The following is a 57,147-nucleotide window of genomic DNA, read 5'->3' on the forward strand; positions in this document are numbered from 1 at the left end:
GTCTGGGTGAGGGCGCTGTCGCCCGCCGCCTTGGCGATGCCGAAATCGGTCAGTACGACCCTGCCGGTCTCGGTCAGCAGGACGTTGCTCGGCTTGACGTCCCGGTGCAGGATGCCCCGGGAGTGCGCGGCACGCAGCGCGCCCAGCAGGTCGTGGCCGATCTCGGCCACCAGCCGGGGCGGGAGCGGACCCTCCTCGTCGATCACCTGCTCCAGCGACCGGCCCTCGACCAGCTCCATGATGATCCAGGGGCTGCCGTCCGCCTCGATGGCGTCGTGGATGGTGGCGACGCAGGGATGGCTGATCTTCGCCGCCGTCCGGCCCTCGCGCAGCATGCGTTCTCGCAGCTCACGCCGTTGCCGGGGGTTGAGTCCGGGATCCTGCCGGATCTCCTTGATAGCGATCTCGCGGCCCAGTGCCCGGTCATAGGCACGCCAGACGGTGCCCATCGTCCCCCGGCCGATCGGCGCGCGGAGCTCGTAGCGGTGCGCGAGCAGCCGTGGTTGCAGTTCCGCCATATGAAGAAAGATAGCCATTTCACGTCGCGAACCGCTTGGGGGAGTGTCCGTCGATCATCGGTACGGCGAAGATCTGCGCGACGTGACCCGTCACCTGAGGAAGTCGCGGGGCCAGAAGCGCCTGGGCACGACCATCTTGAACACCCCGGCGAGCCGCCGCATCAGCGGGCTGCGGACCATCTGGTGAAGTGCCGGCTCGGCCGGCTTGCGGTGCACGCCCTCGGCCGGGCGGCGCCGCGGCGGGGTCGCCGCCGTCAAGTGATCGCGTTGGTACCCGAAGTGCTGCTGCGTGTGCTGGTACCCCTGGCCGTACGGCCAGGGGTGGTCGTGGTTCGACATCGCGGCATCCGGGAACTCGCGTGGAGGCGGCTGAGGTGGTGCCTGGTGTGGCTGTGACGGTTGCGGCCGGCCGTAGTGCTGCGGCTGACCGTGCTGGGACTGCGCCTGCTGCGGTGGAACCTGCTGCGGCTGGGTGTGGTGCGGTGGCTCGCCGTAGTGCGGTGCACTGTACTGCGGTGGACTGTATTGAGGCCGGGGCTGGGACTGCGTGGACGAGGTGTGCGGGAACATGCGCAGTCGCGGCCGCGACTCCGCCCGGTGCTGCCCCCGATGCGGTGGCTTACGGGTGAATCCGGGGGGCGACGGCGGAGGGGTCGGGGTACGGCGGGGCTGCGGGCCGTACTCCTCCACGGTGTCGCCCGACGCGATCCTGGACAGAATGAGCGCCGCGCGGACGCTGTCGATTCGCGCGGCGGGGTCGATCTGGAGCAGCCCGCGCAGCACCGGGGCGAGCGGACCGGCCCGCTCCATGGGGATCGGCGCGCCGCTCGTGAGGGCGGCCAGCGCGGCGGCGGCCGTACGACGGCCGTGCAGGCCGCGGCCCTCGACCGCCGTGTAGAGGGTCGCGCCGAGCGACCACAGGTCGGCCGCCGGGCTGGCCTTGGCGCCGAGGACCCGCTCCGGCGCGATGTATCCGGCCGAGCCGAGCACGATGCCGGCCTGCGTGATCGACTTGTCGCCCTCAACGGCGGCCAGACCGAAGTCGGTCAGTACGGCACGGTCCTCGGTGACCAGCACGTTGCTCGGCTTGACGTCCCGGTGCAGGATGCCCTTCGCGTGGACCGCGCGGAGCGCGCCCAGGACCTGCCGGCCGATCTCGGCGACCTGGCGCGGAGGCAGCGGCCCCTCCCGCCTGACGAGCTCCTCGAGGGACTGCGCCTTGAGTAGCTCCATCACGATCCACGGCCGGTCGTCCTCGGTGATCACATCGAAGATGGTGATCACGGAGGGGTGGGCGACCATGGCGGTCGCCCGGCCCTCCCGTTCGGTCCTGGCGCACAGCTCGGCGCGCAGGTCCTCGTCGAGGACCAGCGGCAGCCGCACCTCCTTGACCGCCACGTCACGATCGAGAAGTTCGTCCCTCGCGCGCCAGACGGTGCCCATTCCGCCGCGGCCGACCGGCTCCAAAAGCCGGTAGCGCGCGGCAAGCAGGTATCCGGAGGGCGCACGCATGGGTGGCAGCTTACCGATTTGCGCGATGCGACCTGTAGAGACCATGCCGGGAAATTGTTGAGATCTTCTGTCAAAAGTTTTGACAGCTTCCAGCAGTGTTCACCTGCGGCCGATGGTCAGGACCGGTCCAGAGGCGTCCTGGAAGAAGTCGTTGCCCTTGTCGTCGACGACGATGAAGGCCGGGAAGTCCACGACCTCGATCCGCCAGACGGCCTCCATCCCCAGCTCCGGATACTCCAGGACCTCGACCTTCTTGATGCAGTCCTGGGCGAGGCGGGCCGCGGGACCGCCGATCGAGCCGAGGTAGAAGCCGCCGTGCTCGCGGCAGGCGTCGGTCACCTGCTTGGACCGGTTGCCCTTGGCCAGCATGACCAGTGAGCCGCCCGCCGCCTGGAACCGCTCCACGTAGGAGTCCATCCGCCCGGCCGTGGTCGGCCCGAAGGACCCGGAGGCGTACCCCTCGGGGGTCTTCGCCGGTCCCGCGTAGTAGACGGCGTGGTTCTTCAGGTATTCGGGCATCTCCTCGCCCGCGTCGAGCCGTTCGCCGATCTTGGCGTGGGCGATGTCGCGGGCCACGACGAGGGGACCGGTGAGCGACAGTCGCGTCTTGACCGGATATTTCGTGAGCTCGGCGAGGATTTCCGGCATCGGGCGGTTGAGGTCGATGCTCACGACGTCGTCGGAGAGGTGCTCCTCGGTCGTGTCGGGGAGGAATCGGGCCGGGTCGGTCTCCAGTCGCTCCAGGAAGACGCCGTCCGGCGTGATCTTCGCCAGCGCCTGCCTGTCGGCGCTGCAGCTGACCGCGATCGCGACCGGGCACGAGGCGCCGTGGCGCGGCAGCCGGATCACCCGGACGTCGTGGCAGAAGTACTTGCCGCCGAACTGGGCCCCGATGCCGAGCCGCTGGGTCAGCTCGAAGACCTTCTTCTCCATCTCCAGGTCGCGGAAGCCGTGGCCGCTCACCGATCCCTCGGTGGGGATGCCGTCGAGGTAGCGGGCCGAGGCGTACTTGGCGGTCTTCAGCGCGTACTCCGCGCTCGTGCCGCCGACGACGATCGCCAGATGGTACGGCGGGCAGGCGGCGGTGCCGAGCGAGCGGATCTTCTCCTCCAGGAACTGGAGCATCCGCTTCTCGTTGAGCACGGCCTTGGTCTCCTGGTAGAGGAAGGACTTGTTGGCCGAGCCGCCGCCCTTGGCCATGAACAGCAGCTTGTACTCGTCCGGGTGGCCCAGGGGGTCCTCGGCGTACAGTTCGATCTGCGCGGGGAGGTTGCTGCCGGTGTTCTTCTCGTCCCACATCGTCAGCGGGGCCATCTGGGAGTAGCGCAGGTTGAGACGCGTGTAGGCGTCGTACACGCCCCGGCTGATGTGCTCGGCGTCCCGCCCGTCGGTCAGCACGTGCCGGCCGCGCTTGCCCATCACGATCGCGGTGCCGGTGTCCTGGCACATCGGCAGCACGCCGCCGGCGGAGATGCCCGCGTTCTTCAGCAGGTCGAGTGCGACGAACCTGTCGTTGCCGCTGGCCTCCGGATCATCGATGATCTTGCGGAGCTGGGCCAGGTGAGATGGCCGAAGATAGTGGGAGATGTCGTGGATCGCGGTCTCGGTGAGCAGGCGCAGGGCCTCCGGGTCGACCTCCAGGAACCGACGCCCTGCCGCCTCGACGACGCGCACCCCCTCGGCGGTGATCAGGCGGTACTCGGTGTCGTCCGCCCCAAGCGGCAGCAGGTCGGTGTAGTCGAACTCCGGCATGTCCTCGGTCCTCTGTTCTGCCTCATCTGAGTCGGTCGGGGCTGTGCCGTACGGCGAACCGGCCGCGGGTACCCGCCCCACCAAAGGGTAAGGCCCGCCGAACAGACCTCAGGGTGGGCCCTCCGCTCCGGGAGTGTGCGGTGGTGGCGGCGTTCTCGTCACGTCGGTCGCACGCGGGTTCGCGACGCCGCGCGGTCCGCGGGCCGGAAGCCGCGGGCCAGCACGATGATCACTGCGGCGAGCGCCAGCGGGGCGGCGAAAGCGATCCGGTAGTCCGTGGCGTCGGCGATGCCGCCGACGAGCGCGGCTCCGGCGATGAAGCCGACGTAGTTGAACATGTTCACCCGTGCGATGGCCACGCCGCTGCCGGTCGGGTCGAGCCGCCCGGCTGCGGAGAACGACTGCGGGGCGATGACGGAAAGGCCGATGCCGGTCAGGGCGAAGCCCGCGATCGCCCACACCTCGGCCGAGGCCGTCACGATCGCCGCGAACCCCAGCGTGGCGACGACCGCGCCGATCCGGACGATCGCGGCCGGGCCGTACCTGCGGACCGCGAAATCGCCGCCGATCCTGACGAGGAACGTGGTGGCCTGGTACGCGCCCAGCGCCAGCGGGACCACACCGGCCGGGGCGTGCGTGACCTTCTCCATGAAGACCGACCCGAAGTTCGAGATCGAGGAGTCGCCGACATAGAGGAAGGCCATCGCCAGGCAGAGCGGAATGACCGGCCTCCAGGGAACACGGGACGCGTCGTTCGCCACTCGCGTTTCCGGTGTCACGCCGCTGCTCCGGGTCCGCTCCTCGGCCGGGCCGTACAGCCAGGCGGCGGCGGCGATCGAGGCGACGGCGGCCGGGACGAGCGCGATCGCGAACGTGGCCGCCAGGCTCAGGCCCGTGTCAGCCGCGGCGGAGGCCCAGAGCGCGCCGATGACCGCGGCCAGGCTCCACAGCGCGTGGAAACCGGTGAGCACCGGCCTGCCGTACCTGCGCTCGACCGCGACGCCCTGCATGTTCATGCCGGCATCGACGGTGCCCAGCCCCAGGCCGAACAGCACGACGGCCGCCACCAGCGTCGGTACGTCGGTGGCGAGCCCGGCGAGCACGACGGCCGCGCAGGTGAACGGCTGGGCCGGGCGGAGCACCCGGCGGCTGCCGAACCGCGCGGCGAGGACCCCGGCGAGCACGCTGCCCACGCCCGCGACGACCGGGGCGACGAGAAGCAGGATCGCGAGCTCGCCGTCCGTCAGTCCGTGCTTCTTCTGCAGCGTGGCCACCTGGGTGAGCAGGGTGGCGAAGGTGAGGCCCTGGACGGCGAAGACGGCGTACGTCGCCAGCCGTGCCCGCCGGTCGCGTGGGATGGGCACCGCTGCCTCCGGAAACATGAGGGGGGTTCAGATTTCGCCAGATTAGAATTCCCGGCTCGGCAGGTCAATGCGTTCTTCGGCGGGTCCGTTTACGCTCGATGTCGTGAGCGAGTTCCAGTCCCAGCCGAGCAGGTGGATCTCCGCGTTCCTGACGCCGCGGGTGTCCGACGCACCGGACCCGGGTGAGCTGCGCGCGTCGGACCGGGACCGGGAACGGGTGATCGCCGTGCTGGCCGAGGCGGCCGCCGACGGCCGGCTCTCCCTCGACGAGCATGAGGAACGCGTCGATCAGGCCTGGGCCGCCCGGACGCTTGGCGAGCTGGCCCGGCTCACCGTCGACCTGCTGCCCCCGGAGAGCCAGCCGTTCCGGATGGACAACCGGCCCGTGACGGCCCTGTTCCGCAGCGAGAGCCGTACCGGCCGGTGGGTCGTGCCGGCCGAGGTGCCGGTCACCTCCCTGGGCGGGAAGGTGACCATGGATCTGTGCGAGGCCCTGCTGCGGTCGCGCCGGGTCGTGGTCCAGCTCGCCGTGCTGGCCGGCACGGTCACGCTGATCGTGCCCGAGGGCGTACGGATCGTGACCGCGCCGTCGGCCCGCGTGGGCTCGGTCAAGAACGAGGTACGGCTGCCGCCGGGCGCGACCGATTACGCCCAGGACGCCCCCGTCATCGAACTGGCGGGATTCGTCTTCGCCGGGAAGGTGGTGGCCCGCTCCCCGAAACGACCACGCAAGGGATTCTTCCGGCGTTAGCCGCGCTCTCCCGAGGCACTCTCGGACGGCGGCCTCGGACGGCGGTGTCGCGGAGGTGCGCTCAGACGGCGGTGTCGAAGTTGATGGCGCTGTAGGCGCCCAGCTTCCAGAGCTGGTGCTCGCTTTCGATCTTGCGGATCGTTCCGGACCGGCCGCGCATGACCAGGGAGTGGGTGACGGCGGCGCCGGCCTGGAAGCGTACGCCGTGCATCAGCTCGCCGTCGGTGATCCCGGTGGCCGCGAAGAAGACGTCGTCGGAGCGCACCAGGTCATCGGTGGTCAGCACCTGCTTCAGGTCGAGCCCGGCGTCGGTGGCCCGGCGGCGCTCATCGTCGTCGCGCGGCCACAGCTTGCCCTGGATGACGCCGCCCATGCACTTCATGGCGCAGGCCGCGATGATGCCCTCCGGGGTTCCGCCGATCCCGAGCATCAGGTCGACTCCGGTCCCGTGGCGGGCCGCCATGATCGCGCCGGCCACGTCGCCGTCGGTGATGAACCTGATCCTCGCCCCGGTCTCTCTGATCTCCTTCACGATGTTGTCGTGCCGTGGGCGGTCGAGGATCACCACGGTCACGTCGGACGGCTTGGCGCCCTTGGCCCTGGCGACCGCCCTGATGTTGTCGCCGACCGGCGCCTCGATGTCGACCTGGTCGGCGGCCTGCCGGCCCGTCACGAGCTTCTCCATGTAGAACACGGCGGACGGGTCGTACATCGAACCACGCTCGGCGACCGCGATGACGGAGATCGCGTTGTTCATGCCGAGCGCGCACAGCCGGGTCCCGTCGATCGGGTCGACCGCCACGTCGCAGTCGGCGCCGGTGCCGTCGCCGACGTCCTCGCCGTTGTAGAGCATCGGGGCGTTGTCCTTCTCGCCCTCGCCGATCACCACTGAGCCGTTCATGGAGACCGTGTTGATGAGCTGCCGCATGGCGTTGACGGCGGCGCCGTCCGCCCCGTTCTTGTCGCCGCGGCCCACCCAGCGGGCGGCGGCCATCGCGGCCGCCTCGGTCACCCGGACCAGTTCGAGGGCCAGGTTGCGGTCTGGTGCGTGCTCGCCGGTCGCCAGCGGGGCCGGAACGTGATCAGACATCGATCCCCTTAAAAGTCGGATTCACTATCTCGTGCCCTTCGTGCCGGTCTTTATGTCGTCTCGGTCGATCAGGGCAATTAGTGATCGTAGTTCTTTAAGTGTTTTTTGTCCGATTGGTCTGAACCTGTTGTCGCTGGTCGGCGGCCATTTGCCGCCGGATCACTCGGGATCTGACCGGCCGGGATATCCTTCGCCGACATGAGCGGCGACATGGAGCAGACGGCGACGACGCGCGAGTCGGACCACGGTGCGGCGGCGGCTCGGGATCACGGCGTGGCCACCCGCGGGGCGGCCACGCGGGTCGCGCTCCTGGAGGCGGCCAGGGAGGTGTTCGTCACCCGGGGCTTCGCCGAGGCCGGGGTGACCGACGTGGTGCGGCGGGCCGAGGCCAGCGTGGGCAGTCTCTATCACCATTTCTCCGGCAAGGCGGATCTCTACCTCACGCTGTTCGAGGAGTTCCAGCAGCGGCAGACACAGCGGACCTGGGACGCGGTCCAGGCCGCCCGCGCCGCTGGGGAGACGGATCCGATGCCGCAGTTCCTGGCGGGAGCCCGGGCCTACCTGGAGGGCTGTCTCGACGAACGCGATCTGGCCGCGCTGTTCCTCAGGGGGGACGCCCCGCCCGGTTTCGAGGTCACCATGCGTGACCGGCTGCGTCAGTGGGCCAGGCGGACGGCCGCGCTTTTCGAGCACGAGGACGCTCTGGTCGTGGTCGTGACGGGAGCGCTGGCGGCCGTCGTGCAGGAGGTGACGCTCTCGGAGGATCCCGTGGCGGCCCGGCGGATGGCCGAGGACGCGCTCGTTCTCATCGGCGGCATCCGGCGCCCCTGAACCCCCCGGAGCTGGTACGGCCACCGGCCCTGGTGACCGGTAGTCTCGCTCGTGTGGGACGGTTCACTCAGGGAGTCTACGGTTACGTGTTCGCGGTGCTCGTCTGCCTCGCCGGTGTCGGGCTTTTCCTGCTCGTCACGCCGCAGAGCCGGACCGAGCACATTCCCCGGGTGAACTACTCGATCGATCAGGCCAACGCCGCGAGGGCCGCGACGTACGAGATCGTGTCGCCGCGTGAGGTGCTGCCGGACTGGGTGCCGAACAGCTCGACCCTCACCGACGAAGGCGGCGCCGTGACCTGGCGGCTGGGCTTCGCCACCGCGCAGCGGCAGCACGCGATGCTGGCGCAGAGCGACGAGCGGCCGCTCGATGACTTCGCCAACCGGATGGCCAACACCGACAAGGTCACCGGAAGCCGCGACATCAACGGAGAGACCTGGCAGGAGCGGATCCGCCAGGACAAGAACCAGCGGTCGCTGGTGCGGATCCTCCCCGATCGCACCGTCGTCGTCACGGGCACCGCCGACTGGGCGGAGCTCACCGCTCTCGCAGAGTCGCTGGTCGCCCAGCCCAGGCCCGCCGCGACCGTCTCCGCCACGTCCTGACAGACCTGCCGGCGTGGTCAGAACGGGGCGTCCGCCGAGCCGTTCCGCTGGGGCTCCTGCCGCTGGGCGATCGCGGTCGCCAGCTTCGCGCGTGCCCCCTGAAGCCACTCCTCACAGATGGCGGCCAACCGCTCGCCGCGCTCCCATAGTTCGATGGACTGCTCGAGCGTCAGCCCGCCGGTCTCCAGGCGGCGCACCACGTCGGTGAGTTCCTCTCGCGCCTGCTCGTACGACGGCGTCTGCTCAGCCGAGGACTGCTGAGAACCCTGCTTCGCCGTGTTCCCGGTGGTGCTCTTCGTCATCGGATCCTCCCGTGGATACTCCGGGCTTCAGCCTCCGGGGCCGGCCGCAGAGCACCAGCCTGGCAACGCCCGGCCGTCGGCGCAACCGGGAGGGTGGCGGGTGCCCGACGCGCTCATCGCCTCTCCTGCGAGGACTGAACCGAACTGTGATGTCGTTGTCAGGTGTTCACCTGACACGCCCGAATTCGCGCCGTCCCTAGGCTCGCAACAGCCGATGTACAGGCACTCCAGGGGGCGAGGTAGAGGACATGAATCACGGCATCCCGGCATGCGCTTTCGCCGCGGACCACGGTGCTCGAGCTTCGGGAGGCATCGGTCCGACATCGCCGATGGCGTTCCTGAACGCGGTTCTCGAACGAGGGCGGGAACCAGGGGACCGCCGGGTGATCGCCGGTCAGTGCTAGGGGGCGCAATGTCCACCCCGTACCCTCCGTCTCCGGGACCGGACCCCGCTTGGTCGCCGCCGGGACACCGCATGCCGGGGCCACCGGGTCCGCCGCCTGGGCCGCCAGGTCCGCCGGGACACCGCATGCCCGGGCCGCCGAGTCCGCCGCCCGGGCCACCGGGCCGGCATCCCGGTGGTTTTCCACCGGCACGACCGGGGGGACCGATGCCGGGGGGACCGATGCCGGGAGGACCGCCACCGGGCGGCCCCGGCGGGCCGTGGCCGCCGGCACCGCGCAGGGGGTCAGGCGGGAAGGGGCCGCTGATCGCCATCGTGCTCGGCGTCGTGCTGGTCGCCGGAGCGGCCGGAGGCTGGATGTTCCTACGCGACGGTGACGGAGCACCCGGATCGTCCATCGGCTCCGTCCAGGACCGGCGTGATCCGGCCCGGCCGCCGACGACAGAACCGGTGAAGACGGACGAGCCGGTGAAACTGCGGCCGATCACCGGCGACCAGCTCTGCGCCGCCATTCCGGACGGCGTACGCAAGACCCTGGTCGCCGATGGCCGGTACGGCGGGAAGGACGTGTCCACCGGGGCCGCCACCGAAACCGAGAAGCGGGCGGCCTGCAGGTGGTCCAACAACAAAATGGACGTCGGCAACGGCGTCATCGGCCATCGCACGCTGAGCATCTCGGTGGAGGCCCAGAGCACTGAAAGGCAGAACGCGGTTGAGCGCGCGAAGGAGCGGTTCGACAGGGACAAGGAGGCGCATGAGCGGCGGGTCAACGTCCGGGATGGCAAGCGGGTCGACGGGAGGACCTCCGGATCGGCGTTCGGCGGTCTCGCCGAGCTGAAGTACGGCGACGCGTCGTACAGCCAGACCTCGCTCGGGACCAGCGGCATCAAGGCCGGCGTGTTCGTCCGGCAGGGGCCGTGGCTGATCGAGGTCTCGTACAGCGGGAGCAACCGCACCGGGCGCAAGTATCCCTCGGGCGACGAGGTGCGGGCCGCGACCGGCAAGGTCGCCGAGCTCATCACCGCGGAGATGGCCAAGGACGCAGGCAAGGTGAAGCTCGACGGTCCGTGCGCCATCCTCACCGTCAAGGACATCGAGTCGGCGTTCTTCCCCACTGTTTCCGGGCCATCCGTCAGCGGTAACGACGGCAGGATCCAGCAGACCACCTGCACCTGGAACCTCAGAGAGCCGGTCGCGCACAGGCCCGGGGAGGAGTACACCGCTCGGGGCGGGGAACTGCGCGTTCACATGGTCGACTGGGGTGACGGCGACCTCGGGTCGAAGTTCCAGTTCGACCGGGACGCCAAGAAGTACGACCGCTACCGGGCCAAGGAAGGCATCGGCAACGACAACATCCACATCGACTACGAGCCCCGCCGGGAGCTCTCCGGGCTCGGCGAGCGGGCCTTCGCCGTGGTGTCCGCCACCACAAGGCCGGGGCGGCCGGACGAGGACCCCATGCAGGAAATTCTGATCAAGGTGCTGGTCGGCGACCGGACGGTCGAACTCGTCTTCAGAGGAACGACGACCGGTGGTGGCATCGTCGGCGCCGGAGGCTACCAGAAGCCGATCTTCGAGTCCTCGGTCGCGCAGCCGGCCGTAGAGCGGTTGGCCAGAGCCTTCCTCGCCGGTCTGAAATGACCGGCGGCGCCGAGGCCATCAGGGTGCGCCGCCCAGCGCGACGACATGAGTCACGCCAAACCGAGAGGGCGGGTGGCTAGGCTACGTCACGTCGAGATCGCGAGACGGGCGGGCCGAGCGAGGTGACGAGTGGCTGGGCAGGCGGCGCGGCTGCTGGTGCGGTTCGGCCGCCGGTACGCGGCCGCCGTGCGCCTGGCGACCCTGGTTCCGATCTGCGCGATCGCCCTGTTCCGGGCACCTCCTGAGCACCTGGCGGCCACCGTGTCCGTGGCCGGTGCGGCGGCGGCCTGGACCTGCTGCTACGTGTGGTGGCTCAGCTCGGGCCGGGGCGCGCTGCCGGTCGCGCTGGACGTGGTCGTCCTGCTGGGGTTGTCCGCGAGCGTGTTCTGGACCGACGCCATCGAGGACCGCAACACCGGATGGCTGCGGCTGCTGATCACCTTCGCCTGTGTGACGTGTCAGTGGCACACCTCGCCGATGGTGGGCGGCGCGGCGGCGGTGGCGGCCGGGGGCGGGGCAGCGGGCGTCCTCGCCGCGGCGGGAGCGGCGGAGGTGGACGCGAGCCTGCTCAGCGGGCAACTGTGGGCGGTGCCGGCAGCCGGACTGTCCAGAGCGGCGTGGGTGCTCGTCCGCCACGCCGCTGACCGGGCCGACCGGATCACGGCCGAGGCCGCCCGGGTCCGCGGCGAGTCGATGGTGGCCGCGGCCGTGCGCGCCGAGGAACGCGAGTTCGCCAACTCACTGCACGACACGGCGGCCACGACTTTGCTGATGGTCGGCACCGGCCAGGTGCGCTCAGACGCGGACTGGCTGGCTCCGCAGGCCCGCCGCGACCTGGACCGGCTACGTTCCGACAGCGGGCGGACGGCCCGGCACACCGACCTCGTCGATCTGCTGTGCGCCGACCTCGACGCGACGCAACTGGCCGTGGAGTTCGATGCCCCCGCGCGGCTGGTGCTCCCGTTCGACAGTGCCAGGGCCATCGCCGACGCGGCGCGGGAAGCCCTCACGAACGTGCGCCGCCACGCGGGCACGGCGCGGGCGACCGTCCGGCTGAGTGGGAACGCCCGGGCGCTGCGGCTCGACATCGCCGACCGGGGAAAGGGGTTCTCGCTCGCGGACGTGCCGGAGACCCGGCGCGGTCTGCGCGAGTCCGTACGCGGCAGGATGGACCGCGTCGGTGGTACGGCCACGATCACCTCCGCCCCGGGTGAGGGCACCCTCGTACGGCTGGAATGGCGGGCCGGGGATGAGTGACGCCGTCGAGGTGCGGACCCTGGAGCAGTTGCGGCGCGGCCTGCGGATCGCGACGCTGCTCGTCGCCGTGGCGATCGTGTTCGGTCTCGGGTTGTCCGCCATGCTGCGTCGCCTGGACGTCTACGAGCCGGCACTCGCGCAGGTGGCGGCCTTCGCGGTGCTGGGCGCGGTGCTCGCCGCCGAGGTCGTGCTGCTCGTGCGGCGGCGATCGTGGGGCGCGCCGCGCCTGGCGGTCATCGCCGTAGTGCTCGCCGCGTCAGCCCTGTCGTACGCGACACTGCCGGACGGGCGCACCTCGACCGCCGTGGACTGGATCTTCGGCGCCGCCAACTGGGTAGGTGTCGTCGTGCTGCTGGACCGCCCGCTGCGAAGCTCGGCGGTGTTCCTGCTCGCCCACGAGTTCACCGCCCTGGTTCACCTGCTGGTGTTCGACGAGCCCAGCCGCGAGGCGCTGGCCCGGTTCGCCACGGGCTCGGTGAGCGTGGTCGGCTTCCCGCTGTGCGTGGCCGTGGTCGCGACGATCCTGCACGGGCTCAGCGCGGCGGCGGCGGCCTCGCACCGGCAGATCGAAGAGGCGCGCGTCGCCGAGGCCGTCGCGGCGGAGTCCCACCGCCGCCGGCAGCGGCGGTTCGCCGAGTTGTCGGCGACCACGATCCCGCTGCTGAAAGGGCTCGCCGACGGCTCACTCCGCCCCGAGGACCCGGCGGTCCAGCGGCGCTGCGCCATCGAGGCGGCCAGGATGCGCCGGCTGTTCGCCGAGGCCGACACTGTGCAGAACCCCCTGCTGCACGAGCTGCGACACTGCGCCGATGTGGCCGATCGCAAGGGCGTGACGGTAGAGCTGGACGCACGCGGCCAGTGGCCTGCCCCGCCCCTGGCCGTCCGGCGCGATCTCACCGAGGCGGTGCTGACCACGCTCGCCACCGCCGATTCCCGGGCGCGGGTCACCGTCGTGGGCAGTGCGGACCTGGTGTCGGTCAGCGTCGTCGCGGACTGCGGCGAGGTGGACCTCCCGAGCCCGGCGGCACCCGGCGTCCAGGTCGAGACGTTGAAAACGGACGACATGGTATGGATGGAGGCCCGATGGCAGCCGACCCGGCAGCTGATGAACCGATAACCGCGGTGATCGTGGATGATCATGCGGCGATCGCCGCCGGCGTTCGCTCCTGGTGCGCCCAGGCGGTGCCGCCGATCGAGGTCATCGACGCAGGGGACCGGCTGGCCGACGTCTGGACCGACTCGGGCGCCGACGCGCACGTGGTGATCTTCGATTTGGAGCTGGTGCCGGGCCGGCCGGACTTCGGCGAGCTGCGGCGGCTGGTCGACAGCGGCAGGCGCGTGGTCGTGTATTCCCAGCACGCCGACGACGTGACCGTGATCAAATGCATCGACCTCGGCGCGCTCGCCTACCTGACCAAGCGCGAAGGATCCGATCACCTGGTGCCCGCCATCAGGGCGGCCGCGCGGGGCGAGCCCTACACCACGCCGTCGCTGTCCGGGGCCCTCATCTCCGACGACGCCCCCGGTCGGCCGCGCCTGTCCCAGCGCGAAACCGAGGTGCTGCGGGCGTGGTTCGCGTCCTCGTCCAAGCAACTCGTCGCCGCGAAGCTCAACATCACCGTCAAGACCGTCGACACCTACATCTCGCGGGTGCGGGTGAAGTACGCCAACGTGGGACGGCCCGCGCGGACCAAGAGCGAACTCGTCGGTCGCGCCCTGGACGACGGGCTCATCACCCTCGCCGAGCTCAACCAGACCGTGACGCCGCTGTAGGGGTCACCGGACACGGCCGGGCCCGGCCGGGCCACGGCCCCCACGATAGATGCCGCCACCGACGTATCGCTGCTCGTGGTGGAGCGCCCACCCTTAAGAATGTCCGCTTTGGGTATGTATGGGCCGTTTGCTGGGTTCCGTAGTGATGTAGCGACACATCGACGGGGGCGGCGGTATGTGTGGCATCAGCGGCTGGGTCGATTACGGACGCGACCTCCGGTTGGAGCAGGAGACCGTGCAGGCCATGACGGACACGATGGCGTGCCGGGGGCCCGACGCCGGAGGGACCTGGTTCGGCCGGCACGCCGCGTTCGGCCACCGGCGGCTGGCCGTCATCGACATCGAGGGCGGGCGACAGCCCATGATCGCCGAGCGGGACGGCGAGGCCGTGGCCGCGTTGACCTACAGCGGCGAGGTCTACAACTTCCGGGAGCTGCGTACCGAGCTCATCGGGCTCGGCCACGCTTTCCGTACCCAGAGCGACACCGAGGTCGTGCTGGAGGCGTACCTGGAGTGGGGTGAGGACCTCGTCGAGCGCATCAACGGCATGTACGCGTTCGCGATCTGGGATGCCAGGCGCGAGGAGCTGCTGCTGATCCGCGATCGGATGGGCATCAAGCCGCTCTACTACTACCCGACGCCTCAGGGGGTGCTGTTCGGCTCGGAGCCCAAGGCCATCCTCGCCAACCCGCTCGCCGAACGGGTCGTCGACGCCGACGGCCTGCGTGAGCTGCTGGCCTTCGTGAAGACGCCGCAGCGCGCGGTCTTCCGTGGCATGTACGAGGTGCGTCCCGGTCACATCGTCCGGGTGCGCAGGGAGGGCGTCGGCGGGCACCGCTACTGGCGGCTGGAGGCCCGCGAGCACACCGACGACCTGCCCACGACCATCCGTACCATCCGCGAGCTGCTCGACGACATCATCGCCCGCCAGCTCATCTCCGACGTACCCCTGTGCACGCTGCTCTCCGGCGGCCTCGACTCCAGCGCGGTGACCGCGCTCGCCGCCCGCGCGCTGGAGAACTGGGGAAGGGTCCGGTCGTTCTCGGTGGACTTCACCGGATACGCGGAGAACTTCCAGCCCGACGACATGCGCGACACCCCGGACACTCCGTACGTCCAGGACGTCGTACGGCACGTCGGCTCAGATCATCGTGACATCGTGCTGAACTCGGCCGACCTGATGGACCATGACGTGCGGGCCGCCGCGCTGCGGGCCCGCGACCTGCCGCTGGGCCTGGGCGACCTGGACACCTCGCTGTATCTGCTGTTCAAGGCGATCCGCTGCCACTCGACGGTGGCGCTGTCGGGGGAGTCCGCCGACGAGGTGTTCGGCGGATACCGGTGGTTCCACGAGCCGGCCGCCGTCAACGCCGACACCTTTCCCTGGCTCGCCATCCCGGGCATCGCCGAGCAGTCGACGCGGGGCCGCTTCTTCGACGAGCATCTGCTGCGCAAGATCGACCTGCCCGCCTACCGGGCCGACGGCTATCAGCAGGCCCTGGCCGAGGTGCCCCATCTCCCGGGCGAGACCGGCCTGGAGAAGCGGATGCGGGAGATCGGCTACCTGCACCTCACCCGGTTCGTACAGATTCTGCTCGACCGCAAGGACCGGATGAGCATGGCCGTCGGCCTCGAGGTGCGGGTGCCGTTCTGCGACCATCGGCTCGTGCAGTACGTCTTCAACACGCCGTGGGCGATGAAGACCTTCGACGGGCGGGAGAAGAGCCTGCTGCGCGCCGCGGTGGAGGACGTGCTGCCGCGCTCGGTGGTCGAGCGCCGCAAGGTTCCCTACCCCTCGACCCAGGACCCGGCCTACGAGCAGGCGCTGCGTACCGAGCTGGCCGATCTGATCGCGGACGGCGACTTCGCCGCGGCACCCCTGGTGGACACGAGGAAGATCCGCAACGTGCTCGACCAGCCCGTGGGCGCGGTCAGCTTCCAGGGAGCCCGGTCGGCGATCGAGGGCCTCCTGCAGTTCAACGCCTGGTTGGAGGACTACGGCACCCGCCTCGCCCTCTAACCTCCGCCGTGATCTCGCGAATTCTCGCACATGTCCGCTGTGAGCTGGGCAGATCTTCTCCGTGATCTTGCAAAACCGGCGAGGGTGTGCCCCCACCTGCACATTCGTCTTTCGTGATCTTGCAGTGAAGAGTGCAAGATCACGGAAGGTGAATGTGCGGGTCAGAGTGTGATCGAGAGAGTTTCTGCAAGATCAGCGAGGGTGGACCGCAGGTCAGATGGGCGGCCTGCGAGTAATTACAAGATCACCCTGGGGGTGGGGGGGTCATGACGGGGAGGTGGTGACGCTGATGCGGTCGTCGGAGAAGCGGATCGTGAGCTCGTCACCGGGCTTCACGTCGGCGGCCAGCCGTACGACCTCGCCCGAGGGCCGTTGTGCGATGGCGTAGCCGCGCTCCAGCGTGGCGGCGGGCGACAGCGCGACCAGGCGGGCGCGGAGATGCTCCAGGGAGTCGGCCGAGCGGTCCAGCGAGGACGTCAGACAGCGCCTGGACCGGTCGCGCAGCGCGTCGACCTGCTCGGCCCGGCGGTCGAGTTCGCGCACCGGATCGGCGAGCGAGGGCCGCGAGCGGACCGAGTCGAGCCAGGAGAGCTCCCGCTCGATCCAGCCGCGGACGACCCGGCGGCTCCGGTCCCTCAGCTGGCGGACCAGCGTCAACTGCTCGCCCACATCCGGGACGACCTTCTTGGCCGCGTCGGTGGGCGTCGAGGCCCGCACATCGGCCACGAGGTCGAGCAGCGGGGTGTCCTGCTCGTGGCCGATCGCGCTGACCACGGGCGTGCGGCAGGCCGCGACGGCCCGCACCAGTGACTCGTCGGAGAACGGCAGGAGATCCTCCAGGGAGCCGCCGCCTCGCGCGATCACGATGACGTCGACCTCGTGGTCACCGTCGAGCCTGCGCAGCGCCTCGGTCACCTCTCCCACGGCGTACGGCCCCTGCACCGCCACGGTCTCCACCTTGAAGCGGACGGCGGGCCAGCGCCGCCGGGAGTTCTCCAGGACGTCGCGCTCGGCCGCCGAGTCGCGTCCGCAGATCAATCCCACCGTGCCCGGCAGGAACGGCAGCCGCCGCTTGCGGTCGACGTTGAACAGGCCCTCGGCGGCCAGCACCTGACGCAGCCGTTCGAGCCGGGCCAGCAGTTCTCCGATGCCGACCGGCCGGATCTCCAGGGCGGTGAAGGCGAAAGACCCCTTGTTGACCCAGAAATCCGGCTTGACGTGCATGACGACCCGGGCACCGTCGACCGGGCGCGGGACGCTCGACTCGTAGACGGCACGCGTGCACGTGATCCTGGCCGAGACGTTGGCGACCGGGTCGCGAAGGGTCAGGAACACCGTGCCGCCACGCGCGGTCAGCTCGGTGATCTGCCCCTCCACCCACACGGTGCCGAGCTTGCCGATCCACTGCGCGACCATCTGCAGGACCGACCGGATCGGCAGCGGTGACTCCGGTGACGTCTTGGCGCTCACGTTGCCTCCTCGCGTGGTGGTGCGGCCCGGCGGTGCGCGTCGCGCTTCCGCCGGACCGCACCCGCACACTAACCACTCACACCGACATTCCGGTGGTCAGGCGCGAGGACCCGCGGGTCATGCCTCGGACTGGATCTTCGAAACGCGGTTCTGGAACAGCCGGACCACCTCCGGCCGGTTCAGGTTCGCCTGCTCGTAGTCGAGCAGCGCCTGCACCTGCTCCAGCGACTTGCCGCGGAGCCGCGCACGCAGCGAGGGGATCGTCAGCTCGCTGTAGTTCGGCATCGGCTCGCCGGACGCGGCGGCCACCGTTTCCGCCGGCTTGGCGGGCTTGGCCGTCTTCTTGGTGGCAGGCTTGGGCGCCGGCTTCGTGGCCTTGGCGGCCTTGGTGGCCTCGGCCGGCTCGGCGGCGGCAGCCGGCTCGGCCTGCTCAGCCGGCTCGGCGGCCTTCTTCTTGCGCGGGGCGCGGGCCGGCTTCGCCGGAGCCGCGGTTTCGGCGGCGGCGGGTTCCGCTGAGGTGGTCTCGGCAGCGGTTTCCACGGCCACCGGCTTCGGCGCCTCGGTCTCGGCCTCGGGTGCTGCGGCCTTGGATGCCGCGGCTTCGGGTGCCGCGGCTTCGGGTGCCGCGGCTTCGGCCTCCGCCGCCGGGGCCGGCGTTTCGACGGCCGCTCCGGCCTCGGCATCGGCCGGTGCGACAGGCTGCGCCGGCTTCTCGGCCTTCTCGGCCTTCTCGGCCTTCTCGGCCTCCTTGACGTCCTCGGCCTCGGTCTTCTCGGCCTTCTCAGGCTCCTTGACCTCGGTCTTCTCGGACTCCTTGGCCTTCTCGGCTTCGGTCTTCGGCTCGGCCTCGGCCTCCGTCTTCGAGGGGCGGGGCGCGTAGATGACCGGCTCAGGGCGCTTCGACTGCGCCTCGGCCGTCTCGGCCGCGGGCTGTGCCGTGGTGGTGGACTGTGCTGTCGTGGCCGGGGCTTCGGCGGACTGCTCGCCGTTGGGGCCCTCGCCACCGGTCAGGCGCTTGACGGTGAGTCGGACACGGTCGCCGAACTGCAGCGCCCTTCCCGCCCCCTGAAGGGCCGTCTGGAAGACGAGTACAGGTAGGTCCTTGGCCTTATTCGTAATGGCTTTAAGGACGGACATAGCGGCTCCTGGGGAGATCTGCTCTCGATTATCCAGTGTCCCAAGACCGGGGAGTGTTTCAAAAACGCTGCCCCCGGTTGCCCGTGGCGAGCGAGCGAGGCGCCGTCAGGGCCACGCGCAGCTGGGGGTGATTTCCGAAACGCGACCTGGCCGGGGAGCGTGTCGGATGCTCCCTGGGGTCAAGAGGCGGCTGGCGTTCCACCTAGCATAGGAACATGGACGCACAGACCCCCACGACCCGCCGGGTACTCGTCGCCAAACCGCGTGGCTACTGCGCCGGTGTGGACCGTGCGGTGGAAACCGTCGAGAAGGCGCTGGAGCGGTACGGCGCGCCGATTTACGTACGCAAGCAGATCGTGCACAACACCCACGTCGTGAAGACGCTGGAGGCGAAGGGCGCGATCTTCGTAGAGGAGACAGAGGCCGTCCCCGAGGGCGCGATCGTGGTCTTCTCCGCCCACGGCGTGGCGCCGAGCGTGCACGAGGAGGCGGCGGCCAGGCGGCTCAAGACGATCGACGCGACGTGCCCGCTGGTCACCAAGGTGCACAACGAGGCCAAGCGGTTCGCGGCCAAGGACTACGACATCCTGCTCATCGGCCACGACGGGCACGAGGAGGTCGAGGGCACGGCGGGCGAGGCGCCGGACCACATCCAGCTCGTCGACGGCTTCGACGGGGTGAGCGGTGTCACCGTACGCGACCCGGAGAAGGTCGTCTGGCTCTCGCAGACGACGCTGTCGGTCGACGAGACCACCGAGACCGTCGCCCGCCTGCGCGAGCGCTTCCCCAACCTGATCGATCCCCCGAGCGACGACATCTGCTACGCCACGTCCAACCGCCAGGCCGCCGTGAAGCAGATCGCGGCGGAGTCCGAACTGGTCGTCGTGGTCGGCTCGGCGAACTCGTCGAACTCCAAGCGCCTGGTCGAGGTGGCGAAGGACTACGGAGCCGAGGCCGCCTACCTGGTCGACGACGCCTCCTTCGTACGCGAAGAGTGGCTGGAGGGCGTGACCACGGTCGGCGTCACGAGCGGCGCATCGGTCCCCGAGGAACTGGTCGACGGGGTGCTGGCGAAGCTGGCCGGGCTCGGCTTCGCCGACGTCCACGAGGTGGAGACCGTGAAGGAGAGCATGCGCTTCGCCCTTCCGCACGAGCTGCGCCGGGATCTGCGCGCCGGATAGTCACACGGATGGCCGCCGCGCCTCCCCGTCACCGCTCGTCGGCGGCTTTGCCGTACAGACGGGGTTCGAAGTAGCCCTCCGGCTCCGGGTCGAAGACCGCGGCGCGGCCGCGCCGCGGTCGGGAGTCCGCCCGGCCTCCACCCCTGGTACGGGCGGTGCCAGGGGTGTCCGTCGTATCCGGCCGGGTGTCCGGCCGGGCGGCGGGTTCGAGGCCGCCGCGCAGTTCGCGCACGTTGGCCGGCAGCCCACGACGCCACGCGATCACCAGGGTCAACGCGGTCCCGGCGAACAGCCACGGTGCGCCGGACGAGAGCGTGGTGAACAGCCCCACGCTCAGCGTCTGCGGGATCGAGCCCGAGAAGAGCGAGCCGACGCCCTCGACGAGCAGCGCCGCGACGAAGAAGACCAGCGGCGGGGTGACCACGAGCGGCAGCAGGTCGCGCGGCCGCACCAGCAGAGCCGCAGCGAGACATCCGGCGATGAAGCCGAGGCCGCTCGGCAGGACGACCTGACCCACCAGTGTGATCGCAAAGAGCAGGACGATCGCTCCCCGGGCGGTCAACCTGAGCCCTGTTCGATCGGCGCCTGCCATGGAGCCCCCTTACGACAAGTCTCGCGTCAATTTACCGTTGTGCCGAGGGAAAGGAGGCGGACTTACCTCCTCTTCACCTTCAAGCTCGGGCATCGACACCAGTCGGGGGACGTCTTCGACGGGGCTCGGCGCTTCAAGGGGGAGGTCCACGAGATCGAGGTCGCTCAGCTTGCGTGCGCTGACCAGCACCCGGCTTTCGAGCGACCCAACGGTCCGGTTGTAGGTCGCGACGGCCTTCGACAGCGCCTTGCCGAGCTCCTCCACATGCCGGCCCAGTCCGCCCAGCCGCTCGTACAGTTCTTTGCCGAGCTCGAAGACGGCCTTGGCGTTCTCGTTGATCGCGGCCTGCCGCCAGGCGTACTGGGCGGTGCGCAGCATCGTGATCAGGGTGGTCGGGGTGGCGATGTGGACACGCCGCTTCATGGCGTGCTCCAGGAGCCCGGGGTCGCGCTCCAGCGCCGGCGCGAGGAACGCCTCGCCGGGGATGAACAGCACGACGAACTCGGGCGTCGGACTGAACGCCTGCCAGTAGGACTTGGCGGCCAGCCGATCGACGTGTTCACGCAGATGACGGGCGTGCGCGTCCAGACGCTTGGCGGCGAAACCGGGATCGTCGGCCTCGGCGGCCTCCAGATAGGCGGCCAGCGACACCTTGGAGTCGACGACGATGTTCTTGCCGCCGCTGAGCCGTACGACCATGTCGGGGCGGATCGTCCCCTCGCCGGTCGCCGCGGTCACCTGTTCGTCGAAGTCGCAGAACCGGGCCATGCCCGCGATCTCCGCGACCCGGCGAAGCTGGAGCTCGCCCCAGCGGCCGCGTGCCTCCGGCCGCTGCAGGGCGCGTACGAGCGCGGCCGTCTGCGTCCTGAGCTCATCGGAGCTGCGCCGGACGAACTCCATCTGCTGGTTCAGCTCGGCGCGGGCGGCCCGGGCGCCGGACTCGCTCTCCCGGAGCTGCTGCTCGACCTTGGCGAGCGTCTCCCTGAGCGGCGTGACCAGGTTCTCCACGGCCTGCCTGCGCTGGTCGAGATCGCCGGCGGCCTCGGCCCTCGTGGTGTTCAGCCGGTTCTCCGCGAGTTCGAGGAAGCGCAGGTTGTTGACGTCGAGCACGCGGGCGGAGATGGCCTGGAACCGCTCGGACAGCTGGTTCTCCACATAGGCGACCTTGTCCTCGGCGGCCCGCGCCCGCGCCTGCGCCTCCGCGATCCCAATCGCGGACTCGGCCGCCTGCCGGGCGCCCCTGGCTCGCGCGAGGAGCACGCCGATCACGAGTCCCGCGACCACGCCGACGGCGAGTCCCAGTAAGAGAGCCACGACATCCACGGTTTGGCATGATTTCAGGCAAGGCAGCGGTGGCGGGGGAGGCGCGCCACGTGCCCTTGACCTAACAGGGAGACGCGGTTCCGCTCGGCTGATGTTCGGCTCACCCGCCCCGGCCCGTAAACTCGGCCTACGTGAGCCTGAGCATCGGCATCGTCGGCCTGCCCAACGTCGGCAAGTCCACGCTTTTCAACGCCCTGACCAAGAGCGGCAACGCCCTGGCGGCGAACTATCCGTTCGCCACCATCGAACCCAACGTGGGGATCGTCGGCGTTCCCGACGCGCGGCTGGAGAAGCTCGCGGAGATCTTCGGTTCCGCGCGGATCCTCCCGGCCAAGGTGGAGTTCGTGGACATCGCCGGGCTGGTCAAGGGCGCATCGGAAGGGCAGGGGCGAGGCAACAAGTTCCTCGCCAACATCCGGGAGACCGACGCCATCTGCCAGGTCATCCGGGTCTTCTCCGATCCCGACGTCACACACGTCGACGGCGGGGTGGCGCCCGAGCGCGACATCGAGACGATCAACACAGAGCTGATCCTCGCCGATCTGCAGACGATCGAGAAGGCGCTGCCGCGGCTGCAGAAGGAGGCCAAGAGCAACAAGGACCGGAAGGCCTTCATGGAGGTCGTCGAGGCGGCGGCGAAGCTGCTCGACACCGGTACGACGTTGTACGCGGGGGCCAAGGACGCCGGGATCGATCTCGCTGACCTGCGCGAGCTGCATCTCCTCACGGCGAAGCCGTTCCTGTACGTCTTCAACCTCGACGCCGACGAGCTGACCGACGCCGAGCTGCGGGCCAAGCTGTCGCAGGTCGTCGCCCCGGCCGAGGCGGTGTTCCTCGACGCCAAGATCGAGTCTGAGCTGGTCGAGCTGCCCGACGACGAGGCGCTGGAGCTGCTTCAGTCGGTCGGACAGGAGGAGTCGGGCCTGGCCCAGCTCGCCAGGGTCGGGTTCGAGACGCTCGGCCTGCAGACATACCTGACGGCGGGGCCCAAGGAGGCTCGCGCCTGGACGATCCGCAAGGGGGCCACGGCTCCGGAGGCTGCGGGCGTCATCCACACCGACTTCCAGCGCGGGTTCATCAAGGCCGAGGTCATCTCGTTCGAGGAGCTCGTGGAGGCCGGCTCCATGGCGGCGGCACGCGCCGCCGGCAAGGCGAGGATCGAGGGCAAGGACTACGTGATGCGCGACGGCGACGTCGTCGAATTCCGCTTCAACGTCTGAATCGGCGCTGTTCGCCCTGCTCATGACTGTGAGTCCTCGTCGTGGGGCACATCTGGGGCACACGACCAGGCGTCATCTACCGCTCGGCGAGTCCGCTCCTCGGAGTCCGGCATCAGGTGTCCGTAGGTCGAGAGAACGAGGTCGGCGCTCTCGTGCCCCAGGCGCTCGGCCACGACGATGACGGATTCGCCCTGCAGCAGCAACAGGGACGCATAGTGATGGCGGCAGATCCGCACGCACAAGGCCGCCCGTGACGTGGCTCGAGACCTCATCCAGCTATCGGGAGGTCGCCCGCGCCCAGAATCGCGCGATCTCGCCGCGCGATTCGGCGTGCTCCTGTAGCCGAGCCAAGCCGAGCACCCCGGAACATGCCCTGTTATGGACCTCTACAGGTCAACAAGCGCCGGTCTGGCGTCTGCTCTGCCATAGGCGAGTATGCGGCGGAGCACGTCACGCATACGGTTCACGTCGGCCTCGGGGACGTCCAACACGGCTTCGATCACCGGGTCATCCAAGCCGAGATCTTCCAGAGCGGCCGGGGCGAGTACAACGCGCAACGTGCCATCGAGAACAGCGACTTCTCGCACGCAGCCGTAAGCGGTTCCCTGATCGGCCGTAACCAGGCAGTGGGTGTCCATAGCAAGGTCCGCGTCCTGCTCTTCGGCCTCTTCGATTCCGCTCATGAAGAGCAGGATGAAGCCGCTGCCATCCTCGAATTCCGCCACCCCGGCTTGGCGGTAATCCTCATCGAAATCTTCTTCTCCGCCAACGGCGCGGGCAGTGAATCGGTAGGTCATGCAGGGGTTATATCAGCGGGGGAGGCGGTATTGCCCCGATAGCTCCCGGGGGCAGCAGGCGGACTGCAAAGTCGCCTCGCCTGATCACGCCTCATCGCCCAAAAGGGCAGGGTGACTGCGTGCGGGGCACGTAGGGGGCACAGGACACCGTGAAACGTCGGCAATAAGCGATCACCGCGAGGCCAGAAGGCCGAGCGACCAGCGCAGCAAGCATCCCGGCCCAGGTCATCAGGATGGCGATCAGAGTTCCGCTTCAACCTGTGAAGGAGCGGCGTTGACCCCACGTCAGACACCACCTCACACCTCCCCAGTCCGCACAGAGTCCGCAGAACTCAACGTCTCGGCTAGCAGAGCTGCCGCAGCCTGGTGCATCCGTGGCTTTCGCGTGGCCGAGCGCCCACTGAACTGTCACCACGTCGAACCCGGCTGCGATGAGGACCAGAGGCATGGCGGCCTCGCCCAGGCGCAGCCGGGCGAACGCCACCAGAGCGACGAACGCCCGGAACCTCAGCTCGGCGGCCTCGAGCGGCGCCCGGACTTCATCCGTCGCCGCTAGCCGCATCGCCACCTCGGCGCTGAAGGTGAATCGCACCACGCCTACCTGCACGAGACCCGCGAGCAAGGGCTGACCGACCACGCGGCCGTCCGCCTGGACCTGGCAGCCGACGGGACGCGGTTACCCTGCCACGACCCGGCTGAACCGGATGCCGCCCTCTTCTAAGCCGGGGCCGGCGCCGCACGGACCAGCGAGTCGTAGGTCTCGCTGGTCCGCGCCAGCGCGACGCCGAGGGAGCGAGCGAGCGCGTCCAGCTCCGTCTGCACGGCACTGCCGTCCTCCTGCGAGGGGGCAGTCCGCTCGAACTCGACGAACACGCCGACGTGTTCGACTTCGTCCACGCAGATCGTCACGTCGTCAAGTCGGCCGGTGCGGCGGGTCTTGACGATGCGGACCGTCGGGTAGAAGCCCATCGAGAGAACGGCCTGGTGCATCTGCTCCCTGTCGGCTACTTCGGTCTCATGCTCCAGGCATGCCATCGCGTTATTCAACGGCCGTTTGACCGTGAACAGGTGCCGACCGTCCTGGGTGCGCAGCCGGGCAAACGTCCTGCCGATCTTGGGCTGTGCGTAGGTCCACCCGTCTTCGGCGTACGCCTGGTCATCCTGCCGTGCCGGGGCTGAGAGGATCGCCCCCCGTTCGGCCAGCGCATTCTCCAGCGCGCCCAGATCGCCGACACGGTACTTGACCTCGATCTCCTGGGTCACATCGGCCTCCCTGGTCTCGGGAAGCCATGAGCATAGCGACGTTCGAGGCTTCGGCGCCGCGATACCACAGAAGCTGCCCGAGACGCAGGACGCCCTACGTCAGTGCTGCATACCGCTCACTCTGGAGCGGGACTGCTCTCCTACGTAGGGCGACACCGGCGACTGCGGTGCGGCGTCAAACTGATGGACATGGACTGGCATGCCTATGCGAAACGGCTCGCCGACCAGGTCGCCCACCTCGGCTCACGGTGGCACGCCCCGATCGCGGACACGCCGCGCCACCGGTTCGTGCCCAGGTGGTGGCAGCACACGGGCGGCCTATGGGCTCCGTACCGGCCCCGAGGACGCCGAGGCGTGGCTGAACGCCGCCTGCGCCGACCGTACGCTCGTCACCCGCATCGGGGACCTGCACGCCGACCACGCCGTACCCGGCGACCACCCGGCCGGACGGCCCACCTCCTCCTCCCCGCTGCCCGGCCTGCTCCTGCAGATGTACCGGCACGCCCGGATCGGCGACGGCCACCAGGTGCTCGATGTCGGCACGGACACCGGGTACGGCACCGCGCTGCTGTGCGCCCGGCTCGGCGACGGCCAGGTCACGTCGGTTGACGTGGACGACTACCTCACGAGCGTCGCGGCCGAGCGGCTCGCCGCGATCGGGTACAAGCCGCGCATCCACGCGGTGGACGCGACCGGCCCTCTCCCCGGCGAGTACGACAGGGTCGTCGCCACCGTGTCCGTGAAGCCGATCCCCCCGTCCTGGTTGGCGCTCCAGCACGGCAGTCTGCCCCTGTACGGCGCGCGGGTCCGGATCATCCCGGATGGGGTGATCCACCTGCAGCGCGGCCGGTGGAAGGCCACCATCGGCTGACCGGAGCGTCTCATCCTGCCGTCCTCCGCTCGGCTCCGCCGGGCCGTACGGGCCTGGCTCGTCGTGTGCCACAGGGTTTCGGTCGTCGCCGAAATCCCCTGCGATCGGGATCAACGTTCCGATACGATCCCCCGCCTAGGCGATCTGAAGCGTCTTCAGAACCGGGGGAGAGAACGATGAGTCATGCGCAGAATTCCGGCGTCACCCCGATCGATCGGCGGCCGCTGAGCGTGGTTCTCGCGGTCGTCCTCATGGCACCCGTGTGCGCTGCCTGGCTGGCGGGTGGCTTCGTCTGGCTGGTCGTCACGGCCAGGATGGAGGGCGACGGCATGATCTTCTTCTGGATTCTCGCCGTCGTGATCCTCGCCCTGTGCCTGCTGGTCGGGTACATGGCCGGGGCCGGGATGATCCAGGCGTGGCGGGGGCAGACGCAGAAGATCCGCATTCCCGCATACTTCACGCTCGCGCTCTTCGGCATCGCGCTGCTCAACCTGATCGTCAAAGGAAAGATCAGCTTTGAGCCGTCACAGCTCGTGCCGCTCGTTCTCGGCGCGATGGCCGGTGTGGCGCTGATCCTGCTCAACCGGTCGGCCTCCGCCGCCTGGTTCGCCCGCGGCCGGTGACCCGGGCGTCTCTCATGGCCGGCAGCGGCGGCCCGGCCGGACACATCGGAAGCACACCGGCCTGCGGGTGATGATCAGCGCGCGGAGCCGAGCTTTCTGGAGATCCGCCGGGCCGTCTCGGCCACCAGCGGACCCAGGGTGCGCACCCGCGCGGCGGTGATGCGCGAGGTGAGCCCGGAGACCGAGACGGCGGCCGTCACGGCCTCCAGATGATTGAAGATCGGTGCGCCGACGCAGCGCACCTCGGGCTCGTTCTCGCGGTCGTCGACGGCGTAGCCGCGGTGTCTGATCTGGCCCAGTTCGGTGCGCAGCGCGTCCGCGTCGGTGATCGTGAACCGGGTGACGGTCGGCAGGCCGGCCGCCACGACCTCCTCGACGATCTCCTCGGGCTGCCAGGCCAGGATCGCCTTTCCCACGGCGGTGCAGTGGAGGGAGGCACGGCTGCCGATCCGGGAGGCCATCCTGACGTTGGTGGCGTTCTCCACCTTGTCGATGTAGACGACGTGCGGCGGGTCGTACAGCACCAGGTGGACGGTCTCCTTGGCCTGTGACATCAGCCGGTGCGCCTCCTCGGCTGCGATGGTCCTGAGGTCGAGCCGGGTGAGGTACGACTGGCCGAGGCGCAGGGCACCGAGCCCCAGCCGGTAGACCCCGCTCTTCCTGTCTCTGGCCAGCAGGTTCGCCTCGACGAGCGGCACGGTGAGACGCAACACGGTGCTCTTGGACATGCCGACCGCCTCGGCCAGCCTGGTGAGGGAGAGGTCCTGGCCGGAATGACCGCGGACATGCTCCAGGATGGCGAGCGCGCGCCGCAGGGATGCCGACTGGTTGCGCGCCGTGGGGGGTTCGTTCATCGGCTCCTCCCGTGGATGGCGAGTGACGGCTGCCTTCCATACCTCGTCGAATCACGGTAGCGACGCAACCCCTTGCAGCACATCGTGGTGCAGTGCACAACAAGTCACTCTTGTCATTCCGAAGATCGTGGTGACCCTCCTAAGGTTTGGCCCCATTGGGAGGTAATAGTGAAGATTCTTAACTGGGCGACCGCCGGCCTGGCCGTACTGATGCTGGCGGCGTGCGCGCCGTCCACGGCCCCGCAGGCCGAGGGGGGAGACGAGAAGTCCGGCACGTTACGGGTCTGGCTGTACGACGAGCCGAATCGGGCGCCGAAGGAGAAGGTCGTCCAAGACGCGATCAAGGAATTCACGGCCGCCAACTCGGGTGTCAAGGTCGAGGTGACCTACATCCCGACGACCCCGGCCAGGCACGAGAAGTTCAAGGGCGCCTTCAACGACCCGGCCAGCGCGCCCGACGTGGCGGAGTACGGCAACACCGACCTCGCGGAGTACGTCGCCGCCGGGGGCTTCGCCGACCTGAGCGCCGACGTGGCGTCGTGGTCGGAGGGCTCCGACATCAGCCCCACCCTGCTCGAATCGGCGACCGTGGACGGCAAGCTCTACGGCGTGCCGTGGTTCATCGGCGTCCGCGCCCTCTATTACCGCACCGACGTCTTCGAGGAGTTGGGTCTCCTACCGCCCACCTCGATCAAGGAACTCGCCACCGTGGCCCGCAAGATCCGAGCCGAAAAGCCCGACATGTACGGCATGGCGGTCGGTGGGGAGTACACCTTCGGGGCGCTGCCGTTCATCTGGGACGCCGGCGGCGACATCGAGAAACTCGACTCGGCCGAGTCGCGTGAGGGCGTGCGCGCCTATACCGACCTGTTCACCGAGGACAACTGCCCGCCGCAGACCTGCGCCTCGCTGACCGGCGGCAAGACCGTCGAGCTGTTCGCCAGCGGGAAGGCCGCGATGGGCCTGCTCGGCAACTTCAACCGCTCGGCCGTCGACGCCGGCCCCGTCGCCGGGAAGTACGCCGTCGTCCCGCTGTCCGGGTCCGAGAACGGCTCGATCGCGCCCGCCTTCGCCGGCGGCAACAACCTGGGGGTGATGAAGAGCAGCAAGCACCGCTCGCTCGCCGTCAAGTTCGTCGAGCTTCTCGCCGGCAGGACCTACCAGATCAAGATGTACGGGGCCATGGGCAACCTGCCGACGCTCACCTCGGCCCGTGAGCACATCGCCGCCCAGGACGAGTTCCTGCTGCCGTTCCTCGCCACGGTCGCCGCCGGCACCAAGTTCGTGCCGATCGACCCGGCATGGGTGAAGATCGACAACCAGAAGATCATCCCCACCATGTTGCAGAAGATCGTGACGAAGCAGGCGACCCTCGATGAGGCCACCAGCGAGGCGGCTCGGGCGGTGAACGCCGCGTTCGGGCGGCCATGACCCAGGTCGCCGTACCCACCGGAGTTCGGAACGCACGGCCGCGCCCAGGCAGGGCCTTCGCACCCTGGCTCTACCTGCTGCCCACCGCGGCCGTGCTGCTGCCGCTCTTCGGCTACCCGATCTACATGCTGGGCCTGCTGTCCGTCTTCGACTATCGGCAGGCCCAGGTCAGCGGGGGTGAGCCGACCAGCTTCGTCGGCCTCGCCAACTACCTCACGCTGCTGGAGGACGACAGGTTCTGGTCCATCCTCGCCCAGACGGTGTTCTTCGCCGCCGCCCTGGTGATCGCCACCCTGGCCGTGGGCGCGACCCTCGCCGTGGTGCTCACCCGAGCCGGCCGCTGGCCCAGACTGCTGCTGTCGTTCGCGGCCATGGCCGCCTGGGCCGCGCCCGCGATGACCGGCTCCACCGTCTGGATGTTCCTGTTCGACGCCGATCTCGGCCTGGTGAACCAGGTGCTCGGGATCGATGGCTTCAACTGGTTCTATGACAAATGGATGACCTTCGGGGTCGTCGGCGCCACCGTCGTCTGGCACTCGTTCCCGTTCGTGATGGTCGTGCTCTACGCCGGCATCCAGGCCATCCCGCCGTCCGTGCGCGAGGCAGCCTCCCTCGACGGCGCCTCGGAATGGCAGTCGTTCTGGCGGATCATCGTCCCCATGCTCCGGCCGTTGATCACCATCGTGGTCATCCAGTCGGTCATCTGGGACTTCAAGATCTTCACCCAGATCTACGTGATGACCAACGGCGGCGGCATCGCCGGCCAGAACTCCGTCCTCAACGTCTACGCCTACCAGACCGCGTTCGGCTCCTCGGAGTACGGCCTCGGCTCGGCCATCGGCGTCGTCATGACCCTCATCCTGCTGGTGATCACTCTGTTCTACATCCGAGCGCTGTACCGGACGGGAGAGAAGCTGTGAGGCGTCCGGTCGCCGACGTCGTCGCGGTGGTCGCCGCCTTCGTGACCTTCTTCCCCATCTACTGGATGGTGCTGTCGGCGCTCAAACCCGCCGGCGAGATCCAGTCGCTCGACGCGCGGCCATGGACCCTGTCACCCACCTTCGAACACTTCCAGCGGGTGCTCTCCGGCGAGAACTTCAGCCGCTACTTCGTCAACAGCCTGATCGTCGCCCTGTCGGTGGTCGTCCTGTCGGCCCTGGTGGCGTTCCTCGCCGCCGTCGCCGTCACCCGCTTCTCGTTCAGGTTCCGTACGACGGTCCTGCTGATGTTCCTCGTCGCGCAGATGGTCCCCGTCGAGGCCCTCACGATCCCGCTGTTCTTCCTGGTCCGCGACATCGGTACGGTCGTGCCGGGCGTGGGGCTCAACACGCTCGGCGCGCTCGTCCTCGTGCACCTGGCCTTCTCGCTGCCGTTCGCGATCTGGATGATGCGCGGCTTCGTCGCCGCCGTGCCCGAGGCCCTGGAGGAGGCGGCCATGATCGACGGCGCCGGCCGAGGGACCATCCTGTGGCGGGTGCTGTTCCCGCTCGTGGCCCCCGGTCTCGTCGCCACCAGCGTGTTCTCCTTCATCACGGCCTGGAACGACTTCATCTTCGCCCGTACCTTCATCATCTCCGCCAAGGACAACCAGACGCTTCCCGCCGCCCTCCTCGTCTTCTTCAAACCCGACGAGAACGACTGGGGCGGCATCATGGCGGCCTCCACGCTGATGACGATCCCGGTGCTCATCTTCTTCATCGCCGTGCAGCGCAAGCTCGTCTCCGGCATCGCGGGCGCCGTCAAGGACTGACCCGGCGCGCTGTGTCGGCCGGCATCCCCCGCCCACGGTCCCGGTGGACACGACGGCGGGCCTGGCGGGAATGCGCCTCGGCGCCGCTCGCCGAGGCCGGGCGACGCCTGCACCGCCATCGCACCTGATCAGGTGTGATCGATCCGGATGACGTGTTTCCCGCGGACGCCGCCCGCCTCCAGTGCGCGATGTGCCGCGGCGATGTCGGCGAGCGGATGCACCGAGTCCACGACCGGCCGCAGCGCTCCGCTCTCCACGTATCCGGTCAGGTCGGCGAAGAGCCGATGGGTCGGCCTGCCACTGAAGAACCGTACGCGTCGTGAGCCGAAGACGGCGGAAGCGAGGATGTACGAGAGTGAAGGGACCACGTGGTCGATGTCGAAGGCGATGGAGACCATGCGCCCTCCGGGTGCCAGGAGCCGTCGGTAGGTGCCGAGTTCGGTGCCGACCGTGTCGAAAACCACATCGAACGGGCCGAGGTCGACCGCACCGGTGATCGCGTAATCGAAGGCTTCGTCGGCGCCGAGTCCCCGCACGAAGTCGAGATTCGCGGCCCGGGCGAGTGCGGTGACATGCGCGCCGTAGGCCCGGCCGAGCTGGACGGCGACATTGCCGACTCCGCCGCTCGCACCTCGCACGAGCAGCCGCTCACCCGGCTTGAGCCGGACCTTGTCCCGCAGTGCCGTGATCACTGTCGTGCCCACGGGCAGAGCCGCGGCCTCGACCAGGTCGAGGCCGGCCGGAGCGAGGGCCAACTGCCGGGGACGTACGGCCACGAACTCGGCGGCGCTTCCGAAGGTCCGTGACATCACTCCCCATACCCGATCGCCGAGCATGAGACCGGGGACGGCAGAGCCCAGGGCGGCGACCTCGCCGGTGAAGTCCATCCCGATGCGCTTCGGGAAGCCCCGCCCCACCAGCCCCGTCACGAGCCGCACTCTCCCCGCCCGACCGAGGAGTTCTCCTCCGTTCACGCTGGTGGCATGGACGCGCACCAGCACCTCACCCGGCTTCGCGACCGGTTTCCGCACCGTTCCCTCGTACAGAACCTCCGGTGGGCCGTACCTGTCGTACAGCGCCGCGCGCATCTCACTCACGTCTTCCTCACCTGATCTGCTGCCGCCTGTCATGCCTTGGCAGGCCGACCCGAATAGGCGGCGAGCTTCACTTACGGGAGGCTAATCACATAAATGGAGAGGTGCGTCCACTTAGACTAATGTGAGAAACATGCCAGCGAATTCCTCTCGGTTACCGCCTGCCGTCGTCGCGCCCGCCGGAGCGGCAGGGCTGCGTGCGGACGCGCGGCACAACCGCGAGCGCATTCTCGAAGCCGCCCGTGAGGCGTTCGCCACGCTCGGGCTCGACGTGCCGATGGCGGCGATCGCCCGCCGTGCCGGGGTCGGCGTCGCCACGCTCTACCGGCGCTTTCCCACGCGGGAGTCACTGGTCAAGGAGGTGTTCGCCGACCAGTTCGCCGCATGTTCGAAGATCGTCGATGACGCTCTCGCCGACCCCGACGCATGGCGGGGCTTCCGTACGGTGATCGAGAAGGTATCTGTCATGCAGGTCGCCGATCGGGGATTCGCCGCTGCGTTCCTGACGGCCTTCCCCGACGCGATCGACTACGAGCGGGTACGTAGACGCGCCGAGCACGGCCTGACCGAGTTGACGCGGCGGGCCAAGGCGGCCGGGAGGCTACGCGCCGACTTCGAACCGGCGGACCTCATACTCCTCTTCATGGCCAACAGCGGCATCGCGGCCGGCTCTACGGAAGCCGCGCCGGCCGCCTCCCGCCGGCTCGTCGCCTACCTGCTCCAGTCCTTTGACGCCGATCACGCTGATCACACCGATCCGCTGCCGCCGCCGCCCCCGCTCGGCCTGGTCCACGTGCATAACGTGCCGAGGCGAGACCCCTCCCACTGAAGATCTGGCGCATGGGCTTCCCGAAAGCGCCCGCGGGCGTCCCGTGCTGTGCGCTGACACGGGACGCCCGCGGGTGGTGACTCGGCGAGAGCTACCGGGTCACGCGAGGAGGGTCATACGGCCTGCCAGAGCGCCGGGACGTTCGGCGGCGTCCAGCCGGTCAGCGCGGTGTGCGCCTGGAGGCAGCGGTAGGTGCGGCCGTCGTAGGTGACCAGCGCTCCGGTCGCGTACGACGTGCCGGCGGTCCAGGCGGTGGGCGTCGACGGCGGCGGTGTCGGCGTGGGCGTTGGTGTGGGGGTCGGCCTCGGGGTGGGTGTGGGCGTTGGTGTGGGTGTGGGCGTGGGGATCGGGCCGCCGGGGCCGACCTGGAGGTCGACGCAGTTGTAGAAGGCGTTCCCTGTGTCGGCGATGTTCCAGATGGCGAGCAGCTTGATCCGGCCGGTCCTGCCGCCCAGGCTCACGGTGTGCGTGACCGTGGAGCCGGGCACCCTGCCGTGGTCGTTGAACTGGGCGATCCGCTCGTTGCCGATGTAGTAGTCCCATGTGCTGGTGGCGTGCCGGGCCCCGATCAGCCACTTGAAGTTGACCGTGTCGCCGACCGTGGTGACGGGCCAGGGCTTGCTGTCGTCGTCCAGTGGCGCCCAGCGTGGGTCACCGGCGCTGCAGTTGCGCTGACCCTTCGGCCCCTCGACGCTCTGCGGCTCCCAGATGATCTGACCGCAGTTGGGGACCTTGCCCATGGCACACCATGCCTGCCGGCTGGGCGGGTCCGAGATGTAGCCGTGGGCCGAGGCGGGCGAGGCCATGATGACCACCGAGGTGGCGGCGAGGGCCAGTCCCGCCAGGGGAGCGAAGACTTTTCGCATGTCGTGCATCCTCTTCTGGGGGGTATTAGCGCCAATATAAAGGAAAGTTTCCTAACAATAAACCCCCTTAGTTGAGCCTGGTATAGATCGATGTCAGAAGGGCGGTTCGAATGATCTCTCACTGAGCGTGCAACGTCGCGGAGCGAGCGCGGACCTTGTGCGCCTGCGCGTCCCCGAGCACGTCGTAACATTCCGCGGCCCGCCGCCAGGCATCCAGCGCCGCCGCCGGATTCCCCGCCGTGGTGTGCGCTTCCCCGAGCCGGACCAGCGTTTCCGCGGCGGGGTGGAGGTCGCCGCACTCGTGGAACAGCTCGGCTGCCCTCTCGTAGCAGGCCACCGCCTGAGCGTGCTCGCCCATCGCGTCCAGCACGTAGGCGATGCTGTCCCAGGCATGCCCCTCGCCCTGGGCGTAGCCGAGGTCGGCCAGCATGCGCTGAGCACGACGGCAGTCGGCGAGCGCCTGATCGTATTCACCCACCTGGGCGCGCCACCAGCCGGCGTTGTTCAGCGCGCGGGCCTCCCCGATGGCGTTGCCGCCCTTGCCGAAGAGCTCCAGGGCGCGCAGCGCGTGGGAGAGTTGCTCGCCGGGCCGTACCCGGCTCACCGGGATGGTCAGACCGAGGTGCACGTGCGCCTCCAGGATGGGCTCGCCCAGGTCGCGGTGGAGCTCGATGGCTCGGTCGAAGTGCTCGACCGCCTCTTGGTCGCGGCCGAGTTTGGCGTAGGCGCGGGCGAGCCTGCTGTGGCAGCCGGCCTGCGCCAGGCGCTCGCCGAGCTGCTCCGCGGCTTTCAGCGCCACCGCCTGGACGCCCAGGATCTCCTCCCAGGGGCCGCGGCGCTGCATGAACTCGGCGAACCCCCAGGCCAGTTGCCAGGCATATCGGTTCAGCCCGGCCCGGGTCGCCTCCGACTGCAGCGCGGGCAGCGCCACGGACTCGGTTGCGTACCAGCACAGAGCCTCCGTCTGCCCGGTGAAACGCTCGACGGTGACGCCGTGGGCGGGCGGGTCCGGCTTGATGCGTTCGCGGTGCGGGTAGCAGATCGCGCTGGCTGCGCAGGCCGAGTGCAGGTAGTAGTCCAGCAGGCGGCGCGTGGCGGCTCGCCGTGCGGTGTGGCCGTCGGTGGCGCGAGCCTGTTCGGCGGCGTAGGCGCGCAACAGGTCATGCAGGCGCAGGCGCCCGCTGCCGGACAGCTCGACGAGGTTGGCGTGATCGAGGTGGTCGATCAGTTTCCGCGCTCGCGGCAAGGGCAGCGCGGCCAGGCTCGCGACCGCGGGCAGCGGCAGGTGCGGGCCGGCCTGACAGCCGAGGCGGCGGAAGAGGCGGGCCGCCTCCCTGGGAAGGTCACGGTAGGACCGGCCGAAAACACCGCGCAGGTCGATCACGGGGTCGGTGCCGGCGAACGGCTCCAGATCGGTTCCGGCCCGTTCGAGGTCGCCGGCGATCTCGGCCAGCGGCAGGTCGGTCCGCCGTACCATCCGCGCCGCCACGATGGCCAGGGCCAGCGGCAGGCGGCCGCACCTGTTGATGATCAGCCTGGCGGCCTCGGGCTCGGCCGCCAGGCGCGTCTCGCCGACCCGGGCGGCGAGCAGCTGGTGGGCGTCCTCATCGGAGAGGACGTCCAGGTGGAGGAGCGAGGCGCCCACGGTGACCGAGAGTGAGGGCAGATCGGTACGGCTGGTGATCAGCGTCATGCACCCCGGCGCGGCGGCCAGGAGCGGGGCGACCTGGTCGGTGCCGTGGGCGTCGTCGAGCATGACGAGCACCCGGCGAGTGGCCAGCATGCTCCGGTAGAGCCCGATCTGCGCCTCGACACCGGAGGGGACCCGAGGTTCCGCGATGCCGAGCGCGCCGAGGAAGCGGGGTAGGACCGCGGAGGCATCGTCAGGGTCGAGGGTGCCGAGGTGGGCGTAGAGCTGCCCGTCGGGGAAGCGGCCGCGGTGCAGGTGGGCCCAGTGCAGCGCCAGGGAGGACTTGCCCACACCGGGCGGTCCCGAGATCACGCAGACGGCGGCGCTCGCGGACAACCGTTCCAGCTCTGCCTCCCTGCCTGCGAAGCCCGCGAGATCGACGGGCAACTGTGCGGGGGTCGGATGGCCGGTCTCCGTCACCTCGCCCTGCCGCAGCAGCATGTGATGAACGCGCCGCAGTGCCGGCCCGGGTTCGACGCCCAGTTCTTCGGCGAGCGTGCGGCGCACATCGGCGAAGCGCGCCAGCGCCTCGGCCGTGCGACCCCATGCGTGCAGCGCCTCGATCAGCGCGACGGCCACCAGTTCGTCCAGGGGATACTCCTCCGCCAGCGGCGACAGAGCCGTCACCGCGGCGCCCGGGTCGGTGGTGGCCACCGTACGTGCCCAGTGCAGCACGATCTCCTTGTGCTCGTCCCGCAGGCGCTGACGGGCTCGCTCGGCCCACTCGCCCGACAGCCCCGTCAGCGGGTCACCGCGCCACAGCGCCAGCGCCTCACTCAGCAGTGGCCCAGGGTCCGGTACGGCTGCCGCCCGCTCGGCCAGGTCGCGTAACCGTGCCACGTCCACGGCGGATCGGTCCACGTCCAGCAGATAGCCGCCGGGCCTGCGCAGCACGTGTCCGTCGTCGCCGAGCACGTCGTGGCGGAGGTGAGTGATGATCGTGTACAGCGTGTTCCGCGCCCTCGAGGGGATCCGTTCGCCCCAGATACGGGTCAGCAGCGTGTCGACCGGAACGACCCGGCCGACCTCCCAGGCGAGCGCGGTGAGTGCGAGCGCGGCCTGCGGAGGCCGGACCGGCCTCGTCTGATCCGCGCGCTCCAGCTCCACCGGTCCGAGCAACCGAATCATCATGCTCTTCAAGCGTAGTGAGCTGACTCCGGTTCCTCCGTGCTGTCACGATATTGAGAAAGTGTCGAGAAGCTACCGAGAAGTTACTTAAGGAACCACTGGCATGCCCGCGGCGGCCCGCCGCCTTCCCACCAAGGGCTTTATCGGAAACCTCCGAGGAAACCCGCGTCTTCAGGAGGGGGAGGAAGTCAACCCATCTTGCGTAGGACTACGCCCACCAGGCGGTCCGTCGTGAAGTAGCCCGAGTCTCGGGAGTCGTGTGAGCGGGTGGGGTTGTCTCCAAGCAAGACCAGGTGACCGGCCGGCACTCGCGTTCCGGGGGCGGTGCTGAGCGCGGGCACCGTCTCTTTCGGTATCGGGTCGCCCGGGGCGGCCGCCACGCGCTTGATGATCTGTTGAGGGCCATTGAGCACCACCACCTGGCCGGTGTGCAGGAAGCGCGCGGAGGTCCGCCGTACGAGCACGCGCTCGCCCGGCTGGTACGTCGGCAGCATGCTCTCACCTCGCACGGTCACCACCAGGTATCGGCGGCGCAGCCATACGGCGGCGACCGGCAGGGCCGCGGCCGGCAGACCGACGACGATCAGAATGACGAACATCACGCGGCTCCCGTCGGCTGGACACCGTCCCGGTAGCCGGCGGCCTGCCGGGTGAACAGGCACGCGTACCCCCCGCCGTTCGCCATCAGCGTGGCGTGTGTGCCGGTTTCGACGACCACGCCATCGGCCAGCACCACGATCAGGTCGGCGTCGCGGATCGTGCCGAGTCGGTGGGAGATGACCACGCTGGTGCGCCCCGACCGAAGCCGCGCGAGTCGGCTGTGCACCTCATGCTCGGCCTCCGCGTCCAGCCCGGCGCTGGGCTCGTCGAGGATCATCAGATCCTGGTCGTGCCGCAGGAAAGCCCTGGCCAGCGCCAGCCGCTGCCACTGCCCGCCCGACAGCAGCACCCCGTCCTGCTCCTCGTCCTGATCGGGGGCGAACTCGCGACTCAGCATGGTGCGATAGCCGTACGGCAGGGCCGAGACCGCATCATGGACGCCCGCTTCCCGGGCCGCCAGCTCGAGACGCGCGTGGTCGTCGGCCGCGGTGAGGTCGCCCACCGCGATGTTGTCGGCGGCGGTCAGCTCGTAGGCGACGAAGTCCTGGAACACCGCACCGATGCGGGCGCGCAGCGCCTCGGGCGCCACCTCGCGGATGTCGACCCCGTCCCACAGGATCGCGCCGCGGGTCGGGTCGTAGAAGCGGCACAGCAGCTTCACCAGCGTGCTCTTGCCGGTGCCGTTGCGTCCCACCAGGCCGACCATGTGCCCGTGCGGGATGAACAGGTCGACGCCGCGCAGCACCCAGGGGTGGTCGTCGCTGTAGCGGAACCAGACGTCACGCAGCTCGATGCCGCGCCGCAGCGCGGGTAGCCGCCCAGGGCGATCAGGGACGGGCAGGCCAGGCCCGGCGTTCACGATCGTGACGTGATGGTGGAAGAGCAATAACTGTTGGTGGGCCATGACCCCGGCCGACACCATGACGTTCAGCGCCCCCTGCACGCCCGCGACGGCCGCCACGAACATCGACACGTCACCGACGCTGAGCCGCCCCTGGCCGGCCGCGAGTATCGCCCAGATCAGTCCCGCTCCGGCCACGACCGCCGCGGCGCCCGCCAGGCCCGCCTGTACGGAGAACTCCCGCCGGTCCATCCGGCGGCGGGCGGCGTTGGCGGTCCGCAGCTCGGCCAGCATGCGGAGCCTCAGGAAGGAGCCGAGATCGAACAGGCGGATCTCCTTGGCGGAATCCGAGGTGGTCATCAGCTCGGCATAGAACAGCTCCCGCCGTTCGGCTGGCCCGATCCGCCACATCATGTCGACCCGCTGCCGCGACAGCCGCAGCTCGATCAGCAGCGCGGGCACGGAGGAGAGCAGCACAAGAGCCGTGAACACCGGGCTGATCAGTGCGAGCGAACCGACGAAACCGGCGACCGTGACCGTGCTGCTCGCGACCGACAGGGTGGTGTCCACCAGCCGGCCCGGATTGCTCGCACTCTGCTGTGCCAGTCTCAGCCGGTCCAGGAAGGCCGGGCTCTCGAAGCGGGCCAGCCCGGGGAAGCCGCAAACCGCGGCGAACAACTCATCCTTGGCCCGCAGCGTCACCCGGCGGTCCACCTCGGCCCGCAGATACTGTCCTGCGTAGGAGACCGCGGCGGCGAGGGTGGTCACGGCGGCGAGCGCCACCGCCGGGCCGAGCAGCATCGCGGCCTGCCCCTGCGCCACCCCGTCCAGCGCGGCCTTCGTCAGCCACGCCACCGCGATGGGGGTGACGGCGCCCACCAGCGTCACCGCCAGGTAGCCCACGACGTGCATCGGGGCGGCCCGCCACACCATGCCGGCGCTCCGTGCGGCACATCCCGCCAGGACACGCGGCCGCGGTGCCTCCCTCATGCGGGCGATCCGGCGGGCAGCCGGGAGACCCTGGGCGCCCTGGCCAGCACCTTGCCGCCCTCGGACACCTGGAAGAAGCTCGGGAACGCCGTCACCTTGAACGCGTCGGCGACCGGCCCGTCCGCGTCCTCCAGGATCACCGACGCGACCGGCGACAGCGCCGTGACGATGTGCGCGGGGTCGCCCGAGCGGCCGTCGACCACCGCCAGCACGCGCGACCTGTCCTGCCCGGCCGCCCATGAGACCAGCTCGGGAAGCTGCTCACGGCAGCCGTTGCAGTCCGGTGACAGGAACGCGACCACCGTGCCGCCGGGGAGGAGATCCCGCGTCACGCGGCTTCCGTCGACGGTCATGGCGTCGAACTCGCCGACGATCTCACCGACGGCCGTCCCGCCGCTGGATGCGGGAAGGCCACCCGCGCCGACGACCTCGTACAGCGCGTCGATCAGCTTCGTGTGCTCCCGCAGCCGGCGGATCACAGCGAGGGTCAACAGCAGGTCCAGCAGGCACAGCAGGCCGACGAGGACCACGATGGCGAGCACGTAAGGCATGGACACCTCAGGATGGGATCTCGTGGGGGTGTATGTCCGGCGGCGGATGTCCGCCGCCGGACTGGTTCATTGCGCCGGCCTCAGCACCACTTGATGCTGCTGGAGCTCCTCACGCACGAGCCACAGGAGACGCTGCCGTTCGGGTAGTAGCAGCAGTACCTCCAGGTGTCGGTGCCGCAGCACTGGTAGTCGCAGTCGGTCGCCCGGGCCACGGAGTGCGGTGCCACCCGCTCCAGGAGCCGGTCGGCGATTCTGGTTACGACACGCATCGAAAACTTCCTTTCGGTCGTTCCGTTGTCCGTCGCAGCGTGCACCCCGGCTCTGAATGACTTCTCAATGATTTCTCAATGGCCGTCGGCGTTATTCATCTCCGCAGGTCGCACCGTTTGTACAGCGGTCAATCCGCCCGCTCGTAGGAGGCCGCCGCCTGCTCGTGGCCGCCGCTCTGCTCAGAGCAACCGAATCAGCAGGTTCCTTAGACCAATGAACCTTTATCTACCTTTCTCGCATTTGCTAGGTTGCTTGCATGCAGTACGTCGACGTGGCGTGCAGGCTGATGCTGCTCACGGTGTTCGCGATCGCGTTGTGGAGCAAGATCTCCGGCCGCGACGCCTGGGAGGAGTTCGTTCGGTCGATCAGGACGATGGCGGTGGTCCGTGACGCCCTGGCCGTACCGGCCGCGCTGGCGACGGTGGCCGCGGAGGGCGGCGTGATCGTGCTGGCCGCGGTGCCCCTGCGGTGGGCAGGATGGGCGGCCTTCGTCCTGGCGGCCGGGCTGCTGACCTGTCTCACGATCGCCGTCGTCAGGGTCATCCGGCGGGGCGCGGCCGTTGCGTGCCGCTGCTTCGGCGCTTCCCAGACGCCCATGGGGGTGCCGCACGTGGTCCGCAACCTCATTCTCGTCGCGGTCGCCCTGCTCGGGCTGGTCGGCTCCGTGGGACCGGGCCATGCCGACCTGGCCATGGGCGTGGTCGTGGGCATCTTCGGGGCCGTCCTCGGGCTGCTCATGGCCCGGTGGGACGATCTCGTCTCCCTGGTGAAGGGCTGACGGACACTGTCGGGCCCACAGAAAGCGCCCGCGGGCGTCCCGTGTTGTGCGCTGACACGGGACGCCCGCGGGTGGTGACTCGGCGAGAGCTACCGGGTCACGCGAGGAGGGTCATACGGCCTGCCAGAGCGCCGGGACGTTCGGCGGCTCCCAGCCGGTCAGCGCGGTGTGCGCCTGGACGCAGCGGTAGGTGCGGCCGCCGTAGGTGACCAGCGATCCGGCGGCGTACGACGTGCCGGCGGCCCAGGCGGTGGGCGTCGACGATGTCGGACTCGGGGTCGGCGTGGGTGTCGGGGTCGGCGTAGGAGTCGGAGTGGGCGTCGGGGTCGGGGTGGGGGTGGGGGTAGGCGTGGGCGTGGGGGTGGGGGTCGGGCCGCCGGGGCCGACCTGCAGGTCCACGCAGTTGTAGAAGGCCATCGCCGTGTCGGCGATGTTCCAGATGGCGAGCAGCTTGATCCGGCCGGTCCTGCCACCCAGGTTCACGTTGTGCGTGACGACGTTGCCGGGCACTCTGCCGCGGTCGTTGAACTGGGCGATCCGCTCGTTGCCGATGTAGTAGTCCCATGTGCTGGTGGAGTGCGGGACCTTGATCCGCCACTGGAAGTTGATCGTGTTGCCGACGCTGGTGACGGGCCAGGGCTTGCTGTCGTCGTCGAGCGGAGACCACCGCGCGTCACCCGCGCTGCAGTTGCGCTGACCCTTGGGCCCTTCGACGCTCTCCGGCTCCCAGATGATCTGTCCGCAGTTGGGGACCTTGCCCATGGCGCACCAGGCCTGCCGGCTCGGCGGGTCGGAGATGTACCCGTGAGCCGAAGCGGGCGAGGACATCACCACTACCGATGTGGCGGCGACCGCGAGTCCCGCCAGTGGCGCGAAGAGTTTCCGCATGTCGTGCATCCTTTGCTGGGGGGATGGTGAGGCTAATATAAAGGAAAGTTTCCTAACAATAAACCCCTCGGGTTTGCCCTGGTATGGATCAGCGTCAGAGGGGGAAGGGTCTTGACGCCCGTCATGACCGATTACCGACGGGTATGGCTCTTCCGCTCCGTCCCCGCGAGGTCGTACGTCAAACGTGCGCCTCGCGGGGATGCGGAGGGCCGGAGGGCGCTGTGCCCGCCCGGTGGTCTTCGCCGTGGCAGACCGGCGACGGGCGTCAGGTCAGCCCTTCGACGGTGGCCTTGAGCGCGTTCAGGAACAGGGCGGCGTCCCTGCCGTTGATCAGGCGGTGGTCGTAGGCCAGGCCGATGTCGGCGAGGGTTCCGTCGCGTGGCCCGGTCACGGCGAGCGCGCAGACGGTGCCGGGGAAGACGAACGGGATGGCCAGGACGACCCCGTGCTCGGTGTGCAGGGTGACGACGAAGTTCGCGCCGGACAGGTCGCTCTCCTTGAACTCGCCGGTGGTGGCGGCGAGCCGGTGCTTCATCAGCGTGGTCGCGATGTCCTTGATCGTACGGCTCGCGGCGGCGTGGACGACGGGGACGTACAGCCCCTCGCCGATGTCGACGGTGACGCCGATGTGCGGGGCCTCGGCGAGCAGCGCCCGCGTGCCGTCGACCGTGGCGAAGAACAGCGGGAACCGCTCGTGCAGGCCGGCGACGGCCTGGACGAAGATCTCGGCCAGGCCCACCGGGCGGCGGATCTCCTTCGTCCTGGCCCGCGCGTGTTCGAGCGCCGGGCCGAGGTCCATGCGCACGACGGCGTACGCGGCGGGAATGGTCTGGTGGGAGAGCGTGACGGATCTGGCGACGGCTCGCTGGACCCGCGGGAGCCGGTGCTCGGCCGACAGGGGCTCTTCCGCAGTGGAGACGGGAGCCGCGCCGAGCGGAACCCGCGGTTCCCGCTCCGCCGGGCCTTCGCTCTCTCGACGCCCATGATCGTTTCCGGTCGTGGCGGCCGCGAGGCGTTCGATGTCGGCCCGCCTGACGACGGGGATGGCGAGGGCCCTGACCCGGTCGAGGTCGATGCCGAGCTCGTCGATGAGCGCCTGGGCCGGGGCCGTGATGAGCGGTGGCGCCGAGTCTTCCGGGCCGGGTTCGACCGTCGTGGCGGTCCGCGCCGGATCGGGCAGAACCTGGCCCGGCCGCGTCCCCTCACGCGGCTCCGCATCTCCTGCCGCGCCTATCGTGGCGATCACTTCGTCCGGGTGGCACCAGGTTCCCTCGCGCAGGCCGTGGCGCAGGACGCCGGAGGCGCCGGCGGTCAGCTCCTCCGCGGCCTTGGACGTCTCCACCAGCACGACCGCGTCGTCCTCGCTCACCCGCGCGCCATCGGAGACGAGCCACTCGACCAGGAGATATTCGGTGTCGTTGTTGTTCAGTTTGGGCACGCGCAGCTCAGCCACGGAGGGTCTCCCTGATCACGCTGTGGATCGTGGTCTCGTTCACGAGGGCCGCCCGCTCGAGGTGGGCCGCGGTGGGAACGACCCCGTCGGCGGAGTGGATCAACGTCACGGGCCGGGCCAGCCGCCCCCAGTGCCGCTGGTGCAGGAGATGGGCCACCTCGGCGCCCCAGGTCCCCCCGGCGGTGCTCTCCTCGACGACGAACACATGCCGTGCCGTACGGACGTCCGCTTCGAGCGCATCGAGCTCGTCGAACGGGTACAACCTGGACGGCACCACCAACGTGCAGCCGATCTCCTCCTCGACCAGCAGCGAGCGCATCGCGGCCATCGCCCGATGCGCCGTCCCTCCGGGGGCTATGACGACGCAGTCGGGGGAGCCGTCGAGGAACACCCTGGCCACGCCGCCGGAGACCGTCAGCGAGAACGGCGGCTCGACCGCGCCCATTCGGCGCGTGTAGAGGACCTTGTCCTCGAAGAAGACGCACGGCTGCGCCCGGGCGAACATCTCCTCGAACACGGCCAGGTTGTCGTGGAACGGCGACATCTCGTAGAGGGCCAGCCCGGGGATGCCGACGAAGTGCTTCTGCAGGGCCTGGCTGTGCGTCGGCCCGTAGCCGCGTCCGCCGCCGACCGGACAGCGTACGACCATGCGCATCGGCAGGCGGGAGCCGTACATGGAGACGGACTTCGACGCGAAGTTGAGCAGCTGGTCGAAGGCGAGCGCGGCGAAGTCGCCGAACATGATCTCGACGATCGCCAGATCCCCGGAGAGCGCGAGCCCGGCGGCGACACCGGTGATGGCGTTCTCGCTGATCGGGGTCGACAGGACGCGATCGGGGAAGCTCGTGGACAGCCCGCGTGTGATCTTGAAGGCTCCGCCGTACGGATCGACGACGTCCTCTCCCAGCACGTAGAGGTTCGGCTCCCGCGCGAGCAGCGCGGCCAGCGCCGTGTTCAGGTTCTCGCCGACCCTCATCGCGTCTCCCAGCGTGACGGGGGCCGCGCCATGACCTCGGCGGCGATCGCGTCGACGTGCGCGCGGGCCTGCGCGTCGAGCAGGTGGAAGCGGTCGGGGTCCGCCGCCGCGCACCGCTCGTACCAGTCCTGCTCGCGCAGATCGCGTACGGCCTCGGCCGGCCGGGTGTCGTCGCCCTTGCTGTGCGGTCCGAGACGCCGGGTGACGAACTCGACGACGAGCGGCGTCGCGTGGGAACGGACCCGCGACACCAGGGGTTCGAGTGTGCGGCGGATCTCGGCGACGTCGGAGGTCTCGATCAGGCGATGGCGGATGCCGAAGGCCGCCGCCCGGCCGGCGATGCTCCCCGCGAGATGCCGCGAGGTGGGCGTGGACTGGGCGATGCCGTTGTTCTCGACCACGACGAGCAGCGGCAACCGCCACAGCGACGCGATGTTGAACGCCTCGTAGACCGCGCCCTCGCCGAACGTGCCGTCGCCGATGTAGACGCAGGCGAGCCGGCCGGGATCGGTCCGTTTGAGGTGCAGCGCGACCCCGACGCCGACCGGCAGGCTCTCGCCCTGCACGCCCGTGGACAGGAAGCCGTCTCTGTGGATGTGCTGGCTGCCGCCGACTCCGTTGCAGACGGCTCCCTCCCGGCCCATGATCTCCGCGAGCAGTCCGGCCGGGTCGCGGAAGCGTGCCAGGTAGTGGCCGTGCCCGCGGTGGTTGCTGAACACGCGGTCGCGGGGATCGAGCAGCGCCTCCATCGCCACGGGGATGTACTCCTGGCCCAGGCAGGTGTGCGTGGTGCCGTTGAGCAGGCCCTTGCCGTACAGGTCGAGCAGCTTCAGCTCGAACGCCCGGATCGTGAGCATGAGCGAGAGGTCGGCCTCGTCCAGGCCGAGCTCGGCGGTTTCGATCGTGGCCGGTCGCGTCATCGGCGGATCACCTGGAGCACCCCGGCGATCGTCGGGTTGTCGAAGAAGTCGTCGAGCTCGACCTCCACGTCAAGCCGCTTGCGCATGCGGGCGATGATCTGGGTGATGGTCAGCGAGTGGCCACCGAGATCGAAGATGTCGTCGTGCGGCTCGATCGGCGACACCTTGAGCACCTCCTCCCAGATCGTGCGGATCTCGGCGGTCAGCGGATCGTCCGGGTCCGCTCCCGGCCGGTCGGGCGCCGCGTCGTCATCGGGCTCCGCCACCGGTACGCCACAGGCGCCCGCCGGCACCGGCCAGGCGACCGCCGGATCCCGGGTCGGCAGCGTCCCCAGCGGCCGGGCCGGGTCCTGGGCGACCGCCGCCAGCACCGCCCGCAGGTCGTCGGCGAACCCCGCGGCGTCGGTCAGCTCGTTCGGGTCGTAACGCAGGCTGGCGGTCATCCCCGTCGCCTCCGTCTCCGCCGCGTCCGCCGTGGCGTCGAGGACCTGGAGCTGCAGCGCGCCCCTGACCGCGTGGTTGAACGCCAGCCGGTCGACCTCGCCGAACCGTTCGGCCGGTTCCGACCGGGGACCGGAGCCGCGCCGGTAGCTGACCGAGACGGGGGCGAGCGCCGCGTGCGGCCGCAGCCCGGCGACCACCCTCGCCAGGGGGACCTCGCGATAGGCGTACAGGCTTCTGAGCTCGGCGCGCAGCCCGGCGGCGAACGTCGTGAACGGCGTCTCGGACGGCGGGCTGGAGAAGACGGGCAGCTCGTTGACGAAGGGCCCGATGTGGCCCTCCGACGCCGCGGTCCTGGTCGACAGGTCGACCGCGGTGACGACGTCGGCGTTGCCGTACGACGCCAGCAGCGCGTGCAGCGCCGCCAGCAGCACCTCGAACCTGGTAAGTCCGGGCAATTCGGGCACGTCGAGCGTGAACTTCAGCAGCCGTCCCGGGCCGCCCCTGCGGGAGCGGAGCACCCCGCCGGGCACGAGCGTCTCGCCCGGCTCCCGCCACCGATCCGCCCAGAACGCCCGAGCCTCGTCGAGCACGCCGGCCACCCGCTCCCGTTCGGCGGCGGCGTGGTCGAGGGGCTCCAGCGGCGGTGGCACGGTGCCCGCCACGAACGCGGCGAGGTCCGCGATCAGGATGTCCTTGGACCCGCCGTCGAAGACGAGGTGGTGGGCGACGATCACGAGTGTGTCGCCGACGAGCGTGAAGCGGATCAGCGGGCCGTTCTCCAGGTCGAACGGCCGCCTGATCGCCTCCTCGATCGACTCGCCCGTCTCCAGGGACGGGGTCCGCGTGGCCGGCACCAGGACCGGCACGCCGTCCTGCTCGCGTACGGCCCTGCCCAGCAGCGGATGTCGTTCGACCACGCTCGCGCACGCCTTGGCGAGCACGGCGGGTTCGGGGGCGGGCGAACCGGCGAAGCGGATCACGATCGGCATGTGGTAGGCCGATCCCGCCCCCATCCGCTCGGTGACCCACATCCCATGCTGGACGAACGAGACCTGCGTCATGTGGCGACCTTTCGGAGTGCGCGCTTGTCGACCTTGCCGCCGTGGTTGCGGGGCAGGGTGTCGAGGGTGATGAGTCGTACGGGAAGCTCATGCGGGGCCAACAGGTCCTTCAGGAAGATCCGCAGCTCCTGGTGTGCGACGGCACCGACAACGGCGATCGCGACGGCCTTGCCGAGCGTCGGATGCGGCACCCCGAAGGCGGCGGCCTCGACGACGCCGGGATGCCGGTGGACGGCCTCCTCGACGTGGATCGTGGACACCTTGTAGGCGCCCGACTTGATCACGTCGCTCTCGCGGTCGATCAGGTAGAGGTAGCCGTCGTCGTCGATGTAGCCGAGATCTCCCATGCGCACCCAGCCGCCGCGGAAGACCTCGCCGGTGGCGGCCTCGTCGCCGAAGTAGGTGCGGGTGACCGTCGGCGAGCGCATCCACACCTCGCCGGTCGCCCCGGGCGGCAGCGGGGCGCCGTCCGGGCCGGCGATCTTGACCGCGCCGCCGGAGACCGGGCGGCCCACGCTGGACGGCCGGTCGGGATCGAAGATCATCACGGTCTGCGCCGGCGCCGCCTCGGTCGAGGTGTAGTAGTTGGTGATCGTCGCGTTGGGGAACGCGGTGCTCAGATCACTCGCCACCCTGGCCGGCAGCGGCGCGGCCGCCGAACCGAGCAGGAGCACGTTCGACAGGTCGTACCTGGTGTGCACCCCGACCGTGAGCATCTCGATCGCCATCGCCGGGACCAGGAAGACGGTGCCCGCGCGGTAGTGCTCGATCAGCGCGGCGAACCTGCCGGGCGTGAAGCGCGGCAGCGTGACCACCTCGGGGTGCGCGTCCACGGCGTTGACCAGCATCCACTGGCCGGCGTTGGTGCCGATGGGGAAGGCGTGCGCGAGGTGCCCGGAATGCATGAACGGCCTACGGCGGCCCCCGCAGCCGTAGGCCAGGTTCGCGTGGGTGGCGGCCACTCCCTTGGGCCGGCCCGTGGTGCCCGACGTGTAGAGGATCTGCGCCGGGTCGCCGGGCCGCACCGGCCCGAGGTCGCCGTCCGCACCGTCCGCCGCGCTGTCGGCGTACGGCAGCTCGCCCGCGCGCAGCACCATCGACGCACCGCAGTGCGCGAGCATCGCGTCGGCGTCCGGCAGCCGGTCCGAGAGCGGTACGGCCACCGCCCCCGCCCTGATCACGCCGAAGAACGCGACCGAGTAGTCCAGCCAGTCGCCGTTGCCGAAGACCAGGCCGACCCGGTCGCCGTGGCCGACCCCTCGGCGCCGCAGCGCGCAGGCCAGGCCGTACGACCTGCGTTCCCACTCGCCGAAGGTCAGCGAGCCGACGCCGTGGACGGTCATGGCCACCCGGCCGGGCTCGGTCGCGGCCCGCTCGCGCAGCAGACCGGGAAGAGTCACGCTCATTATCGGCTCCCGGGAAGTCGTCGGGCCGCGTAAGTCGGCGTATACCAAAGGAAGAGGATTCCCAGCTCGGGGGACCCGCGGACGGAATCGGACAGACGTGACCGCGAGACCACTTATAGGAAACTTTCCTATTAGTAGACCAGTGGTCAGTCTTGCATGAGCCCGGAGACAGCGGCAAGCCCCGCGGTTCCGCGCGGCCCGCGGCCGCTTCCCGCCGCGCCTTGCGCACCACTGAAGATCCATGGAAAACTGCGGGCGATCCCAAACAGTTAAGAGTCTTTTCAAAAGGCCCAATCTGTCCTGAGTCGGGACGCCGGCGTGTGCGGTCGGGGAGCTTCGACCGCCGATCTCGGCCGGCTGTCCGATGAGGAGGCCGGGCGCCTCGCCGGGGAGCTGAAATGATCAAGAAGAGGCTGGCGGAACTCGTGGCCGAATCGTCGGAAGGCGCCGTGACCGCGCAGGAGGCGCTGACCGCCGCCGTGCCGCTGTCGGCGCTCGGCATCACGTCGATCGCGCGGCTGCGGCTGATCGACGCGATCGAGTCGGAGTTCGGCGTCGAGTTCGACCTGACCGAGGAGGGCATGGAGTTGCTCGATGACCTCGACCGGCTGGCCGGGCACCTGGCCTCCCGATGAACGCCGGCTTCCCGACGCACGTCGAGTTCGCCGGGCCCGGCTCCGGCACCGCCCCCCTCACCTGGGGTCAGCGGGCCATCTGGGAGGCGATCGAGCGTACGGCTCCCGACGACCACTACTTCAACTTCGGCCGTGTGCTAAAGGTCCCGGGCGGCAGGACGGCAGGCGAGATCGTCGAGGCGCTGGCCGCGCTGATCGAGCGGCACGGGGCGCTGCGCACCCGGCTGGGCGAGCCCGGGAGATCCGGGGCCGAGCCGTACCAACGGCTCGAGGAGAAGGGGCGGCTGCCGGTCACGGTCGCCGCCGGTGATCCGGACCGGGTGCTGGGCGAACTGGCGGCGCGACGGTTCGACTACGCCGGCGAGTGGCCCATGCGGGTGGCGCTGGTCCTCGACGGCGATCGGGTCACCCATGTGGTGCTGGTCTTCTGCCATCTGGCCGCCGACGGCCTCGGCGCCGAGGCGGCGGTGCGCGACCTGCGGATGCTGCTGTTGAGAGGAGGCCGAGGGGGAGACCGGCTCCGATGGCCGGACGCTTCGCAGCCGATCGACCTCGCACGCTGGCAGGCCGGTCCCGAGGGGCGGAAGGCGGCGCGGGCGGCGGCGGCGTACTGGGAGAGTGAGTATCGGCGGATCCCGCCGACGATGTTCTCCGCGCCGCGCGACGCGCGCGACGCCGCGCGGCCGCCGATCTGGCGGGCGCTGCTGCACTCACCCGCCCTGGAATCGGCCGTCCGCTCGATCGCACACACCCATGCCGCCTCGACCTCGACCGTGCTGCTGACGGCGGTGGCCGCACTGGTCGGGCGGTTCACCGGGCACGAGACGTGCGCGATGCTGCCGATCGCGGCCAACAGGTTCCGCCGCGACACGGCGAACATCGTGGCCACGATGTCGCAGGAGGGACTGTTCACCCTCGATCTCGGCGGCGGGGGCGCCTCGTCCTTCACCGACCTGCTGCGATCCGCCGGCCCCGCCGCGCTGCGCGCATATCGCAGCGCCTACCACGATCCGGCCGATCGGAATCGGATCACCGCCCTCGTCGGCTCGGAGCGTGGCATGCCGATCCATCCGTACTGCTGCTTCAACGACATGCGCTTCGCCGACCCCGGGCCCGCCGCCTGCGACCCCGGCGAGATCACGGCGGCACTGGCCCGGACCTCGGTGTCGTGGCCGATGAGCCAGGACAAGCTGAACTGCCGGTTCTGCGTCCACCTCACCACGGAGGGCGTCTCGCTCACCGCCGACACCCGCTATCTTCCCCGGCCGGACATCGAGCGCTTCCTGCTGGAGTTGGAGTCCCTTCTCGTGGAGACGGCCGTCCGATGACCGTTCGCGCCTACGCCACCTCGACATCCTGCCCCCAGGGGGCCTCGCTCGGCTTCGTGCTCGACGGGGCGGCGCCCGTGGTCGTGACCGACGTCGCCGACGACCGGGTGGTGTTCGAGGGCTTCGCCTCCGGGCCCCGATGGGAGCTGGACATCCCCGCCGGCTGGCGCAGTTCGCTGTATCGCGCCCGCTTCGGTCCCGAGGTGCCGTGGCCTCACTCGCTGCCCGGGAGCACGCCCTGCCCGGACAACGAGGTCTTCTTCGTCGTGCGGCAGGCGGTCCCCGGTTCGCCGGTGCTGCTGAGCGTCCCGTTCACCACCTGGCAGGCGTACAACCGGGCCGGTGAACCCGGCCAGAGCGTCTACTGGACCGAGTCGCCCACCCGGGCCGCGCGCGTGACCTTCGACCGCCCCGGTGGCGGGCCCCCGCCCGAACGCTGGGAGGAGGGGCTGATGCGCTGGCTGCGCCGCTCCGGCCACGACGTCGCCTACTGCTCCAACCTCGACCTGCACGACGGCCTCGACCTGCTGTCCCGGCATCGGATGCTGATCGTCAACGGCCACGACGAGTACTGGTCGCTGGAGATGCGCGACGCCGTGGAGGAGTTCGTACGGCGAGGCGGCAACGTGGCGTTCTTCGCCGGCAACACGTGCTGGTGGCAGATCAGGCTCGAAGACGGCGGCCGCACCATGGTCTGTCACCGCGACGCGGTGTCCGATCCGGCCGCGTCCGGCTCGGCCTCGATCGATCCCCGCCTGACGACGGTCGAGTGGTCGGCGGCACCGGTGAATCGCCCGGAGAACACGCTGACCGGGGTGAGCTTCCGCTTGGGCGCCGGAGCCTGGGGACCGCACATGCCGCGGATGCTGGAGGAGTCGTACACCACGCGTTTCGCGGCCCACTGGGTGTTCGAGGGCACGGGGCTGACCGACGGTGACAAGTTCGGCCAGGGCTGTCTCGGCTATGAGACGGACGCCGCCGAGTTCGAGGAGGTGGCGGCCGGCGAGGGGGCGGGGGTGCCCCGGGTGACGGGGCGCGACGGCACTCCGCCGTCGTTCGTCGTCCTCGCCACCGCCGACCTGCGGCACTGGAGTTCGTATGGCCAGGGCGGCATGGCCACCATGGGCGTGTTCACCAGCGGCCTCGGGACCGTCTTCACCGCGGCCACGGTGAACTGGGGCAACGGCCTGGACGACCCCGTCGTCGACCGCATCACCCGCAATGTGATCGACCGGCTGTCGTCCGCGCGTGGCGGGCACTGGGACGTCATCGGCCCGGCCGCCGATCTGCGTGCGCTGGCGGTGCTCGGCCGGACGCTGTACGCGGTGAGCGCCGGCGGCACGCTGCTGGCACGGGAACTGTGCGGGCAGAACCTGCCCTGGCTGCCGGTCGGTACGGCCGACGGCGTGTGCGGGCTCGCCGTTCCGCGTGAGGCCGCCGGCGGCATCGCCTCCGGTCTGTACGGTGTGACCGCCGAGGGGCGGCTCCTGCGTCATGACGGGTCGCGATGGCGGGAGGTAGGGCCGGCGCCCGAGGCCGCGATCGGCCTGGCCGTGGCCGACTGCACGTTCTGGGTGGCCACCTCCTCCGGAGAGCTGTGGCGGCAGGTCTTCGGCACCGATGAGTGGGAGCACATGGGGTCGTCGGGAGGTGCGGTCTCCCTGGGCGGGATGAACGGCAGGCTCTTCGCCCTCGACGCCGGTGGCCGGATGCTGACCCGGCTGCCCGTGTCCCCGGCCGAAGGGACCGCGGCCGAACGCGACGGGGCCGCATGGGAGCCCTACGCGGACGCGGTGCCGGGCAGCACCTTCACCGCCCATGCCGGGCTTCTCGTCACCGCGGGTCGTGGCATGCCCCTTCGGTGGCGGCAGGTCTGACCGGGGGACGGCGCCCAAGGGCAACATCAGCCTCCCCTGCCCGTCAAGAGCTCAGAAAGAGCATGCGGGAGGATCTTTGGGACCGGCCTCCGGTAAGTCACATCCTGGGATGTCACCGGAAACACTTACCTCAAGTGGCCTAGACGCCCTGGGACAGCACGATTAAGGATCGGAATATGGCCGCTCGGGTGTGATGGCGCCCGAGAAAAAACACCCCCTTTTATCCCGATCAATCATTTTCGCCGTTATGGCGATGGGGAGTGGGGTGAAACTCCTCGGCCATTCCAGGAGCTGGGAAAACCTGGCGTCCTGACCTGCCTGAGCCCGATCCGGGCCAAAGGAGGGAACATGCATCGGAAATCCAGACGACTCGCCCTGGCCCTCTGTGCCACGACGCTGACAGCCGGCGGCGCCGCGCTCCTGAGCGGTCCCGCCTTCGCCGCGACCAGCGGGTGGGAAGACTGTCCTGAAGTCTCCGAGTCGTCGTACTCGACTTCCGAGATCGCGCTGCCGCTTTCGACGGTGTCCGAGCTGTCCGAAGTGTCCACGGTCTCCGCGCCGGTCATCTCGCGAGAGGTCCTCGCCCAGCCCGTGATCGCGCAGCCCGTGATCGCACAACCTGTGATCGCGCAGCCCGTGATCGCGCAGCCGGTCCTCGCGGAGCCGATGAGGGTCTCGGTGAGCATCCAGCCCGAGTTCTCCAGCCCGCGGTACTTCCACAGCGAACGGTTCGCGAGTGAGCCGATCTCGTTCCAGTACCGCAGCGCACGATTCTCGAGCCAACTCCTGCCGTCGCGGTTCGAGCGTACGGAGCGGCTCTCGCTTGGCTCGCAGGAGCGGGTCGAGGCGGAGGCCAGCCGGGCGAAGTCCCGCATCCAGCACCACGCGAACGTGGCCAAGTCGCGGATCAACCGCGAGGTGCGCAAGTCCGAGCGGCGCATCGCCCGCGAGGCGCGCAAGAGCGAGCACAGGATGGCCGAGGCGTCCTGGCGGGCATCCTGCTGCTAGGACACGGCCGACACGGCCTCGACCTGTCCCAGGGTGGCCCCGCACTCCGGTGCGGGGCCACCCGCGCGTCGCGGAATTCCGGGGTCCGCGGGTCCGACGGCCGTGATCCATAGGGGCTCCGACCGTGATCCACGAGGGGCTACGGCCATGGTCCACGAGGGGCTCCGACCGTGATCCACGAGGGCCTGTGACCCCTGGTCCGCGGGGAGCGGCGGCCGGGGGACGGTCCGGCGAGAGCCTCAGCGAGAACCGGTCGGAACGCCCCGACCGGTGCCGCCGCATTCGATACGTCTCTGAGCTGCGAGGAAACCAATACGTGGCGGTTAGGTAATCGATGTCCCCGCTGGCCAGGCGTAACGCGCTTTTTCCCGGATGGGTGGCAAGCGGGGTGTCTCATGGGGGCGCGGATCCGGTTTGCTCGGTCACGGCGATGCTTGCACCATGGGCGTGGCTCACCTGGAAGAATCGGCGGGACCGCTAAGGTGAATACTTCAATGCGGCTAACCGGATCGACAGTAAGACGAAAGCGCGCCAGCCGGGGGGATCGGCGCGAGCGGAGGCGTGATGGCTCGCAGGTCGGACGTCCAGCAGGATCCGCGGATCGCTGGCGACCCAGAGTCGTACCCTCCGGAGGGCCCTGACGAGGTGCCCGTCACCCGGGGCGCATCCCCCAGGCGCGGCGGTGGGTGGAGCGGCGGCGGGGGCCGCTGGCTTATCTGGATCGGCCGCGTCGTCCTCTGGGCACTGATCATCGTGATCGTCGTCAACGGCGTCCGGGCCCCGTTCGAGCGGCTGAGCCAGAGCGGTGACCCGACGACCGCGACCAGCGACCCGGGTGACATGGGATTCCCGGTGACCCAGGCGTCCGCGTTCGCCAACCAGTTCGCCGCCGTCTACCTGAACTACGACGCCGCCAACCCCCAGCAGAGAGCCGAGCGGCTGAGGTCGTTCCTCCCCGACGACGAGGACGACAGGCAGTTCGGCTGGAACGGATATGGACGGATGTCCGCCGGGGCGATTCAGTTCGCCGGAATCGACGTGATCGACGCGCACAACGCGCGCGTCACCGTGACGTACCAGTCGGGCGGCAGACGCGGACTGCTCTCCGTGCCCGTCTACTACGACGGCGCCGGGTTCGTCGTGTCGGAGCGGCCCGCGCTGCTGCCCGAGGCGGCGCCGGCCGGCCTGCCCCCGGTCGCCGGCCCCGATCGCGACTCGGCCGCCGAGTCCGAGCTGCGTCCCCAACTCGAGGGCTTCTTCAAGGCGTACGCCGCGGGCAACCAGGTGGATCTGCAGCGCTATGTCGCCAACGGGGTGACGATAGAGGGCTTCAACGGGGAATTCACGCTCGACCGGCTGAAGGACGTGATCGTGCCGCCGGGTGAGGCGAACAGCAGGGAGGTCACCGCCGTCGTCGTGTGGGCGGTCTCGACGGGATCGACCTCGCCGACCCCCTCTCTGGACGACCCCAGGACACAGCCGGGTGGACTGGAGCAGGCCTACCAGCTCATGATCGAGAAGCAGGGCGACAAGTGGTTCGTCAGGGACGTCCAGGGTGCGAAGCGGCCCGCGGGGTAGCGCGACCCGATCATGACATCGCTGATCCATACCCCCGGGAGGGCGAGAATTGATTGTGAAGACCATGGTGGACGGTGTCATCGGCGGAATCATCGCCGGCATGCACGATCTTGCCGCCGCGCCGACCCCCGAGCCGACGACGGGCATCAACACGGCCGGGCTCGCGGATTTCCTCCGGACTTTCTTCGCCCCGCTTTTCCTCGCGGTCGTCTCCGTTGTGGCGATCTTCTTTCTGTTCACCCGCGAGATCACCAGATTTGTGCAGTTCATCATCCTGGCGATCGCGATCGGGGTGATCTTCTATGTCCCCAACATCATCGAGGTGACGGCCAAGGCCATCGCGGGCGCGCTCGGCATCAAGTGAGCGACGGGCAGAGAGGAGGATCGGGTGGATCTGCCCACGTATACCAATATTTGGCGCATTGAGAAGCGGCTGTACAAGCTGTACGACCTTCGGCTGCCCATGCCGCTTCCCATCGTCTGGATCGGTGTGTTCGTGGGCGTGCTGGTCCCCTGGTGGGTCTTCCTCGCGCTTGTCGGGCTTCCGTTCCAGGCTCCGTGGCATGTCGTCTATCTGGTCCCGCCCGGCGTCCTGACCTGGCTCGCCACCCGTCCCGTGATCGAGGGCAAGCGGCTCACCGAGCTCCTGCAGTCTCAGCTCCGCTATCTGGCCGAGCCCCGCACCTGGTGCCGCATGGCCCCGCTGGGCGAGCCCGAAGAGATCACCTTCACCGCCCGGGTGTGGCGGGCCACTTCGCCGCGGGTCGCGCCGGCCGCAGCCCGGACCACCGTCAGGGTCAAGGGGAAGACGAGCGGGAAGGCGCGCGCCAAGGCCGTGGTCAAGGAGTCGGGACCGGCCGGGGAGCGCCGCCGGACGACCGGACGGCCGGCCGTCGCGCCCGCGGCGCTCACCCCTTCCGGCCGTCCCGCCGCCCCGGGCATGGGCCGTCCCGCCCGCAGGGGATATCAGGACGTCGGCCGTTCCGCCGACGCCGTGCCGTCCGGCGTCGTGCGTCCGGCGGTGGCCGCCGCCGCTGCCGCGGCCGCTCCCATCGCGGATGTCCCGTCCGCCGTCTCATGGCGTACGGCCTCCGCGACCGGGAGGGGAGCCGCATCGGGTGAGCGTGACCGCACGGTCTCCGCTCAGGAGACGGCGCCCCCGGCATCGGAGGCGCCCAGGGTGCCGGAGGCCCCCACGGCATTGCAGGCGCCCAACGCGCGGGAGATGACACCCGCCGGGCCGCCCTCCGTCGGTGCCCGGGCCTCGGACACCCCGGCCTCGAGCACCCCTGCCTCGGAAGCGCAGGTCTCGGACGCGCAGGTTTTCGAGGCGCAGACCTCCGACGCTCAGACCTCCGACGTTCGGGTCTCCGACGTCGGAGTTCCGTACGCGGGGGCCGAGGAGGTGCGGGTCGCGGATGAGTCGGGCTCGGGTGGAGGGTCGGCGACGCCGGTCTCGGACGCGCCGCCCATAGGAACCGAGGCACTCCGCCGCCTTCGCCGGCTCGCCGCCACCGCGGACGGCCGCGCCCTGCCGTCGGCGGATCCGGCTCCTCGGCCGAGTAGTCCGGCCTGGCCGGAAGAGACCGCGGAGCACAGCGCCCCAGAGCCCCAAGCGGTGGAGCCTGAGCCCCAGGCCTCAGAGCCCCAAGCGGTGGAGCCTGAGCCCCAGGCCCCAGAGCCCCAAGCGGTGGAACCCCGAGCGGCGGAGCCCCGGACACCGGCAGCCCTCATCGGGCCCGCCGCGAGCGACGAGCCCGCCGCCCCCGTGGCGGAGGAGACCGCGGGCGAAGCATCGGGAGATCGGGAACCAGCGAGCGACGAGGCGGCGGACCAGAAGGCCGCCGGACGGCACGACTCCGACGACTGGCAGCGCAGAGCGCGCGAGCAGCACAGGAAGGGCCGACCGCCGAGGCCCATGCGCCCCGAGCAGCCCAGGCAGCCGACGAAGCGGCCACCCATGCACCCGGTGCCGCCCATGCAGGCGATGCCGCCCGCCCGGCCGGTGACCGTACCCCCCGCGCAGCCGGTGCACGCGGAGGCGACGAAGGCCGCGAAGCGGACGACCCGGCCGGAGAAGATCGCGCCGCCGAAGATCCAGCCACCCAAGACCAGGGGGGAGGGGCCGCCCAGGCTCCGCCGCGTGGAGGCCGTGGTCGGCCGCGACCCCTCCGGCGGCTGGCGCCGTTTGGCCCAGGTCGTCGTGGGCGGGAGCCGTACCGACGGGATGGAGATCGACGAGGCGCGGGCCAGAACGCCGCTCCCGGAGAGCAAGCGGATCATGGTGCTGGGCTGCACCGGTGGTGCGGGGCAGACCACCACGGCCCTGATGCTGGGACACACACTCGCCCGCTATCGAGAGGACCGCGTGCTGGCCCTCGACGCGAGCGGCGGCGACGACACGATGATCAAGAGGATCGCGGCCGAGCCCGAGCGGCCGGGCTCTCTTCTCGAGGGCGCGGGGTCGCTGACCCGCTACCTCGGCCTCGGGGCGCAGACCTCGCGATGCGGGTCGGGTCTCGAGGTGCTCGGGGCGGACATCGACGACCAGGCGGCGCAGCGCCTGGCGGACCGGGCGTCCCACGGCGACTGGAGCCGGACGCTGGCCGCGCTGGACCGCTGTTACGGACTCACCGTGATCGACCCCGCCGCCGCGCTGGCGGCCCGGCTGCTGCCGTACGCCGACCAGCTCGTGCTGGTGGCGCCAGCGAGCGCGGACGCTCCCGAGGCGATCGCCATGACCTACGAGTGGCTCGACGGTCACGGCTGCTCCGAGCTGCGCCGCCGGGGCGTGATGGTGATCAACGGGGTGAGCCGTCGCAGCCTGCCCGAGGTGGAGCAGGCGGAGTCCGTGGCCAGCGGCCGCTGCCGGGCGATCGTCCGGGTGCCCTGGGAGGACGAGCTCGCGCCGGGCCGTCCCGGACCTGTTGACCTCAACCACCTTCGCACGGGGGGCCGCAGGGCGTACGTTGCACTTGCGGGAGTGATCGTGAGCAGCCTGGCGGCCAACCGGCCGAGCGACATGCCCAGGGTCCGAGAACGCACGGGTGAGAAAGCGGGTGAGTGAGCGATGAGCAGGGCGCGAAGCCGCCTGGCGGTTCGGTACTTCGACGATCGCGTCCTTCTCACCGAGTCGGCGGCATGGGCGTACTTCCGGTTGCCGACGGTGAGCTACGAGTTTCTCACTCCGGAGGAGCGGGAGGCGCTCGCCACCAACATCACCATCGCGCTGGCCGCGATCAGGATGCCCGACGCAGAGGTGCACCTGAGGATCGCGCACCGGGCCTATCCGGCGGCCGAGTGGGCGATGGCGCTCGACACCACCTCGGACGAAGGCCCGGGCTGGCGCGAGTATCTGGAGGAGATGTACCGCCACGTCTGGGCCAAGGACTTCTGGAGCAAGGAGGTCTACCTGGGCGTACGGCTCGGCCCGCGCGGCGCCCAGCTGGGCACCGGCGTGCTGGCCCAGCTCTTCGGCTTCTACCAGCGCGGGGAGAAGGCGCTCGGGATCGAGGACGACCACGTGCCGGCCCGTGAGATCGAGCGGTGGACCGAGGCGGCGGAACGGCTCGGCCGTGCGCTGGCCTCCAGCGCCCTCTACGCGC

At 69.9% G+C, this 57,147-nt stretch carries 52 protein-coding genes (2 of these 52 cut by a window edge); 25 read left to right on the top strand and 27 right to left on the bottom strand.

The window, feature by feature from the left end; genetic code table 11:
• From AP234_RS16790 to AP234_RS16805, 4 genes are all read right to left on the bottom strand, one after another.
• Positions 1–518: the beginning of a serine/threonine-protein kinase gene (locus AP234_RS16790; protein WP_055480596.1), read on the bottom strand. The gene continues 931 nt to the left of window position 1, outside the view; only the first 518 of its 1,449 coding nucleotides appear in the window; its start codon is at positions 516–518; the stop codon falls past the left edge of the window.
• 90 nt (positions 519–608) lie between these two features.
• On the bottom strand, positions 609–2,030 hold the full coding sequence (locus tag AP234_RS38670; RefSeq protein ID WP_083502176.1) for a serine/threonine-protein kinase: 1,422 nt from the start codon (positions 2,028–2,030) through the stop codon (positions 609–611).
• A 99-nt stretch (positions 2,031–2,129) separates the two neighbouring features.
• Positions 2,130–3,782 (bottom strand): fumarate hydratase, encoded by a 1,653-nt coding sequence (locus tag AP234_RS16800; RefSeq protein WP_055480597.1) that lies wholly within the window; start codon positions 3,780–3,782, stop codon positions 2,130–2,132.
• Between the two features lie 158 nt (positions 3,783–3,940).
• Positions 3,941–5,146 carry an MFS transporter gene (locus AP234_RS16805; protein WP_055480768.1) on the bottom strand — a complete coding sequence of 402 codons (1,206 nt, stop codon included), beginning with the start codon at positions 5,144–5,146 and terminating at the stop codon, positions 3,941–3,943.
• 103 nt (positions 5,147–5,249) lie between these two features.
• Between AP234_RS16805 and AP234_RS16810 the strand changes: the two genes are divergently transcribed.
• Entirely contained in the window at positions 5,250–5,897 is a 648-nt protein-coding gene (locus AP234_RS16810; RefSeq protein WP_235558204.1) for a DUF1707 SHOCT-like domain-containing protein, read from the top strand.
• A gap of 61 nt (positions 5,898–5,958) precedes the next feature.
• Here AP234_RS16810 and glpX read toward each other — a convergent pair whose 3' ends face one another.
• Positions 5,959–6,987 carry a class II fructose-bisphosphatase gene (glpX, locus tag AP234_RS16815; protein ID WP_055480598.1) on the bottom strand — a complete coding sequence of 343 codons (1,029 nt, stop codon included), beginning with the start codon at positions 6,985–6,987 and terminating at the stop codon, positions 5,959–5,961.
• A 198-nt stretch (positions 6,988–7,185) separates the two neighbouring features.
• Here glpX and AP234_RS16820 point away from each other — a divergent pair, with 198 nt between their 5' ends.
• Both AP234_RS16820 and AP234_RS16825 read left to right on the top strand, forming a co-directional pair.
• Positions 7,186–7,818: a TetR/AcrR family transcriptional regulator gene (locus tag AP234_RS16820; protein ID WP_083502178.1), complete on the top strand. Its 633-nt coding sequence runs from the start codon at positions 7,186–7,188 to the stop codon at positions 7,816–7,818.
• A 53-nt stretch (positions 7,819–7,871) separates the two neighbouring features.
• Positions 7,872–8,423, top strand: coding sequence for a DUF4245 domain-containing protein (locus tag AP234_RS16825; RefSeq protein WP_055480599.1), 552 nt, complete (start codon positions 7,872–7,874; stop codon positions 8,421–8,423).
• A 17-nt stretch (positions 8,424–8,440) separates the two neighbouring features.
• Here AP234_RS16825 and AP234_RS16830 read toward each other — a convergent pair whose 3' ends face one another.
• A complete protein-coding gene (locus AP234_RS16830; RefSeq protein ID WP_055480600.1) occupies positions 8,441–8,725 on the bottom strand; it encodes an exodeoxyribonuclease VII small subunit in 285 nt (94 codons plus the stop codon).
• Between the two features lie 625 nt (positions 8,726–9,350).
• On the opposite strand from AP234_RS16830, the gene AP234_RS16835 reads away from it, so the two are divergent.
• The 5 genes from AP234_RS16835 to asnB all read left to right on the top strand — a co-directional run bounded on the left by AP234_RS16835 (position 9,351) and on the right by asnB (position 15,819).
• Positions 9,351–10,769: a hypothetical protein gene (locus AP234_RS16835; RefSeq protein ID WP_160330458.1), complete on the top strand. Its 1,419-nt coding sequence runs from the start codon at positions 9,351–9,353 to the stop codon at positions 10,767–10,769.
• 129 nt (positions 10,770–10,898) lie between these two features.
• Positions 10,899–12,026, top strand: a complete 1,128-nt coding sequence (locus AP234_RS16840) for a sensor histidine kinase (RefSeq protein ID WP_055480602.1) — start codon at positions 10,899–10,901, stop codon at positions 12,024–12,026.
• A complete protein-coding gene (locus AP234_RS16845) occupies positions 12,019–13,143 on the top strand; it encodes a hypothetical protein (protein WP_055480603.1) in 1,125 nt (374 codons plus the stop codon). The genes AP234_RS16840 and AP234_RS16845 overlap by 8 nt, the downstream gene beginning before the upstream one ends.
• Complete coding sequence (locus AP234_RS16850; protein WP_055480604.1) at positions 13,110–13,799, top strand: response regulator; 690 nt, start codon at positions 13,110–13,112, stop codon at positions 13,797–13,799. The genes AP234_RS16845 and AP234_RS16850 overlap by 34 nt, the downstream gene beginning before the upstream one ends.
• 175 nt (positions 13,800–13,974) lie before the next feature.
• A complete protein-coding gene (gene asnB / locus AP234_RS16855; RefSeq protein WP_055480605.1) occupies positions 13,975–15,819 on the top strand; it encodes an asparagine synthase (glutamine-hydrolyzing) in 1,845 nt (614 codons plus the stop codon).
• A 264-nt stretch (positions 15,820–16,083) separates the two neighbouring features.
• On the opposite strand, the gene xseA is transcribed toward asnB, so the two are convergent.
• On the bottom strand, positions 16,084–17,289 hold the full coding sequence (xseA, locus tag AP234_RS16860) for an exodeoxyribonuclease VII large subunit (RefSeq protein WP_083502179.1): 1,206 nt from the start codon (positions 17,287–17,289) through the stop codon (positions 16,084–16,086).
• Positions 17,290–17,406: 117 nt separating this feature from the next.
• Complete coding sequence (locus AP234_RS16865; RefSeq protein WP_055480606.1) at positions 17,407–18,426, bottom strand: hypothetical protein; 1,020 nt, start codon at positions 18,424–18,426, stop codon at positions 17,407–17,409.
• Positions 18,427–18,641: 215 nt separating this feature from the next.
• Between AP234_RS16865 and AP234_RS16870 the strand changes: the two genes are divergently transcribed.
• Positions 18,642–19,607, top strand: coding sequence for a 4-hydroxy-3-methylbut-2-enyl diphosphate reductase (locus AP234_RS16870; protein WP_055480607.1), 966 nt, complete (start codon positions 18,642–18,644; stop codon positions 19,605–19,607).
• A 28-nt stretch (positions 19,608–19,635) separates the two neighbouring features.
• Here AP234_RS16870 and AP234_RS34315 read toward each other — a convergent pair whose 3' ends face one another.
• On the bottom strand, positions 19,636–20,199 hold the full coding sequence (locus AP234_RS34315; RefSeq protein WP_063842964.1) for a DUF6542 domain-containing protein: 564 nt from the start codon (positions 20,197–20,199) through the stop codon (positions 19,636–19,638).
• A 9-nt stretch (positions 20,200–20,208) separates the two neighbouring features.
• Positions 20,209–21,522, bottom strand: a complete 1,314-nt coding sequence (locus tag AP234_RS16880; protein WP_083502180.1) for a DNA recombination protein RmuC — start codon at positions 21,520–21,522, stop codon at positions 20,209–20,211.
• A gap of 131 nt (positions 21,523–21,653) precedes the next feature.
• Here AP234_RS16880 and ychF point away from each other — a divergent pair, with 131 nt between their 5' ends.
• The gene (gene ychF / locus AP234_RS16885; RefSeq protein WP_055480608.1) at positions 21,654–22,742 is read left to right on the top strand and encodes a redox-regulated ATPase YchF; all 1,089 of its coding nucleotides are present in this window, start codon (positions 21,654–21,656) and stop codon (positions 22,740–22,742) included.
• Between the two features lie 386 nt (positions 22,743–23,128).
• On the opposite strand, the gene AP234_RS16895 is transcribed toward ychF, so the two are convergent.
• The 3 genes from AP234_RS16895 to cyaB form a co-directional block, all read right to left on the bottom strand.
• The gene (locus AP234_RS16895) at positions 23,129–23,539 is read right to left on the bottom strand and encodes an Imm10 family immunity protein (RefSeq protein WP_055480610.1); all 411 of its coding nucleotides are present in this window, start codon (positions 23,537–23,539) and stop codon (positions 23,129–23,131) included.
• A gap of 253 nt (positions 23,540–23,792) precedes the next feature.
• Positions 23,793–24,176, bottom strand: a complete 384-nt coding sequence (locus AP234_RS16900) for a hypothetical protein (protein ID WP_055480611.1) — start codon at positions 24,174–24,176, stop codon at positions 23,793–23,795.
• Between the two features lie 80 nt (positions 24,177–24,256).
• Positions 24,257–24,802: a class IV adenylate cyclase gene (gene cyaB / locus AP234_RS16905; protein ID WP_055480612.1), complete on the bottom strand. Its 546-nt coding sequence runs from the start codon at positions 24,800–24,802 to the stop codon at positions 24,257–24,259.
• A 199-nt stretch (positions 24,803–25,001) separates the two neighbouring features.
• Between cyaB and AP234_RS16910 the strand changes: the two genes are divergently transcribed.
• Together AP234_RS16910 and AP234_RS16915 are read left to right on the top strand one after the other, a co-directional pair.
• On the top strand, positions 25,002–25,673 hold the full coding sequence (locus AP234_RS16910) for a hypothetical protein (protein WP_200926552.1): 672 nt from the start codon (positions 25,002–25,004) through the stop codon (positions 25,671–25,673).
• Between the two features lie 176 nt (positions 25,674–25,849).
• A complete protein-coding gene (locus AP234_RS16915) occupies positions 25,850–26,296 on the top strand; it encodes a hypothetical protein (RefSeq protein ID WP_055480614.1) in 447 nt (148 codons plus the stop codon).
• Positions 26,297–26,370: 74 nt separating this feature from the next.
• Here the strand turns inward: AP234_RS16915 and AP234_RS16920 are convergent, their stop codons facing one another.
• Complete coding sequence (locus AP234_RS16920; protein WP_055480615.1) at positions 26,371–27,150, bottom strand: IclR family transcriptional regulator; 780 nt, start codon at positions 27,148–27,150, stop codon at positions 26,371–26,373.
• 168 nt (positions 27,151–27,318) lie between these two features.
• On the opposite strand from AP234_RS16920, the gene AP234_RS16925 reads away from it, so the two are divergent.
• Genes AP234_RS16925 through AP234_RS16935 form a run of 3 tightly spaced genes read left to right on the top strand, consistent with a single transcriptional unit; the run spans position 27,319 to position 30,331 of the window.
• Positions 27,319–28,581, top strand: coding sequence for an extracellular solute-binding protein (locus AP234_RS16925; RefSeq protein ID WP_055480616.1), 1,263 nt, complete (start codon positions 27,319–27,321; stop codon positions 28,579–28,581).
• Entirely contained in the window at positions 28,578–29,501 is a 924-nt protein-coding gene (locus AP234_RS16930) for a carbohydrate ABC transporter permease (RefSeq protein WP_055480617.1), read from the top strand. Before AP234_RS16925 ends, AP234_RS16930 begins: the two co-directional genes overlap by 4 nt.
• Positions 29,498–30,331 (top strand): carbohydrate ABC transporter permease, encoded by an 834-nt coding sequence (locus tag AP234_RS16935; RefSeq protein ID WP_055480618.1) that lies wholly within the window; start codon positions 29,498–29,500, stop codon positions 30,329–30,331. Before AP234_RS16930 ends, AP234_RS16935 begins: the two co-directional genes overlap by 4 nt.
• Positions 30,332–30,459: 128 nt before the next feature.
• Here AP234_RS16935 and AP234_RS16940 read toward each other — a convergent pair whose 3' ends face one another.
• A complete protein-coding gene (locus AP234_RS16940; RefSeq protein WP_055480619.1) occupies positions 30,460–31,419 on the bottom strand; it encodes an NAD(P)-dependent alcohol dehydrogenase in 960 nt (319 codons plus the stop codon).
• A 139-nt stretch (positions 31,420–31,558) separates the two neighbouring features.
• On the opposite strand from AP234_RS16940, the gene AP234_RS16945 reads away from it, so the two are divergent.
• The gene (locus AP234_RS16945) at positions 31,559–32,254 is read left to right on the top strand and encodes a TetR/AcrR family transcriptional regulator (protein ID WP_055480620.1); all 696 of its coding nucleotides are present in this window, start codon (positions 31,559–31,561) and stop codon (positions 32,252–32,254) included.
• A gap of 113 nt (positions 32,255–32,367) precedes the next feature.
• Here AP234_RS16945 and AP234_RS16950 read toward each other — a convergent pair whose 3' ends face one another.
• From AP234_RS16950 to AP234_RS16975, 6 genes are all read right to left on the bottom strand, one after another.
• A complete protein-coding gene (locus AP234_RS16950; protein ID WP_083502181.1) occupies positions 32,368–33,120 on the bottom strand; it encodes a lytic polysaccharide monooxygenase in 753 nt (250 codons plus the stop codon).
• A gap of 118 nt (positions 33,121–33,238) precedes the next feature.
• The gene (locus AP234_RS16955) at positions 33,239–35,941 is read right to left on the bottom strand and encodes a BTAD domain-containing putative transcriptional regulator (RefSeq protein ID WP_083502182.1); all 2,703 of its coding nucleotides are present in this window, start codon (positions 35,939–35,941) and stop codon (positions 33,239–33,241) included.
• A 185-nt stretch (positions 35,942–36,126) separates the two neighbouring features.
• Entirely contained in the window at positions 36,127–36,537 is a 411-nt protein-coding gene (locus AP234_RS16960) for a S26 family signal peptidase (protein ID WP_055480622.1), read from the bottom strand.
• Complete coding sequence (locus AP234_RS16965) at positions 36,537–38,312, bottom strand: ABC transporter ATP-binding protein (RefSeq protein ID WP_235558205.1); 1,776 nt, start codon at positions 38,310–38,312, stop codon at positions 36,537–36,539. Before AP234_RS16965 ends, AP234_RS16960 begins: the two co-directional genes overlap by 1 nt.
• 53 nt (positions 38,313–38,365) lie before the next feature.
• The gene (locus AP234_RS16970) at positions 38,366–38,926 is read right to left on the bottom strand and encodes a TlpA family protein disulfide reductase (protein WP_200926553.1); all 561 of its coding nucleotides are present in this window, start codon (positions 38,924–38,926) and stop codon (positions 38,366–38,368) included.
• Positions 38,927–39,000: 74 nt separating this feature from the next.
• Positions 39,001–39,189, bottom strand: a complete 189-nt coding sequence (locus AP234_RS16975; RefSeq protein WP_055480625.1) for a hypothetical protein — start codon at positions 39,187–39,189, stop codon at positions 39,001–39,003.
• Between the two features lie 257 nt (positions 39,190–39,446).
• On the opposite strand from AP234_RS16975, the gene AP234_RS16980 reads away from it, so the two are divergent.
• Complete coding sequence (locus AP234_RS16980; protein ID WP_055480626.1) at positions 39,447–39,968, top strand: MauE/DoxX family redox-associated membrane protein; 522 nt, start codon at positions 39,447–39,449, stop codon at positions 39,966–39,968.
• A 111-nt stretch (positions 39,969–40,079) separates the two neighbouring features.
• Here AP234_RS16980 and AP234_RS16985 read toward each other — a convergent pair whose 3' ends face one another.
• The 6 genes from AP234_RS16985 to AP234_RS17010 all read right to left on the bottom strand — a co-directional run bounded on the left by AP234_RS16985 (position 40,080) and on the right by AP234_RS17010 (position 47,116).
• Positions 40,080–40,856, bottom strand: coding sequence for a lytic polysaccharide monooxygenase (locus AP234_RS16985; protein ID WP_200926554.1), 777 nt, complete (start codon positions 40,854–40,856; stop codon positions 40,080–40,082).
• A 265-nt stretch (positions 40,857–41,121) separates the two neighbouring features.
• Complete coding sequence (locus AP234_RS16990; RefSeq protein ID WP_055480628.1) at positions 41,122–42,309, bottom strand: 2-oxo acid dehydrogenase subunit E2; 1,188 nt, start codon at positions 42,307–42,309, stop codon at positions 41,122–41,124.
• Positions 42,302–43,285, bottom strand: a complete 984-nt coding sequence (locus AP234_RS16995; RefSeq protein ID WP_055480629.1) for a transketolase C-terminal domain-containing protein — start codon at positions 43,283–43,285, stop codon at positions 42,302–42,304. The genes AP234_RS16990 and AP234_RS16995 overlap by 8 nt, the downstream gene beginning before the upstream one ends.
• A complete protein-coding gene (locus AP234_RS17000) occupies positions 43,282–44,205 on the bottom strand; it encodes a thiamine pyrophosphate-dependent dehydrogenase E1 component subunit alpha (protein WP_055480630.1) in 924 nt (307 codons plus the stop codon). Before AP234_RS17000 ends, AP234_RS16995 begins: the two co-directional genes overlap by 4 nt.
• Positions 44,202–45,710 (bottom strand): condensation domain-containing protein, encoded by a 1,509-nt coding sequence (locus AP234_RS38675; protein ID WP_055480631.1) that lies wholly within the window; start codon positions 45,708–45,710, stop codon positions 44,202–44,204. The genes AP234_RS17000 and AP234_RS38675 overlap by 4 nt, the downstream gene beginning before the upstream one ends.
• The gene (locus AP234_RS17010; protein WP_055480632.1) at positions 45,707–47,116 is read right to left on the bottom strand and encodes an AMP-binding protein; all 1,410 of its coding nucleotides are present in this window, start codon (positions 47,114–47,116) and stop codon (positions 45,707–45,709) included. Before AP234_RS17010 ends, AP234_RS38675 begins: the two co-directional genes overlap by 4 nt.
• 398 nt (positions 47,117–47,514) lie before the next feature.
• Between AP234_RS17010 and AP234_RS17015 the strand changes: the two genes are divergently transcribed.
• The 8 genes from AP234_RS17015 to AP234_RS17050 form a co-directional block, all read left to right on the top strand.
• On the top strand, positions 47,515–47,751 hold the full coding sequence (locus AP234_RS17015) for a phosphopantetheine-binding protein (RefSeq protein ID WP_055480633.1): 237 nt from the start codon (positions 47,515–47,517) through the stop codon (positions 47,749–47,751).
• The gene (locus AP234_RS17020) at positions 47,748–49,079 is read left to right on the top strand and encodes a condensation domain-containing protein (RefSeq protein WP_055480634.1); all 1,332 of its coding nucleotides are present in this window, start codon (positions 47,748–47,750) and stop codon (positions 49,077–49,079) included. Before AP234_RS17015 ends, AP234_RS17020 begins: the two co-directional genes overlap by 4 nt.
• Entirely contained in the window at positions 49,076–50,956 is a 1,881-nt protein-coding gene (locus AP234_RS17025) for a N,N-dimethylformamidase beta subunit family domain-containing protein (RefSeq protein WP_055480635.1), read from the top strand. The genes AP234_RS17020 and AP234_RS17025 overlap by 4 nt, the downstream gene beginning before the upstream one ends.
• Positions 50,957–51,304: 348 nt before the next feature.
• Positions 51,305–51,964: a hypothetical protein gene (locus AP234_RS17030; RefSeq protein WP_055480636.1), complete on the top strand. Its 660-nt coding sequence runs from the start codon at positions 51,305–51,307 to the stop codon at positions 51,962–51,964.
• 564 nt (positions 51,965–52,528) lie between these two features.
• A complete protein-coding gene (locus AP234_RS17035) occupies positions 52,529–53,542 on the top strand; it encodes a conjugal transfer protein (protein WP_055480637.1) in 1,014 nt (337 codons plus the stop codon).
• 100 nt (positions 53,543–53,642) lie between these two features.
• Entirely contained in the window at positions 53,643–53,906 is a 264-nt protein-coding gene (locus tag AP234_RS17040; RefSeq protein WP_055480774.1) for a hypothetical protein, read from the top strand.
• 24 nt (positions 53,907–53,930) lie between these two features.
• Complete coding sequence (locus AP234_RS17045; protein ID WP_055480638.1) at positions 53,931–56,609, top strand: TcpE family conjugal transfer membrane protein; 2,679 nt, start codon at positions 53,931–53,933, stop codon at positions 56,607–56,609.
• Between the two features lie 3 nt (positions 56,610–56,612).
• A protein-coding gene (locus AP234_RS17050) for an ATP-binding protein (RefSeq protein WP_055480639.1) crosses the window boundary here: on the top strand, positions 56,613–57,147 show its start. 1,949 nt of this gene lie beyond the right edge of the window; only the first 535 of its 2,484 coding nucleotides appear in the window; it begins with the start codon at positions 56,613–56,615; its stop codon lies beyond the right edge, outside the window.

Origin of the sequence: Sphaerimonospora mesophila, assembly GCF_001417795.1 — a bacterium.
In the GTDB taxonomy this organism is placed as follows: Bacteria; Actinomycetota; Actinomycetes; order Streptosporangiales; family Streptosporangiaceae; genus Sphaerimonospora; species Sphaerimonospora mesophila.

Coding starts and splice junctions, on each gene's coding strand:
- AP234_RS16950 (WP_083502181.1), bottom strand. CDS start 33,120: ATGCGAAAAGTCTTCGCTCCCCTGGCGGGACTGGCCCTCGCCGCCACC.
- AP234_RS16820 (WP_083502178.1), top strand. CDS start 7,186: ATGAGCGGCGACATGGAGCAGACGGCGACGACGCGCGAGTCGGACCAC.
- AP234_RS16910 (WP_200926552.1), top strand. CDS start 25,002: ATGCCTATGCGAAACGGCTCGCCGACCAGGTCGCCCACCTCGGCTCAC.
- AP234_RS38675 (WP_055480631.1), bottom strand. CDS start 45,710: ATGACGCAGGTCTCGTTCGTCCAGCATGGGATGTGGGTCACCGAGCGG.
- AP234_RS17020 (WP_055480634.1), top strand. CDS start 47,748: ATGAACGCCGGCTTCCCGACGCACGTCGAGTTCGCCGGGCCCGGCTCC.
- asnB (WP_055480605.1), top strand. CDS start 13,975: ATGTGTGGCATCAGCGGCTGGGTCGATTACGGACGCGACCTCCGGTTG.
- AP234_RS16945 (WP_055480620.1), top strand. CDS start 31,559: ATGCCAGCGAATTCCTCTCGGTTACCGCCTGCCGTCGTCGCGCCCGCC.
- AP234_RS16870 (WP_055480607.1), top strand. CDS start 18,642: ATGGACGCACAGACCCCCACGACCCGCCGGGTACTCGTCGCCAAACCG.
- AP234_RS16915 (WP_055480614.1), top strand. CDS start 25,850: ATGAGTCATGCGCAGAATTCCGGCGTCACCCCGATCGATCGGCGGCCG.
- AP234_RS16865 (WP_055480606.1), bottom strand. CDS start 18,426: ATGTCCGTCCTTAAAGCCATTACGAATAAGGCCAAGGACCTACCTGTA.
- AP234_RS16995 (WP_055480629.1), bottom strand. CDS start 43,285: ATGAGGGTCGGCGAGAACCTGAACACGGCGCTGGCCGCGCTGCTCGCG.
- AP234_RS17035 (WP_055480637.1), top strand. CDS start 52,529: ATGGCTCGCAGGTCGGACGTCCAGCAGGATCCGCGGATCGCTGGCGAC.
- AP234_RS17040 (WP_055480774.1), top strand. CDS start 53,643: ATGCACGATCTTGCCGCCGCGCCGACCCCCGAGCCGACGACGGGCATC.
- AP234_RS16980 (WP_055480626.1), top strand. CDS start 39,447: ATGCAGTACGTCGACGTGGCGTGCAGGCTGATGCTGCTCACGGTGTTC.
- AP234_RS16930 (WP_055480617.1), top strand. CDS start 28,578: ATGACCCAGGTCGCCGTACCCACCGGAGTTCGGAACGCACGGCCGCGC.
- AP234_RS17030 (WP_055480636.1), top strand. CDS start 51,305: ATGCATCGGAAATCCAGACGACTCGCCCTGGCCCTCTGTGCCACGACG.
- AP234_RS16965 (WP_235558205.1), bottom strand. CDS start 38,312: ATGGTGTGGCGGGCCGCCCCGATGCACGTCGTGGGCTACCTGGCGGTG.
- AP234_RS16920 (WP_055480615.1), bottom strand. CDS start 27,150: ATGAACGAACCCCCCACGGCGCGCAACCAGTCGGCATCCCTGCGGCGC.
- AP234_RS16895 (WP_055480610.1), bottom strand. CDS start 23,539: ATGACCTACCGATTCACTGCCCGCGCCGTTGGCGGAGAAGAAGATTTC.
- AP234_RS16985 (WP_200926554.1), bottom strand. CDS start 40,856: ATGCGGAAACTCTTCGCGCCACTGGCGGGACTCGCGGTCGCCGCCACA.
- AP234_RS16835 (WP_160330458.1), top strand. CDS start 9,351: ATGCCGGGAGGACCGCCACCGGGCGGCCCCGGCGGGCCGTGGCCGCCG.
- AP234_RS17000 (WP_055480630.1), bottom strand. CDS start 44,205: ATGACGCGACCGGCCACGATCGAAACCGCCGAGCTCGGCCTGGACGAG.
- AP234_RS34315 (WP_063842964.1), bottom strand. CDS start 20,199: ATGGCAGGCGCCGATCGAACAGGGCTCAGGTTGACCGCCCGGGGAGCG.
- AP234_RS16975 (WP_055480625.1), bottom strand. CDS start 39,189: ATGCGTGTCGTAACCAGAATCGCCGACCGGCTCCTGGAGCGGGTGGCA.
- AP234_RS17010 (WP_055480632.1), bottom strand. CDS start 47,116: ATGAGCGTGACTCTTCCCGGTCTGCTGCGCGAGCGGGCCGCGACCGAG.
- glpX (WP_055480598.1), bottom strand. CDS start 6,987: ATGTCTGATCACGTTCCGGCCCCGCTGGCGACCGGCGAGCACGCACCA.
- AP234_RS16955 (WP_083502182.1), bottom strand. CDS start 35,941: ATGATGATTCGGTTGCTCGGACCGGTGGAGCTGGAGCGCGCGGATCAG.
- AP234_RS16830 (WP_055480600.1), bottom strand. CDS start 8,725: ATGACGAAGAGCACCACCGGGAACACGGCGAAGCAGGGTTCTCAGCAG.
- AP234_RS16800 (WP_055480597.1), bottom strand. CDS start 3,782: ATGCCGGAGTTCGACTACACCGACCTGCTGCCGCTTGGGGCGGACGAC.
- AP234_RS16940 (WP_055480619.1), bottom strand. CDS start 31,419: ATGCGCGCGGCGCTGTACGACAGGTACGGCCCACCGGAGGTTCTGTAC.
- AP234_RS16845 (WP_055480603.1), top strand. CDS start 12,019: ATGAGTGACGCCGTCGAGGTGCGGACCCTGGAGCAGTTGCGGCGCGGC.
- AP234_RS16850 (WP_055480604.1), top strand. CDS start 13,110: ATGGCAGCCGACCCGGCAGCTGATGAACCGATAACCGCGGTGATCGTG.
- AP234_RS17015 (WP_055480633.1), top strand. CDS start 47,515: ATGATCAAGAAGAGGCTGGCGGAACTCGTGGCCGAATCGTCGGAAGGC.
- AP234_RS16960 (WP_055480622.1), bottom strand. CDS start 36,537: ATGTTCGTCATTCTGATCGTCGTCGGTCTGCCGGCCGCGGCCCTGCCG.
- AP234_RS38670 (WP_083502176.1), bottom strand. CDS start 2,030: ATGCGTGCGCCCTCCGGATACCTGCTTGCCGCGCGCTACCGGCTTTTG.
- AP234_RS17025 (WP_055480635.1), top strand. CDS start 49,076: ATGACCGTTCGCGCCTACGCCACCTCGACATCCTGCCCCCAGGGGGCC.